General features: G+C 71.4%; 55 protein-coding genes and 1 pseudogene (1 of these 56 only partly in view). 38 read left to right on the plus strand and 18 right to left on the minus strand.

Annotated features, from left to right (window positions below; genetic code table 11):
• Positions 1–287 precede the first annotated feature (287 nt).
• The gene (locus CIB93_RS22695; RefSeq protein WP_096629365.1) at positions 288–1634 is read left to right on the plus strand and encodes a 6-phospho-beta-glucosidase; all 1347 of its coding nucleotides are present in this window, start codon (positions 288–290) and stop codon (positions 1632–1634) included.
• A gap of 16 nt (positions 1635–1650) precedes the next feature.
• On the opposite strand, the gene CIB93_RS22700 is transcribed toward CIB93_RS22695, so the two are convergent.
• Positions 1651–2091, minus strand: coding sequence for a hypothetical protein (locus tag CIB93_RS22700; RefSeq protein WP_096629366.1), 441 nt, complete (start codon positions 2089–2091; stop codon positions 1651–1653).
• Positions 2085–2561, minus strand: coding sequence for an ATP-binding protein (locus CIB93_RS22705; RefSeq protein WP_096629368.1), 477 nt, complete (start codon positions 2559–2561; stop codon positions 2085–2087). Before CIB93_RS22705 ends, CIB93_RS22700 begins: the two co-directional genes overlap by 7 nt.
• A gap of 206 nt (positions 2562–2767) precedes the next feature.
• Here CIB93_RS22705 and CIB93_RS22710 point away from each other — a divergent pair, with 206 nt between their 5' ends.
• The 4 genes from CIB93_RS22710 (at position 2768) to CIB93_RS22725 (ending at position 5331) form a co-directional block, all read left to right on the plus strand.
• Entirely contained in the window at positions 2768–3628 is an 861-nt protein-coding gene (locus CIB93_RS22710; RefSeq protein WP_096629370.1) for a helix-turn-helix transcriptional regulator, read from the plus strand.
• Positions 3628–3864, plus strand: coding sequence for a DUF397 domain-containing protein (locus tag CIB93_RS22715; protein WP_018955330.1), 237 nt, complete (start codon positions 3628–3630; stop codon positions 3862–3864). The genes CIB93_RS22710 and CIB93_RS22715 overlap by 1 nt, the downstream gene beginning before the upstream one ends.
• Before the next feature lie 149 nt (positions 3865–4013).
• Positions 4014–4823, plus strand: coding sequence for an SAM-dependent methyltransferase (locus tag CIB93_RS22720; protein WP_096629371.1), 810 nt, complete (start codon positions 4014–4016; stop codon positions 4821–4823).
• 76 nt (positions 4824–4899) lie between these two features.
• On the plus strand, positions 4900–5331 hold the full coding sequence (locus tag CIB93_RS22725) for a YchJ family protein (RefSeq protein WP_096629373.1): 432 nt from the start codon (positions 4900–4902) through the stop codon (positions 5329–5331).
• Positions 5332–5368: 37 nt separating this feature from the next.
• On the opposite strand, the gene CIB93_RS22730 is transcribed toward CIB93_RS22725, so the two are convergent.
• The 6 genes from CIB93_RS22730 to CIB93_RS22745 all read right to left on the minus strand — a co-directional run bounded on the left by CIB93_RS22730 (position 5369) and on the right by CIB93_RS22745 (position 10680).
• Positions 5369–7462: an MDR family MFS transporter gene (locus tag CIB93_RS22730; RefSeq protein ID WP_096629374.1), complete on the minus strand. Its 2094-nt coding sequence runs from the start codon at positions 7460–7462 to the stop codon at positions 5369–5371.
• Between the two features lie 57 nt (positions 7463–7519).
• A complete protein-coding gene (locus CIB93_RS22735; RefSeq protein ID WP_096629376.1) occupies positions 7520–8374 on the minus strand; it encodes a hypothetical protein in 855 nt (284 codons plus the stop codon).
• Positions 8375–8446: 72 nt separating this feature from the next.
• A complete protein-coding gene (locus CIB93_RS38050) occupies positions 8447–8614 on the minus strand; it encodes a hypothetical protein (RefSeq protein ID WP_179500208.1) in 168 nt (55 codons plus the stop codon).
• Positions 8615–8778: 164 nt separating this feature from the next.
• A complete protein-coding gene (locus CIB93_RS38055) occupies positions 8779–8931 on the minus strand; it encodes a hypothetical protein (RefSeq protein WP_179500209.1) in 153 nt (50 codons plus the stop codon).
• 69 nt (positions 8932–9000) lie between these two features.
• Positions 9001–9264 (minus strand): hypothetical protein, encoded by a 264-nt coding sequence (locus CIB93_RS22740; RefSeq protein WP_096629377.1) that lies wholly within the window; start codon positions 9262–9264, stop codon positions 9001–9003.
• Positions 9265–9465: 201 nt separating this feature from the next.
• Positions 9466–10680, minus strand: a complete 1215-nt coding sequence (locus CIB93_RS22745; protein WP_096629379.1) for a helix-turn-helix domain-containing protein — start codon at positions 10678–10680, stop codon at positions 9466–9468.
• Between the two features lie 603 nt (positions 10681–11283).
• Between CIB93_RS22745 and CIB93_RS22750 the strand changes: the two genes are divergently transcribed.
• From CIB93_RS22750 to CIB93_RS22830, 17 genes are all read left to right on the plus strand, one after another.
• Complete coding sequence (locus CIB93_RS22750) at positions 11284–12216, plus strand: hypothetical protein (protein WP_096629380.1); 933 nt, start codon at positions 11284–11286, stop codon at positions 12214–12216.
• Between the two features lie 171 nt (positions 12217–12387).
• A complete protein-coding gene (locus CIB93_RS22755) occupies positions 12388–13044 on the plus strand; it encodes a hypothetical protein (protein ID WP_096629382.1) in 657 nt (218 codons plus the stop codon).
• A gap of 324 nt (positions 13045–13368) precedes the next feature.
• Complete coding sequence (locus CIB93_RS22760) at positions 13369–14877, plus strand: DUF6801 domain-containing protein (protein ID WP_096629384.1); 1509 nt, start codon at positions 13369–13371, stop codon at positions 14875–14877.
• A gap of 328 nt (positions 14878–15205) precedes the next feature.
• Positions 15206–16192 carry an ABC transporter ATP-binding protein gene (locus CIB93_RS22765; protein ID WP_096629385.1) on the plus strand — a complete coding sequence of 329 codons (987 nt, stop codon included), beginning with the start codon at positions 15206–15208 and terminating at the stop codon, positions 16190–16192.
• On the plus strand, positions 16189–17046 hold the full coding sequence (locus tag CIB93_RS22770) for an ABC transporter permease (RefSeq protein ID WP_096629387.1): 858 nt from the start codon (positions 16189–16191) through the stop codon (positions 17044–17046). Before CIB93_RS22765 ends, CIB93_RS22770 begins: the two co-directional genes overlap by 4 nt.
• Positions 17047–17049: 3 nt before the next feature.
• Positions 17050–17853: an ABC transporter permease gene (locus CIB93_RS22775; RefSeq protein WP_096629389.1), complete on the plus strand. Its 804-nt coding sequence runs from the start codon at positions 17050–17052 to the stop codon at positions 17851–17853.
• A complete protein-coding gene (locus CIB93_RS22780; protein WP_096629390.1) occupies positions 17853–19157 on the plus strand; it encodes an MCE family protein in 1305 nt (434 codons plus the stop codon). Before CIB93_RS22775 ends, CIB93_RS22780 begins: the two co-directional genes overlap by 1 nt.
• Entirely contained in the window at positions 19154–20185 is a 1032-nt protein-coding gene (locus CIB93_RS22785) for an MCE family protein (RefSeq protein WP_096629392.1), read from the plus strand. Before CIB93_RS22780 ends, CIB93_RS22785 begins: the two co-directional genes overlap by 4 nt.
• A complete protein-coding gene (locus CIB93_RS22790; RefSeq protein ID WP_096629393.1) occupies positions 20182–21201 on the plus strand; it encodes an MCE family protein in 1020 nt (339 codons plus the stop codon). The genes CIB93_RS22785 and CIB93_RS22790 overlap by 4 nt, the downstream gene beginning before the upstream one ends.
• 1 nt (position 21202) lies before the next feature.
• A complete protein-coding gene (locus CIB93_RS22795; RefSeq protein ID WP_096629395.1) occupies positions 21203–22333 on the plus strand; it encodes an MCE family protein in 1131 nt (376 codons plus the stop codon).
• Positions 22330–23562, plus strand: coding sequence for an MCE family protein (locus CIB93_RS22800; RefSeq protein WP_096629396.1), 1233 nt, complete (start codon positions 22330–22332; stop codon positions 23560–23562). The genes CIB93_RS22795 and CIB93_RS22800 overlap by 4 nt, the downstream gene beginning before the upstream one ends.
• Complete coding sequence (locus tag CIB93_RS22805; RefSeq protein ID WP_096629398.1) at positions 23559–24791, plus strand: MCE family protein; 1233 nt, start codon at positions 23559–23561, stop codon at positions 24789–24791. The genes CIB93_RS22800 and CIB93_RS22805 overlap by 4 nt, the downstream gene beginning before the upstream one ends.
• The gene (locus CIB93_RS22810) at positions 24788–25309 is read left to right on the plus strand and encodes a hypothetical protein (RefSeq protein WP_096629399.1); all 522 of its coding nucleotides are present in this window, start codon (positions 24788–24790) and stop codon (positions 25307–25309) included. The genes CIB93_RS22805 and CIB93_RS22810 overlap by 4 nt, the downstream gene beginning before the upstream one ends.
• A gap of 23 nt (positions 25310–25332) precedes the next feature.
• Entirely contained in the window at positions 25333–25950 is a 618-nt protein-coding gene (locus tag CIB93_RS22815) for a hypothetical protein (protein WP_257002319.1), read from the plus strand.
• A gap of 59 nt (positions 25951–26009) precedes the next feature.
• Positions 26010–26567: a nuclear transport factor 2 family protein gene (locus CIB93_RS22820; RefSeq protein WP_096629402.1), complete on the plus strand. Its 558-nt coding sequence runs from the start codon at positions 26010–26012 to the stop codon at positions 26565–26567.
• A gap of 64 nt (positions 26568–26631) precedes the next feature.
• Positions 26632–27414, plus strand: a complete 783-nt coding sequence (locus tag CIB93_RS22825) for a hypothetical protein (RefSeq protein WP_096629404.1) — start codon at positions 26632–26634, stop codon at positions 27412–27414.
• 35 nt (positions 27415–27449) lie between these two features.
• Positions 27450–28796 (plus strand): lytic transglycosylase domain-containing protein, encoded by a 1347-nt coding sequence (locus tag CIB93_RS22830; protein ID WP_096629406.1) that lies wholly within the window; start codon positions 27450–27452, stop codon positions 28794–28796.
• On the opposite strand, the gene CIB93_RS22835 is transcribed toward CIB93_RS22830, so the two are convergent.
• Positions 28785–29846 carry an ATP-dependent DNA ligase gene (locus CIB93_RS22835; protein ID WP_096629407.1) on the minus strand — a complete coding sequence of 354 codons (1062 nt, stop codon included), beginning with the start codon at positions 29844–29846 and terminating at the stop codon, positions 28785–28787. The two genes, CIB93_RS22830 and CIB93_RS22835, sit on opposite strands and share 12 nt — an antisense overlap.
• A gap of 76 nt (positions 29847–29922) precedes the next feature.
• Here CIB93_RS22835 and ligD point away from each other — a divergent pair, with 76 nt between their 5' ends.
• Both ligD and CIB93_RS22845 read left to right on the plus strand, forming a co-directional pair.
• Positions 29923–30948, plus strand: a complete 1026-nt coding sequence (gene ligD, locus CIB93_RS22840; RefSeq protein WP_257002320.1) for a non-homologous end-joining DNA ligase — start codon at positions 29923–29925, stop codon at positions 30946–30948.
• A 41-nt stretch (positions 30949–30989) separates the two neighbouring features.
• Positions 30990–32069: an ABC transporter permease gene (locus CIB93_RS22845; protein WP_373558791.1), complete on the plus strand. Its 1080-nt coding sequence runs from the start codon at positions 30990–30992 to the stop codon at positions 32067–32069.
• Between the two features lie 16 nt (positions 32070–32085).
• Here CIB93_RS22845 and CIB93_RS22850 read toward each other — a convergent pair whose 3' ends face one another.
• Both CIB93_RS22850 and CIB93_RS22855 read right to left on the minus strand, forming a co-directional pair.
• Positions 32086–34311: an OmpL47-type beta-barrel domain-containing protein gene (locus CIB93_RS22850; protein ID WP_179500210.1), complete on the minus strand. Its 2226-nt coding sequence runs from the start codon at positions 34309–34311 to the stop codon at positions 32086–32088.
• An 8-nt stretch (positions 34312–34319) separates the two neighbouring features.
• Positions 34320–36824, minus strand: a complete 2505-nt coding sequence (locus CIB93_RS22855; protein ID WP_257002321.1) for a ThuA domain-containing protein — start codon at positions 36822–36824, stop codon at positions 34320–34322.
• A gap of 275 nt (positions 36825–37099) precedes the next feature.
• Between CIB93_RS22855 and CIB93_RS22860 the strand changes: the two genes are divergently transcribed.
• The 4 genes from CIB93_RS22860 to CIB93_RS22875 all read left to right on the plus strand — a co-directional run bounded on the left by CIB93_RS22860 (position 37100) and on the right by CIB93_RS22875 (position 43105).
• The gene (locus CIB93_RS22860) at positions 37100–38155 is read left to right on the plus strand and encodes a multicopper oxidase domain-containing protein (protein ID WP_096629410.1); all 1056 of its coding nucleotides are present in this window, start codon (positions 37100–37102) and stop codon (positions 38153–38155) included.
• Between the two features lie 259 nt (positions 38156–38414).
• Positions 38415–39209 (plus strand): VOC family protein, encoded by a 795-nt coding sequence (locus CIB93_RS22865; protein WP_096629412.1) that lies wholly within the window; start codon positions 38415–38417, stop codon positions 39207–39209.
• 83 nt (positions 39210–39292) lie between these two features.
• On the plus strand, positions 39293–39547 hold the full coding sequence (locus CIB93_RS22870; RefSeq protein WP_096629414.1) for a WhiB family transcriptional regulator: 255 nt from the start codon (positions 39293–39295) through the stop codon (positions 39545–39547).
• 108 nt (positions 39548–39655) lie between these two features.
• The gene (locus tag CIB93_RS22875) at positions 39656–43105 is read left to right on the plus strand and encodes a hypothetical protein (RefSeq protein WP_096629415.1); all 3450 of its coding nucleotides are present in this window, start codon (positions 39656–39658) and stop codon (positions 43103–43105) included.
• Between the two features lie 35 nt (positions 43106–43140).
• Here the strand turns inward: CIB93_RS22875 and CIB93_RS22880 are convergent, their stop codons facing one another.
• From CIB93_RS22880 to CIB93_RS22895, 4 genes and pseudogenes are all read right to left on the minus strand, one after another.
• Positions 43141–44115: an acyl-ACP desaturase gene (locus CIB93_RS22880; protein WP_096629417.1), complete on the minus strand. Its 975-nt coding sequence runs from the start codon at positions 44113–44115 to the stop codon at positions 43141–43143.
• A 178-nt stretch (positions 44116–44293) separates the two neighbouring features.
• Positions 44294–44689, minus strand: a pseudogene (locus tag CIB93_RS22885) (excinuclease ABC subunit UvrA); the annotation flags it as partial.
• Positions 44688–46319 (minus strand): ABC-F family ATP-binding cassette domain-containing protein, encoded by a 1632-nt coding sequence (locus CIB93_RS22890; protein ID WP_096629418.1) that lies wholly within the window; start codon positions 46317–46319, stop codon positions 44688–44690. The pseudogene CIB93_RS22885 and the gene CIB93_RS22890, both read right to left, overlap by 2 nt.
• A gap of 227 nt (positions 46320–46546) precedes the next feature.
• Complete coding sequence (locus CIB93_RS22895) at positions 46547–46963, minus strand: SsgA family sporulation/cell division regulator (protein ID WP_096629420.1); 417 nt, start codon at positions 46961–46963, stop codon at positions 46547–46549.
• A 227-nt stretch (positions 46964–47190) separates the two neighbouring features.
• Between CIB93_RS22895 and CIB93_RS22900 the strand changes: the two genes are divergently transcribed.
• The 4 genes from CIB93_RS22900 (at position 47191) to CIB93_RS22915 (ending at position 49660) form a co-directional block, all read left to right on the plus strand.
• Positions 47191–48306 (plus strand): oxidoreductase, encoded by a 1116-nt coding sequence (locus CIB93_RS22900; protein ID WP_096629421.1) that lies wholly within the window; start codon positions 47191–47193, stop codon positions 48304–48306.
• Positions 48307–48745: 439 nt separating this feature from the next.
• Positions 48746–48961 (plus strand): hypothetical protein, encoded by a 216-nt coding sequence (locus tag CIB93_RS22905; protein ID WP_096629424.1) that lies wholly within the window; start codon positions 48746–48748, stop codon positions 48959–48961.
• Positions 48961–49290 (plus strand): hypothetical protein, encoded by a 330-nt coding sequence (locus CIB93_RS22910; protein WP_096629425.1) that lies wholly within the window; start codon positions 48961–48963, stop codon positions 49288–49290. Before CIB93_RS22905 ends, CIB93_RS22910 begins: the two co-directional genes overlap by 1 nt.
• Positions 49291–49375: 85 nt before the next feature.
• A complete protein-coding gene (locus CIB93_RS22915; protein WP_096629427.1) occupies positions 49376–49660 on the plus strand; it encodes a response regulator transcription factor in 285 nt (94 codons plus the stop codon).
• 22 nt (positions 49661–49682) lie between these two features.
• Here the strand turns inward: CIB93_RS22915 and CIB93_RS22920 are convergent, their stop codons facing one another.
• On the minus strand, positions 49683–49970 hold the full coding sequence (locus CIB93_RS22920; protein WP_096629429.1) for a YciI family protein: 288 nt from the start codon (positions 49968–49970) through the stop codon (positions 49683–49685).
• Between the two features lie 93 nt (positions 49971–50063).
• Here CIB93_RS22920 and CIB93_RS22925 point away from each other — a divergent pair, with 93 nt between their 5' ends.
• Both CIB93_RS22925 and CIB93_RS22930 read left to right on the plus strand, forming a co-directional pair.
• Entirely contained in the window at positions 50064–50750 is a 687-nt protein-coding gene (locus CIB93_RS22925; RefSeq protein WP_096629431.1) for an endonuclease V, read from the plus strand.
• A gap of 29 nt (positions 50751–50779) precedes the next feature.
• The gene (locus CIB93_RS22930; protein WP_373558792.1) at positions 50780–51316 is read left to right on the plus strand and encodes an O-methyltransferase; all 537 of its coding nucleotides are present in this window, start codon (positions 50780–50782) and stop codon (positions 51314–51316) included.
• Between the two features lie 37 nt (positions 51317–51353).
• Here the strand turns inward: CIB93_RS22930 and CIB93_RS22935 are convergent, their stop codons facing one another.
• On the minus strand, positions 51354–52100 hold the full coding sequence (locus CIB93_RS22935; protein WP_096629458.1) for a dienelactone hydrolase family protein: 747 nt from the start codon (positions 52098–52100) through the stop codon (positions 51354–51356).
• Between the two features lie 109 nt (positions 52101–52209).
• Between CIB93_RS22935 and CIB93_RS22940 the strand changes: the two genes are divergently transcribed.
• On the plus strand, positions 52210–52692 hold the full coding sequence (locus tag CIB93_RS22940; RefSeq protein ID WP_096629433.1) for a MarR family winged helix-turn-helix transcriptional regulator: 483 nt from the start codon (positions 52210–52212) through the stop codon (positions 52690–52692).
• 76 nt (positions 52693–52768) lie between these two features.
• On the opposite strand, the gene CIB93_RS22945 is transcribed toward CIB93_RS22940, so the two are convergent.
• Entirely contained in the window at positions 52769–53959 is a 1191-nt protein-coding gene (locus CIB93_RS22945) for a trans-acting enoyl reductase family protein (protein ID WP_096629434.1), read from the minus strand.
• Between the two features lie 211 nt (positions 53960–54170).
• On the opposite strand from CIB93_RS22945, the gene CIB93_RS22950 reads away from it, so the two are divergent.
• The 3 genes from CIB93_RS22950 to CIB93_RS22960 all read left to right on the plus strand — a co-directional run.
• Positions 54171–55298 (plus strand): CaiB/BaiF CoA-transferase family protein, encoded by a 1128-nt coding sequence (locus CIB93_RS22950; protein ID WP_096629436.1) that lies wholly within the window; start codon positions 54171–54173, stop codon positions 55296–55298.
• Between the two features lie 26 nt (positions 55299–55324).
• Entirely contained in the window at positions 55325–56467 is a 1143-nt protein-coding gene (locus CIB93_RS22955; RefSeq protein WP_096629437.1) for an acyl-CoA dehydrogenase family protein, read from the plus strand.
• A 78-nt stretch (positions 56468–56545) separates the two neighbouring features.
• Positions 56546–56652, plus strand: partial view of an acetyl-CoA C-acetyltransferase gene (locus CIB93_RS22960; protein WP_096629438.1) — the 5' end (the start) only. 1108 nt of this gene lie beyond the right edge of the window; the window shows 107 of its 1215 coding nt (coding positions 1–107); it begins with the start codon at positions 56546–56548; its stop codon lies off the right edge, out of view.

Here is a 56652-nt window from a genome sequence, read left to right on the forward strand (position 1 = left end):
CCGGCCCCGGCCGCCGGCGCCCCCGCCCCCGTGGCGACCGTCCCGGGCCAGCGCCGCCCCGCCGCGCCCGCGCGGCTCTGGCAGGCGGTCTCCCGCTGGTGGAACGGCTACTGAACCGCCGTTGACCACATCTGACGGCATCTGACCGCACCTGACTGCGTGTGGCCGCTTCCGGCAGCGGCTGCCCCGGACCACACCACGCCCATGGTCCGGGGCAGCCGCTGTCCTGCGCCGAGGGCGGGCGTGGCGGTGCCGCAGCGCCGGGCCTCCCCGTACCATCGAGCAGCGTGAAGCTGACGATTCTTGGCGGTGGCGGATTCCGGGTGCCTCTCGTGTACGGGGCCCTCCTCGGCGATCACGCCGAGGGCCGTGTCTCCCGCGTGACGCTGTACGACACCGACGCCGACCGGCTCACCGCCGTCGCCCGCGTCCTGGAGGAACAGGCGCGCGGCATCGCGGACGCCCCTGCCGTCGTCGCCACCGCGGAGTTGGACGAAGCCCTGCGCGGCGCCGACTTCGTCTTCTCCGCGATCCGGGTCGGCGGCCTCGCCGGGCGCGCCGCTGACGAACGGGTGGCCCTGGAGGAGGGGGTGCTCGGCCAGGAGACCGTCGGCGCCGGAGGCATCGCGTACGGGCTGCGCACCGTTCCCGTCGCCCTTGACCTCGCCCGGCGCATCGCCCGCCTCGCCCCGCACGCCTGGGTCATCAACTTCACCAACCCGGCGGGCCTCGTCACCGAAGCCATGTCCCGGCATCTGGGCGACCGTGTCATCGGAATCTGCGACTCACCGGTCGGGCTCGGGCGGCGCATCGCCCGCACCCTGGGAGCCGACCCGGAGCGCGCCTGGATCGACTACGCGGGCCTCAACCACCTCGGCTGGGTGCAGGGCCTGTACGTGGATGGGCGGGACGAACTGCCCCGGCTGCTCACCGATCCCGCGCTGCTCGAATCCTTCGAGGAGGGGCGGCTCTTCGGCGCCGACCTGCTCCGGTCCCTGGGCGCGATCCCCAACGAATACCTGCACTACTACTACTTTAACCGCGAAGCCGTCCGCGCCTACCAGGAGGCCGAACAGACCCGGGGCGCGTTCCTCCGCGACCAGCAGGAGGGCTTCTACGCCCGGATGCGGGAGCCCGGCACCCCGGCCCTGGTCACGTGGGAGCGCACCCGTGCCGAACGCGAGGCCACCTACATGGCGGAGAACCGCGAGGTGGCCGGGGCGGGGGAGCGGGAGGAGAGCGACCTGGAGTCCGGCGGCTACGAACAGGTCGCGCTCGCCCTGATGCGGGCCGTCGCCCGCAACGAACGCACTTCGCTGATCCTCAACGTGCGCAACCGCACCACGCTCGCGGCGCTGGACGCCGAAGCGGTCGTCGAGGTGCCCTGCCTCGTCGACGCCAACGGGGCCCACCCGGTGGCCGTGACGCCGCTCCCGTACCACGCCGTCGGGCTCGTCACCGCGGTGAAGGCCGTGGAACGCGCGGTGTTGGAGGCGGCGGAGAGCGGCTCCCGCGCGGCGGCCGTACGGGCCTTCGCCCTGCATCCGCTCGTCGACTCCGTCGCGGCGGCCCGGCGGCTGGTCGAGCGGTACACCGAGGTCCATCCGGAGCTCGCCCGCTTCGACGGGATCTAGCCCGTGTCCGGGCTGCTCAGGGCGCGGAGACAGCCGTGGGCGCGGTGGCCGCGGTCCAGCTCGGAGCCACCCCGGTCACCTGGCAGACCATCAGGAAGAGCGGGATCGGCGGGGTGTACGGGGTGAGCGCGTCCGGCGAGTGGATCAGCCGGGGCCGCCCGGCGGGGACATCGGCGCCCCGCGCGTAGGTCACCTGCTCGGGCCAGTCCAGGTCCAGGTCCGAGCCCGCCGGGACGATCCACCACCAGCGGTCGGCGTCCGCGAAGACGCAGCCGGTGCGCGGCAGATGCGACATCAGGCGGAAGCCGTGCCGCGCGGGAACGCCCACCGCGTCGCAGCCCAGGCTGGCCGACATCGAGGCGGGCAGCGCCAGCCGTACATGCCCGGTGCGGGCCTCCTCGGGAGCCGCCCGGTCCCGGTGCGTACCGCGCAGCCGGGACAGCGCGTTCCTCAGCATGGCCGCTCCGTGCCGCACGGTCGCTTGGTGCTGTGCGGCAGTTCCGCCCACACGATGCGACCGGAGGAGTCCCCGGCGTCGTGCGACCCCCAGGAACTACTCATCGCGTCGACGAGGAGCAGACCGCGGCCGTGCTCGTCGTCGGAGGAGCGGCGCAGCCGGGGACCGTCGAGCCGGTGTCCCTGGTCCTGCACGGCTATCCGCAGCCGTCTGCCGAGGCAGCGCAGCTCGCACACCACCCGGGCGCTCGTCGTGTGGACGACCGCGTTGGTGACCAGCTCGGAGACGATGAGAACGGCCGCGTCGTAGGCGTCGCCGGTCAGCTTCCAGGCGTCCAGCCGGGCCCGTGCCAGCTGCCGGGCCCCGGCCACCGACCCGGGGTGCGCGGGCAGCGCGAAGCAGTAACGGAGCGCCTCCGTCCCGGGACTGAGGTCCATGAGCCGGGGGATGAGCGCACTGCCAGGTGCCACGACCGATTCCTCACAGTGGGGGCTGCGTCACGCTTCGTTCCCCCGGATGCGGGAGCGGGCATGACCGAGCGAACTGGTTCGGAAGTCAACTCTCCCCCCGACGCGGACACTTGGCAAGGGGCACTCTGAATTTTTCAGAGTGACTGTGTCGTTGGGGGCGCACGCGTGGCACACTGCTCGCAAAACAGCGCATGGGGAGGTCTGAAGTGAGCGAACCGCGGTCCGCCCCGACCGTGGGCCAGGTCGTTCTCGGCAAGCGCCTGCAAGATCTGCGCGAGCGCGTCGGCCTGACCCGTGATCAGGCGGCGAAGGTGCTGCGTGTCGCCCCCGCGACGATCCGCCGGATGGAGACGGCCGAGGTCGGGCTGAAGATCCCCTACGTCCAGCTGCTGCTGAAGGCGTACGGTGTCGCCGACCCCGAGGCCGAGGCCTTCGTCGAGCTGGCCGAGGAGGCGAACAAGCCCGGCTGGTGGCAACGCTTCCACGACGTCCTGCCCGACTGGTTCAGCATGTACGTCAGTCTGGAGGGCGCCGCGAGCCTGCTGCGCATGTACGAGCCGCACTTCGTCCCCGGACTGCTCCAGACCGAGGACTACGCGCGCTCCGTGATGCGCACCGGGGCGGTCGGCCAGACCAGACCCGAGGACATCGAGCGCCATGTGGCGCTGCGCATGGAACGGCAGTCCCTGCTGGTCAAGGACGAGGCGCCCAAGTTGTGGGTGATCATGGACGAGACCGTCCTGCGGCGTCCCGTCGGCAGCCCCGAGGCGATGCGCGGACAGGCCGACAAGCTGCTCGAAGCCACCGAGCTGCCCCATGTCACCTTGCAGATCGCGGAGTTCGCGACCGGCCATCACCCTGGGACGTACGGGCCGTTCGTCCTCTTCCGGTTCGCCGTGCCCGAACTCCCCGACATGGTCTACAGCGAGTACCTGACCGGGGCGGTCTACTTCGACGCCCGTCCCGAGGTGGCCTCCTACCTGGAGGTCATGGACCGCATGGCGGCGCAGGCCGCAACCGTACAACGCACGAAGGAAATCCTTTGGGACTTCCGCAAGGAGCTGTGATGAACCACATATACAACGGCATGCCGGCCGGTGATCTCGGCTCCGAAGGCTGGTACAAGCCGTGGAGCGGCGGCAACGGCGGTAACTGCGTCGAGGCCATGAAGCTGGCGGACGGCCGGGTCGCGGTGCGTCAGTCCGCCGACCCGGACGGTCCAGCCCTCATCTACTCCAACGGCGAGATCGCCGCGTTCATCCAGGGCGCCAAGGCGGGCCAGGCGGATTTCCTTCTCACCTGAGGCCCTCGCCGCATATCCTGTCCGGGCCCCGAAGGACCCGGCCTGACAGGGCACTTGGGCACGACCCAGCAGAGTTGTTCGTCAGCCCTCCCGATCCTTCTGATCTTCCTGATCGTCGACGTACGGACCCCCAACCCACGGAGCGAGCCATGGCCGGGCAAGAACCCCACTCCATCGAGATCGACACCAGCAAGCCGCATCCGGCCCGGATGTACGACTGGTTCCTCGGCGGCAAGGACAATTACCCGGTCGACGAGGACATGGCGCGCCAGCTCCTCAAGCTGGACGCGCGCGGCCGCGACATGGCGCGGGTGAACCGGGCGTTCATGCACCGGGCCACCCGCTGGCTCGCCGAGAACGGGGTGCGCCAGTTCCTGGACATCGGCACAGGCATTCCCACCGAGCCGAATCTCCACCAGATCGCCCAGCGGACCGCCCCCGACGCCCGCATCGTCTACTGCGACAACGACCCGATCGTCCTCGCCCACGCGGCGGCCCTGCTGCGCTCCACCCCCGAGGGCGCCACCGAGTACATACAGGCCGATGCCCGCAAGCCCGAGAGCATCCTGGCCGAGGCGGGCAGGATCCTGGACTTCGACCAGCCGATCGCCCTGTCCCTGCTGGCCCTGCTGCACTTCATTGACGACGAGGACGGCGCGGGCGACCTGGTCGACAAGCTCGTCGAGCAGCTTCCCTCCGGCAGCTATCTGGTGCTCTCGCACACCACCGGTGACTTCAACCCGGAGGGCGCGGCGCAGGCACGCGCCATGTACAAGGAGCGCGGGATGACCCTGCGCCCCCGTTCGCGCGCCGAGCTCACCGCGTTCTTCGACGGCCTCGAACTGGTCGAGCCCGGAGTCTCGCTCTCCGCCGACTGGCACCCCGAGCTGGGCGAGGTCATCGACGTCCTCGGCGACGACCCGATTCCGGGCTACGCGGGCGTAGCGCGCAAGGTCTGAGTGCTCCGCCCCGCCCCGCGCGACGTACGCGGGGCGGGGCGGAGCGTGTCACGGGCGCCCGCGTCACAATGGACCCATGTCACGACGCACCTCCCGGCCCCGGGTCGCCGCCCCGCGGATCACGCCCGCGGCCCCCTGCCCCTGCGGCCTGCCCACGACGTACGGGGACTGCTGCGGCCGCTTCCACTCCGGCACCGCCGCCGCTCCGACCTGCGAGGCCCTGATGCGCTCCCGGTACGCGGCCTTCGTCGTCCAGGACGCGGCGTACCTGCTGCGCACCTGGCACCCGGAGACCCGGCCGCCCGCCGTGGACTTCGACCCCGCGCTGCGCTGGACGGGGCTGGAGATCCTGGACACCACCGAGGGCAGCGCCTTCCACACCACCGGGACGGTCACCTTCCGCGCCCACTACACCGACGACGGTCGCCCCGACTCCCTCCACGAGAAGAGCCGCTTCACCCGCCACGAGGGCGCCTGGGTCTACGCGACGGCGGTCTTCGTCGACTGATTCGGCCCGCGCGGTCGGCCCTGTTCACCCGGCAGTCTCAGGCCGGGGCCCCCACCCGCGTCGAGCCGCCGGGGTTCGGCGCCGGGGACAGCTCCTGGGCCAGGTCCTCCGCCAGCAGGCGCTTGGCGATCATGTCCACCGTGGCCCGGAGCTGACGGTCGTCCGGGCGGGCACCGTCCTCCGCCAGGCGCTCGTTGAGCCAGCGGCCCCAGGCGTCGGAGATCACCGCCGCCTCGCGCCGGCCCGCCGCCGTGTGCGAGAAGAGCCGCCCGTCCCCCGTCAGATAGCCCTCCTCGATCATCCGGTCGAAGACGGGCACCAGGACCTCCGGCGGGATGCGGTGCCGGGCCGCGATCAGCCCGAGGCCCGCGTGGCCGACCATCCGGGTGAACAGGTCCACCTGCATCACCGCCCAGGCCCCCGCCATGTCGAGGCGGGTGTCGGATCCGGCGACGATCCGGCGCGCCGTCTCCGGAGCGGCGCCGTGCAGGATCTTGGCCACCGAGATCTCAAGAAGCATCTCCGAGTCGCCGCTGCCGGGCTGGGCGAAGCCCTCGCCCATGTCCGTCGAGGAGAGCCGCGCCGAGTCCCGCAGCTTCACCTCCTTGAGGAACAGCGCGACGACAAAGCCGATCAGCGCCACGGGGACCGTCCACAGGAACACCGTGTGCAGCGTCTGCGCGTACGCCTGCGCCAGCGGCTCCGCCTGGGCGGCGGGCAGCGCGTGCAGCGCCTGCGGGCTCTGCGAGGCGCCGATCAGCGCCGCCGGGTCGCCGCCCGCCGCGACCGCCTGCGCGACCCCGTCGGCGAGATTGGGCTTGAGCGCGTTGACGTAGATCGTGCCGAACACCGCCGTGCCGAAGGCGCTGCCGAGCGTACGGAAGAACGTCACGCCCGAGGTCGCCGTACCCAGGTCCGCGTAGTCGACGGTGTTCTGCACGGCGATCGTCAGCACCTGCATGGCCAGCCCGATGCCGAGTCCCAGGATCACCATGTACAGCGACTCCAGCCACACCCCGCTCTCCGGCCCCATCCGGGAGAGGAGGAACAGCCCGGCCGCCATGACCAGCGTGCCGACGATGGGGAAGAGGCGGTAGCGGCCGGTCTTGCTCACCACATTGCCACTGAAGATCGAGGCGACCAGCAGACCGACGACCAGCGGCAGGGTCCGCACGCCCGAGAGCGTCGCCGAGTCCCCGTCCACGTACTGGAGGTAGGTCGGCAGGAAGATCATCGAGCCGAGCATCGCGAAGCCCACGATGAAGCTGAGGATCGAGCAGACCGTGAACACCGGGTTCCGGAACAGCCGCATCGGCAGCATCGGTTCCTTGGCCCGCCGCTCCACCAGGCAGAAGAGGGTCAGGGCGATCAGCCCGCCGATGAAGAGGCCGATGATGACGGACGAGCCCCAGGCGTACTCGTTGCCGCCCCAGCTCGTCGCCAGGATCAGCGCGCTCGCCCCGACGGCGACCAGCGCGATACCGGCGTAGTCGATGACCGGCCGTCCCGCCGCCTTCAGCGACGGAATGTTCCGGGCGGCCGCGATCACCACCACGATGGCGATCGGTACGTTGACGTAGAACGCCCACCGCCAGGTCAGATGGTCGGTGAACAGCCCGCCGAGCAGCGGTCCGATCACCGTCGAGATGCCGAAGACCGCACCGATCGCACCCTGGTACTTGCCCCGTTCGCGCAGCGGGATCACATCCGCGATCAGCGCCATCGACGTGACCATGAGCCCGCCCGCGCCGACGCCCTGCATACCGCGCCAGATGATCAGCAGCAGCATGTCCGAGGCGAGACCGCACAGGAACGATCCGGTGATGAAGATGATCGCGGAGATCTGGAAGATCAGCTTCCGCCCGAACAGGTCGCCGAACTTGCCGACCAGCACGGTCGCCACCGTCTCCGCCAGCAGATACGCCGTGACCACCCACGACATGTGCTCGGCGCCGCCCAGCTCCGAGACGATCGTGGGAAGGGCCGTGCCGACGATCGTCTGGTCCAGGGCCGCCAGCAGCATGCCGAGCACGATCGTGGTGAAGATGATGTTCCGGCGCCGCCGGTCGAGGACGGGCGGCGGCGCGGCGGCACTCTGCGCGGCGGGGGCTTGCTCGCTGGCAGTGGTCACGTCTGCACCCTCACACCGGCCCCCGCCGCCCGCATGCGGGGACAGTCCGGACGGGGGTCAGCCGGTCAGCGAGAGGACCGACTCCGTCAGCCGCGCCATGAACGCCTCCCGGACGTCCTCGCCCACGCGGTCGAGCGACAGATACGGATTCAGGTCCTCCAGTTCCACGAGGAGCAGAGCACGCTCCGCCGTACGGCAGGCGTCGACCCGCTGGATGCCGTGCGTAAGGGTGTTCCAGTCGATGAAGCGCCGGGCGAACGCAAGATCCTCGGCGCTCGCCGCGTACGGCTCCAGCACCCATCGCCGATCCGGGTCCGGCGCGTACAGCGCGTACTGGAAGTCGTGGTCGACGAAGTAGAAGGACACCTCGTAGCGGAAGGCGATCCTCGGCTGGACGAGGAGGGAGCCCTCGGCCGCCTCCGCCAGCTCGGCGCGGACCGCGTCCCCCGGGACGAACCGCAGCCCGACCGAGTCCGCGCCCAGCTTCGGCTTGACCACGTACTCCGTGACCTCCGGCAGCGACGCCAGATCCGCCTCCCGGTCCACCGTGGGAATCACCGGGAACCCGGCCCGGCTCAGCTCCACCAGGTACTCCTTGCCCGCCATGTCGCCGCGACCGCCCAGCGGGTTGTAGACCGGCACGCGCAGCTCCAGGGCCCGCGCGCGGAACGCGTCGTACGCCTCCTGATAGTGCAGCACGGGCCCGCTGTTGCGTACGAGGGCGATGTCGAAACGTTCCAGCAGCGCGGCCGCGTCCCGGGGATGGCACAGGGCCACGTCGAACGCCCCGCGCAGCCGGGAGGCCAGGAAGATGTCCTCGTCGCAGTAGCGCCGCCCCCGTGCCTCGTACGCGAGATCGGTGACGAGGAGCAGAGAGGGGCGGCGGGAGCCTGCGGGGGAGGCGGCGGTCATGGGATCTCCCGGAAGTGGGGACGTGTACGTGCCGTCACTATCCCCGATGGCCCGGCCGGCCCGGCCGCAGGGTCAGCGGGCTCCGCCCCGGACCGCCGCCACCCACTCGACCAGCAGCCGCTCGTACTCCCGGCGGCCCTCCGGCGACACCATGGCGCCGTCCGCCACCAGGGCACGGATCTCCGCGTTCAGGACAACCATCGGACGGGCAGGGTCCAGCTCGGTCGAAGTGGAGGTCATGTGACGAGGCTAGCGCTACGACGGCGGGGCGACGTCCGCGTCATCGCGGGCGGCACACCCCGAACGCCCCGCCCGGCGAAGCCCGACGCCCCCGCCGGGCCGTGTCGTGAAGAGGCTTCACGCCGTCGTCACGCATCGGCCTGGCCCCGCCGGGCAGGCGGCCGTCACCGCACGTCGGGGGCCGGGGGAGCACGGAATCGCCGCGCCGGTACGTGCTGGTCGACCCGATCGGCGGCGCCCCCGGCCGGGCTGCCGGAAGCCGCCGCCCACTCCTTCGCCCCGGCCGGTCCGTACGCGTCCGGGGCGATGAGAATCACATGTGCGGACCGTCACGAACCGTGCGTGCGGCCGGTCCGAACGCCTCGTCACATGCGAGGGCGAGCCGGTCAGAAGGGGGAGCCCGGCAGCACCGCCAGCCGGGGGTGATGTGCGGCCAGCACCTTGTTGGCGCGGGCCAGGTCCGCCAGGGCCTGCTCGCGGTCGGCCTGGTCCTCGACGCCGAGCAGCGGACCTCGGAAGCGGCGGACCTCGCGGGCCGCGCGGTCCGCGTCGAACTCCGCCTGGAGGATGTGCGGCGGAATGCACGAACCGATCAGCGCGGCGACCCGGTCCGGGATCGGCACGGGGACGAGGAGGTGCGAGGCGGTCATGAAGCGTTCCCTCTCGGATGGTCGGCCAGGAGGCGGTGCACGGGACCCGCCGCCGGATGAGCGGCAGGCTCCTCCTTGTGTACGGGACGCGGTTCCGGGTTTCTCGTCGGATACGTCTCCGTGTCGCAACCGTTTGGGACTGACCGTCTATTTCCCCTTACGCGCGGGTAAGTTGACCCGCCGCGGCGGACGTGATCCGGATCAGGGGGATGTGCCGTCGGTGCGAGAGCGCAGCCGCAGCGCGCGCAGCACCGCCTCGGTGGCGAAGCGGCTCTCCGGATCGACTAGTTGGTCACCGAAGATGGACTCCAGATTGCGCATGCGGTAGCGCACCGTCTGCGGGTGGACATCGAGCAGCGCACCCATCTGCGCCGCCGTCCCCCGGGTGTCGAGCCAGATCCGCAGCGTCTCGACCAGCCGTTCGCGACGGCCCGCGCTGATCCCCGCAACGGCGGCCAGCTCCCGCTGGGCGAGCTGGTCGAGCAGGGCGGGATCGGAGAGCAGCCACAGGGTGATGAGGTGGTCCTCGCAGTGGATCAGCGGAGCGTCGTCGATCACCCCGGAGTCGACGAGCTCCAGCACCCTGCGGGCCCACCGGACCGACTCGCAGGCCAGCACGGTGGGAACGGTCAGTCCGACCGCCGCGCGGGACGCCGGAAGGGCCTGCTCCAGCATGGATCTTCGGGACTCGTCCAGCGCCCCCGGAATCAGTAAGTGCGGCTGCGGGGCGCTGAGATCGACGAGCACATCACGGTCCGCGCTCAGCCGGTCCAGCTCCGCCGGGGCGCGGACGGCGATCAGGGTGACCTCGTCGGGGAGCGTCCAGCCGGTCTGCTCGCACAGGTCGGCGATGGCGCTGCGGGGGGCCGGGCGCCCGGCGAGGATCAGGTGGAGGAGGCGGCGGCGCAGCGCCTCGCTGTGCTCGCCCGACTGGGACTGCACCTCCAGGAAGCCTTCCCGGGAAAGTGCCTCCAGTTCGTCGACGTAGGCGAAGAGCGCGTCGGCGAAGCTCAGCATCAGACTGGGCGACAGGTGGTAGCTCTGCCCGACCTTCTTGGCCCGCCGCAGCGCCACCCGCGCGCCCAGCCGGTACGCCCCCTGGAGGGTGTCCATGCTCCGGCCCTCGTACGCCTCGAACCGCCCGAAGCGGCGGCACATGTCGTCCCGGAGCGTGGTGGGGGAGGAGGGTTCGGCGACCAGGTCGACGAAGGAGGACAGGCTCTGCTCCACACCCACCCGGATGGCCTGGCCGTTCGGTCCGTCGAGCAGCCGGGCGTATTCCGGACAGGCCCGGGTCACCTCGACACCGATTTCCTTGATGAGGCTGGGCAGTTCGGGTCGCATGATCGCGGCGAATTCCTGCGGGAGTGGCCCCAGCGGGTCTCCGGTATCCAGTGGCTGGATGAGATGTGGCATGTCAAGTCCCCTTTCTCTCGGCGCCCGGTGGTGGGGTGAGACGGTGGGGGAAAGCGCTCCCACGAACCGACAGGTGCGTACCAAGTCCGCGACGAAGATAGACCAAGGAACTGGGGCTGCACACCACTTGGACAAGATCGAAGTGCAGGGGGCACACATCTCGGCCGCAGTGTGGGACTTCCGTGCAGGTCGGCCGTACCGCGTGCTATCGGGCGCCGGATTTCGGCCGCCTGGCTGATTCGCCCGCGCTCTGCCGGGGTTCGGCGCGACCGGCCTCCCGGGTGCCGACGTCCGGGGCCCGGCGTACGCGCGGTGTACGGGTCCCGCCGGCCGGAGCCGTATTTCCCCGCCCTGCGATGCGCATTCCTTGATAAGGGGATGAAGGTCTGTTACTCATTTCCGGATCAAAAATAGCGTCGTGCAAAAGATCTTAGTGAGACGGATTGTGTCGCCCTGTTTCCCGCGAGTAACATCACACCTCGGTCAATTCGGTCACGAAATCTGCCCGAAATTTGACGCCCCGTTCCTCCGCTGCCGGTTCGATCCGAGGCCGGTCAACTTCGTGTACGAGGCCGCACCACGGCGGCCGACAGAGGGGACCACATGAGATCCGTTTCCAGGCGAACCCGCACAGGAGCGCTCGCGGCATTCACGGCCTTGAGCGCTCTGCTCTCCACCGGCTCGGCCACCGCGGCCACGCAGCTCAACGGGGACTGGGCGCCCTTCGACCGCTGCCCGGTCGACGCGCCCGCCATGCTGGCCGCGGACGGCATCGACGCCATCGCCACCTGTATCGCCTCCGGTTCCGTCACGGGATCGATCACGCTGGGCAAGAGCCATGTGACCACCGGTACCACCGATCTGCAGCTCGGCGTCATCCAGCGCAGCGACGGCACCACCTCACTGGTGGCCCCGCCGGAAGGGGCGCTCACCGCCGATCCGGCCGAGATTCCGGGCGGACTGCTCGGGCTGATGTGCCCCAGCGGAATTCCCCTCGTCTCCGTGATCTGCCGTCAGCTCACGGACAACGATCTCAATCGCGTGACGGCCACCATCGAACCGGCCGGAGCGCCCCGCGACTTCAATATGAGCGCCGCGTTCTCCACCGGTGAGCCCATTCTCACCATCCCGGTCCGCATCCACCTCAAGAATCCGTTCCTGGGTGACAAGTGCTACATCGGGACCACTGCCGATCCGGTGCTTCTGAAGCCGCAGAACCTCAACGCCCCGAGCATCTCGCTCCAGCGATTCGCGGCGGACGGCACCCGGGACGACGCGGGCGAAATGGGGCGCTACACCTTCGCCGGTGCCGACCAGGGCGACGCCGACTTCGCCGTACCGGGGGCAAGCGGTTGCGGGGCGGGACTCCTGGACTGGGCGGTGAACCTCAAGACCGGTCTCCCGTCCGCCGCCGGGAAGAACAGCGTGACGCTCGACGACACCTCGACGTACTTCGGCAGCCCCTACGACCCCGCCGGCCTCGCGCCGAACGAGGGCCGAAAGCTGTCGGAATTCTGGCACTCCGCACGGCAGTAGGCCGCGCACCCCGATACGAGGAGGTGATCCGAGAACCCTCTCCCCAGAGCTGTCCCAGAGCCCCCAGAGCCCGACCCCAGAACCCCCCACGTGCGTGCAAGCCCTTCTCCGGTCACCACTCCAGTCATCCTCAGCCGCATCCCCAATGGGACGAGAAAAGGGAGTATCCCCATGTTCAAGCGAACCGGTGTCCTCACCGCGATCGGTGCCGCCGCGGCATCCGTCGTCCTGGCCGCCCCCTCGGCCGTCGCCGCGCCGACCAGCTGGACGATCACGCCGACCGGCGACTTCACCGGCAGCGCCGGTGTGACCGTCCTGACCGACAACAACGGCAACAAGATCCAGTGCGCCACCTCCGCAGCCTCGGGCTCGGCCCCGGCCTCCCCGGTCGCCGGAAGCCCGGCCCAGCTCGCGTCCATCTCGGCGATCTCGTTCAACTCGCCCTGCACCGGACCGTTCAGCTCGACGTGGACGGTGGCCACCACGCCCCCCTGGCAGATCTGGGGCCTGGACTACACGGCGGGTGCGGGCACCAACTCCACCGGCCAGACGACCGGTGAGATCAGAGCGATCAAGGCGAAGGTGACCGGAAGCAGCATCCTCGGCCCCTGCGCCTTCGACGTCACCGGCAAGGTCGCCGCCAAGTACAACAACCCGAGCGCCGGCGGCAGCAACGGCACACTGAACACGACGGGCGGCGGACTCACCCTGAGCATCACCAACAAGGTCGGCGGTGGCTGCGGAATCGTCGGCACCACCGCCAGCTTCGCGGGCCTGTACACCATCGTGAACACGGCCTCGGGTCAGTCCCCGGTCATCAGCGGCTGACCCGCCGCCGGTGACGATCCGCAGCTGAACGCGGTGCCCGGCCGGTCTGGCGACGGCCGGGCACCGTACGCGTCGACCGCGCCGAAGAAAGCTTTTCACGCACCTGCGGACAAGGCCGCGGCGGTGGATTGTCATCGGTTGCCAAAGTCCGCGGGCCGCAGATCCGTTCGCGAACGCGGCACTTCCCACGCGGCCGTCGGCTTGCGTACCGTACCGATCGGTTCGATGCCCGCCCCCAGCGCCGTTGCCGAGCGGCCGGGCAGGGGAACCGCTTTCCGCAGCCATCCCGTCCAGGGCACACGCGCGCCGGAAGGACACCTCCGTATGACCGTCGATGTACGCGCCGCGTCGAGACGACCGATCCACTGGGCCGTCGGCGGGACACTCCTCGTTGCCACCGCGCTCATTCCGGGGGCCGAATCGGCGGCGGCCGAACAGACGTCACAGGCCGCCCTCCGCTACGCCTGCGCCTTTCCCTCCGGGCCCGAGGAGGTGGCTGTCGTCGTCTCGGCGGTGCTTCCGACCTCGGTCCGCACCGGCGAGGAGATCCGGCCCGACGAGGTCTCCGTCGAAGTGGATCTGGAGCGGAGCGCGCTCGCCCGTTTCACCGGCCTGGAGGCGACCACCCTGTCGGCCGTCGCCCGCCTCACCGTCCGCAACACCGTCGGCGACCGGTCCGCCGACGCCTCCTGGCAGGATCTGACCGCGCCTCCGGTCGTCCTCCCCGACGAGGGCGGGGTGACCCTGACCGCGACCGGTGACGTCCCGACGGTCTCCTTCGGCACCGCCGGCCGCGCCACCCTGGCGCCCGCCACGCTCGCCCTGTCACTGTCCTCGTTCACGGACGGGGGGACGGACGGGGACGGGGCCGAGCCGACCACGCCCCCGGGGCTCGACGTCGTATGCGAACCCGCACCGGGCGAGGAGCCCGTTCTGGCCACGGTCACGGTCCGCGGGGACACCGACCCGACCGCCCCGGCACCGACCCCCGGCGAGAGCGACACCGACCCGCTTCCGGCACCCAGCCCCCCGGCCGGCGGACTGCCGCCCGACGCACGGGAGAAGATCGACGTCCTCACCGAGCAACGGCGCGAAGCCGTTGCCGACGAGGACCCCGGAAGCTGTCCGATCGAGATCCCGCCCGAGTGGGTGATGACCACCGCTGAGACGTACGCGGCCGGATACGCCAACGCCGCGAAGCTGGACGGGGCCGCTGCGCTGGGGCCCGCGTTCATGAAGGTGGTGCTGAACAAGCGCTACATCAACGACTCCTGCGCCTCCACCGTCGACGTCACGTCCGAGGTGGACTTCGACTACGAGGGACGACGCCAACTCCCGCCGACGAAGGCCACGTTCCTCAGCTTCGGATTCATGCCGACGACCGCGACCATGACGCTGGAACAGGTGGGCCCCCCGGCCGCGATCCACACCCACACGGTCACCAACACGCCGACCTATCCCGAGGAGACGACGGTCACCGCCCAGCTCTCCCTGCGGCTCTCCGACGTCGAGGTGAACGGGGTACCGCTGGACGTCGGGCCCGACTGCCGCACGGAACGGCCCTTCGAGCAGGTGCTGCGGGGGTACGGCCAGAGCTATCCGCGAGCGGGCTATCTGGTGGCGTACGGCGGAAGCCTGACCGGGTACGCGCACATTCCGCCGTTCAAGGGGTGCGGAGTCGGCGAGGACCTCGACCCGGTCTTCACGGCGGCCATCTCCAGCGTGGGCGGGAAGGCCGACAACTACACCAAGATGACGCAGGCACCCCTGTGCGTCGCGACGAACCCGGAGGGCCCGGACTGCCCGCCGAGGGTGCCGGAGCCCGAGCGGTAGACGGCACGGCGCACCCGCACTGCCCCGAACCCGAACAGGAAAAGGGCCCTTGCGCTCCCACGGGACCGGAAGGGCCATTTTCCTACTCCCGTGCACCCGTTGTCCGGCGCGGAAGTTCCTCACCAACCGACAGGTTTGATACGGCAATTACTCACTCGGTAACAAGTCGCAGCGTGCCGATAATTCTCGTCGAGGAAAATCCGTACCCAGTATTGCGCGGTCTGGTTACCGGACCGTAGCGTCCCTGGCGTGCCGGTACGAAGCGCTTTCCCGCCGTGCCGGAGCGTCGGCGGCGACCCCGTTCACCACCACTTTCGAGGGAGGCCCGATGGGAATCGAGGTAGTCGTCGAGGGCCTGACGAAGTCCTTCGGCAAGCAGAACATCTGGCAGGACGTCAGCCTCACCCTGCCCGCCGGTGAAGTGAGCGTCATGCTCGGTCCCTCCGGCACCGGAAAGACCGTCTTCCTGAAATCCGTCATCGGGCTGCTGAAGCCCGAACAGGGGCGCGTCCTCATCAATGGCGTTGACATGGTGAACAGCCCGGAACGCGACGTCATGGAGACGCGGAAACTCTTCGGCCTCATGTTCCAGGACGGTGCGCTCTTCGGTTCGATGTCGCTCTTCGACAACATCGCCTTCCCGCTGCGCGAGCACACCCGCAAGAAGGAATCCGAGATCCGCCGCATCGTCATGGAGCGCATCGACATCGTCGGGCTGCTCGGCGCCGAGGGAAAGCTGCCGGGCGAGATATCCGGCGGCATGCGCAAGCGCGCGGGACTCGCCCGCGCCCTGGTTCTGGACCCGCAGATCATCCTCTGCGACGAACCGGACTCCGGCCTCGACCCGGTCCGTACCGCCTACCTCTCGCAGCTCCTCATCGACCTCAACGCACAGATCGACGCCACGATGCTCATCGTCACCCACAACCTCGACATCGCGGCGACCGTCCCCGACAACATGGGCATGCTGTTCTGCCGCGACCTCGTCACCTTCGGGCCGCGCGAGGTGCTGCTCACCAGCGACACCCCGGTCGTCTCGCAGTTCCTCGCCGGACGCCGCGAAGGGCCCATCGGCATGTCCGAGGAGAAGGACGCCGCCACCCTCGCCGCCGAGCGACGGCACGACACCGTCGTCCTGCCCACCGGGCCCCGCACCGTCGTCCCGCAGCTGGAACCCTCGCCCGGGATGCCCGTACGCCAGGGGGCGCTGCGCCGCCGCGAGCGCGTCATGTCGATGATGGGCCAGCTGCCGGAGGCCGCCCGTACGGCGATCCTCAACAGCTACGCCCCGGCTGCGGGAGGTGCGCGCGCGTGACCGCCCCGATGCCGGTGCGGCCGCCCGAGCCGCCCGAGAGACCCCCGCCGTCCCCCTCCGGGAAGGCCCCCGAGCAGCGTCGCCCGTCCCGGCTGCTCGCCCCGCTACGGGAGACCGGCAAGCTGTTCGCGCTCGCCGTCGCGGTGGGCCGGGCCATCTTCCGCAGACCGTTCCAAGTGCGGGAGTTCATCGAGCAGTTCTGGTTCGTCGCCAGCGTCACGATCCTGCCGGCCGCCCTCGTCTCCATCCCGTTCGGCGCGGTCATCGCCCTCCAGGTCGGCTCGCTCACCCAGCAGCTCGGAGCCCAGTCCTTCACCGGCGGCGCCAGCGTCCTCGCCGTGATCCAGCAGGCCAGCCCGATCATCGTGGCACTGCTCATCTCCGGGGCCGCCGGGTCCGCGATCTGCGCCGACCTCGGCTCCCGCAAGATCCGCGAGGAGCTCGACGCGATGGAGGTCATGGGCGTCTCGCCCATCCAGCGCCTCGTCGTGCCCCGGGTGCTGGCCACCATGCTCGTCGCCGTCCTGCTCAACGGGCTGATCTCCGTCGTCGGCACGCTCGGCGGCTACTTCTTCAACGTGATCATGCAGAACGGCACCCCGGGCGCGTACCTCGCGAGCTTCTCCGCCCTGGCCCAGCTGCCCGACCTCTACATCAGCGAGTTCAAGGCCCTGATCTTCGGCTTCATCGCGGGCATCGTCGCGGCCCACCGCGGCCTCAACCCGCGCGGCGGCCCCAAGGGCGTCGGCGACGCGGTCAACCAGTCCGTAGTCATCACCTTCATGCTGCTGTTCTTCGTGAACATGGTCCTCACGGCGATCTACCTCCAGATCGTCCCCGCGAAGGGAAGCTGAGAGATGACGATGCTCAGCGGACTCGACCGGGCGGGCGACCAGCTCACCTTCTACATCAAGGCGCTGGTCTGGATTCCGCGCACCCTGCGCCGCTATCTCAAGGAAGTGCAGCGGCTGCTGGCCGAGGTCGCCTTCGGCAGCGGCGGGCTCGGCGTCATCGGCGGCACCATCGGAGTGATGGTCGCCATGACGCTGTTCACCGGCACGGTCGTCGGCCTCCAGGGGTACGCGGCCCTCAACCAGATCGGCACGTCGGCGTTCACCGGATTCATCTCCGCCTACTTCAACACCCGGGAGATCGCCCCCCTGGTGGCCGGACTCGCACTCTCCGCCACCGTCGGCGCGGGCTTCACCGCCCAGCTCGGTGCGATGCGGATCAACGAGGAGGTCGACGCCCTGGAAGCGATGGGCGTACGGTCCATGCCCTACCTCGTCACCACGCGCATCATCGCCGGGGTGGTCGCGATCATCCCGCTCTACGCGATCGGGCTGCTCTCCTCGTACCTCGCCTCCCGCTACATCACCATCCTGTTCAACGGGCAGTCGGCGGGCACCTACGACCACTACTTCAACCTGTTCCTCTCGCCGGAGGACGTGCTGCTGTCGGTGCTCAAGGTTCTGATCTTCAGCGTGCTGGTGATCCTCGCCCACTGCTACTACGGCTTCCACGCCACCGGCGGACCGGCCGGCGTGGGCGTGGCGGTCGGCCGGTCGGTGCGCAACGCGATCGTCCTCATCAGCGTCACCGACTTCTTCCTCTCGCTCGCCATCTGGGGAGCCACGACGACGGTGAAGGTGGCGGGCTGATGCGTACATCCAGCACACGTACGGTCCGACGGCGGCTCGCCGGAGTCGCCTTCCTGCTGATCCCCGCCGTCCTGGTGTGGGTGTCGGTCTCCGTGTACGAGAAGGACTTCACCGACGACGCGACCGTCACCGTCCGCACCGGTCCGGTCGGCAACGAGATGCACGACAACGCCGACGTGAAGCTGCGCGGTGTCGTCATCGGGCAGGTCCGCTCCATCGCCACCGACGGCGAGGGCGCCCGCCTCACCCTGGCCATCGACCGGGACCAGCTGGAGCGCGTCCCGGCCGACGTCACCGCCCAGATGCTGCCCACCACCCTCTTCGGCCAGCGGTTCGTCGCCCTCGTCCCGCCCCGCATCCCCTCCGGCGCCACACTGCCGGCCGGGGCCGTGATCCCGCAGGACCGCTCCAGCAACGCCATCGAGCTGGAACAGGTCCTCGACAACGTCCTGCCGATGCTGACCGCCGTGAAGCCCGAGAAGCTGTCCGCCACCCTGAACGCCGTCTCCCAGGCGCTGGAGGGCCGTGGTGAACGCCTGGGCGAGACGCTCACCACGCTGGACGGCCACCTGAAGGAGTTCAACCCCCAACTGCCCACGCTCAACGCGGACATCAAGGAACTCGTCAAGGTCAGCACGCTGTACGCGGATGCCGCCCCGGACGTCCTCGACGCGCTGACCGACGCGACCACCACCAGCTCCACCCTCGCCGACCAGGAGGCCCGGCTCGCCGGACTGTACGGCGAGACCACCACCACCGCGCGGGACGTCACCGCCTTCCTGCGTGAGAACAAGGACAACCTGATCCGACTGACCGCCTCCGGCCGGCCGACCCTCGAACTCCTCGCGCGGTACGCCGATTCGTTCCCCTGCACCCTGCGCACCATGGCCGGATTCGTGCCCGCCATGGACAAGGCCCTGGGCAAGGGGACGGACCGGCCGGGGCTGCACGTGAGCGTCAAGTCCGTCCCGTCCAAGGGGAAATACGTCCCCGGCCGGGACACCCCGGTCTACAACGCCACCGGCGGGCCGCGCTGTTACTCCGTCCCGTACGTCGGCAAGGGCGCCCCGACCGCCGACGTCCGCAGCCGGGCGGCCGACGTCACCGCACCGCCCGCGGGCCCCGACCAGGACACAGGCACGGACACGGACACCACGCTCGGCCTGCCCAACTCGCCCGAGGAGTCCCGGCTCGTCAACGAGCTGGTCGCCCCCTCGCTGAAAGTGAAGCCACAGACCCTGCCCGACTGGAGCAGCGTGCTCATCGGTCCGGCCTTCCGCGGTGCGGAGGTGAAGCTCAAGTGAAACGCCGCTCGCTCGCGGGACCGATCACCAAGTCCCTCGTCTTCATCGTGGTCACCGTGCTGGCCACCACCGTCCTCGGGCTCTCCATCGCCAACACCGGCGTCGGGGACACCACCACGTACAAGGCGCGGTTCACCGACGCCACCGGGCTCATTCCCGGCGACAGCGTCCGGATCGCCGGGGTGAAGGTCGGCCAGGTCGAGTCCGTGCGCGTCGCCGACCGGCGGCTGGCCGAGGTCGCCTTCGCCGTACGCAAAGGGCGCGAGCTCCCCGCCTCGGTGACGGCGTCCATCAAGTACCTCAACATGGTCGGACAGCGGTACGTCGACCTCGACCGGGGCGCCGGACCCGTGGGCCGGACCTTCGCGCCCGGCGACACCATCCCGCTCTCCCGCACCACCCCGGCGCTCGACCTCACCCAGCTCTTCAACGGCTTCCAGCCTCTGTTCGAAGGGCTGTCCCCACCCGACGTCAACCAGCTCGCCGGGTCCATCGTCCAGGTCCTCCAGGGCGAGGGGGGCACCGTCGACAGCATCCTGCGGCACGTCGGCTCGCTCACCACCACCGTCGCCGCGAAGGACAAGGTGATCGGTGAGGTGATCAAGAACCTCAACACGGTCCTCAAGACGGTCAACGACCGGGAGGCCGGGTTCGACGACCTCGTCGTCACCCTCCAGAAGCTCGTCTCCGGATTCTCCGGCGACCGCAAACCGCTCGGCGAGGCCGTCACGGCCATGGGCGCGCTCACCACGGTCACCGCCGACCTCTTCCAGGACGGCAGGAAGCCGCTCAAGGACTCGGTCCGGCAACTGGGCCGGCTCAGCGGCCAGTTGGAGAAGGGAACTGGACAGATCGAGAACTTCCTCCAGAAGACCCCGGACAAGATGGCCGCCATCAGCCGGCTGACCTCCTACGGATCGTGGCTCAACCTCTACCTCTGCGAGGCGAAGGTCAGCGGGGTCGCCCACGACGACGGCAGCCCGCCGCCCACCGGCATCGTGATCACCCAACCGAGGTGCCTGGCATGAGAATCACTCCCGTCCGGGAACGCAACCCGGTCGCCGTCGGCATCGTCGGACTCCTCGTCCTGACCCTCCTCGGCCTCGCCGCCTGGCGCGCCGACTCGCTGCCCTTCGTCGGCAACGGCACCGGCTACAGCGCCGACTTCACCGAATCCGCCGGGCTCACCGAAGGCGACGAGGTGCGGATCGCCGGAGTGAAGGTCGGTGAGGTCACCGGAGTCTTTCTCGACGGCGCGAAGGTACGGGTCGACTTCCGGGTGAAGGACGCCTGGATCGGTGACTCCTCCACCGTCGGCATCGCCGTCAAGACCCTGCTCGGCGAGAAGTACCTCGCCGTCGACCCGCTGGGCGACGCCCCGCAGGACCCGGGCGCCCGTATCGCCGCGAGCCGCACCACCTCCCCGTACGACGTCACCCAGGCGTTCAACGGCCTCGGGGAGACCATCGGGGAGATCGACACCGGACAGCTCGCCGAGAGCTTCGAGGCGATCTCCGCCACCTTCAAGGACTCCCCGCCCCATGTCCGCAGCGCCGCCGACGGGCTCTCCGCCCTCTCCCGTACGGTCTCCGAACGCGACGCCCAGCTCGCCACCCTGCTCCGCAACAGCAAACAGCTCACCAAGACCCTCGCAGGGAAGAAGAGCAGCTTCGAAACGCTCCTGGAGGACGGCAACCTGCTGCTCGGCGAGATCCAGGCCCGCCGTGACTCCATCCACCTGCTGCTCACCGGCACCCGCAACCTCGGCACCCAGCTCACCGGGCTCGTCAAGGACAACGAGAAGCAGCTCGGACCGACCCTGGCCTCGCTCAGCCGGGTCACCGCCGTCCTGGTCAAGAACCGCAAGAGCCTGGACGAGGTCCTCGCCATGACCGGCTCCTACAGCCGCCTCGTCGGCAACACCCTCGGCAGCGGGCGCTGGTTCGACAACTACGTCTGCGGAGTCGTGCCCAAGAACTACCTCCCCGCCGGCACACCCCCGGCGACCGGATGCCTGCCGCCGCGGCAGCAAGGGGGCCGCTGACATGAGACGCACCCGCATCATCGGCATCGCCACCGGAATGGGCCTCCTCGCCGTCGCGGCCGCCACCGGCGTGAGCGCCCTGGAGGAGGACGGGAAGACCACCGTCATCGCCTACTTCGACCGGACCACCGGCGTCTACGCCGGATCCGACCTGCGCATTCTCGGGGTCCGGGCCGGAACCGTCGAATCCGTCGAACCCAGGGGCGAGGAGGTCAAGGTCGTCCTCCGCCTCGACCAGGGCATCAAGGTCCCCAAGGACGCCCACGCGGTCGTCGTCGCCCCCAGCCTCGTCGCCGACCGCTACATCCAGCTTGCTCCGGCCTACGACGGCGGGCCGAGCCTCGCCGACGACGCGGTCCTGCCCGCCGCCCGCAACGCCACCCCCATCGAGGTCGACGAGCTGTATGCCTCCATCACCGAACTCTCCACCGCACTAGGCCCGAACGGGGCCAACGCCGACGGGGCGCTCGCCCGGCTCCTGGACACCGGGGCGAAGAACCTCGACGGCAACGGCAAGGCCATCGGGGACTCCATCGAACAGTTCGGCAAGGCCACCAAGACGCTCGACAAGAGCAGCGGCGACCTCTTCGACACCCTGACCTACCTCCAGTCCTTCACCACCATGCTCAAGGACAACGACAGCAACGTCCGCACCGCCGAGCAGCAACTCGACTCGGTCACCTCCTTCCTCGCCGACGACAAGAAGAACCTCAGCGCCGCCCTCAAGGAACTGGGCACCGCACTCGGCCAGGTCAAGACCTTCATCGCCAAGAACCGCGGGGCGCTCAAGAAGAACGTCGACGCCCTCGTCCCCGTCACCCAGGCCCTGGCCGACCAGCGCGCCTCGCTCGCCGAGGCGATGGACACCCTGCCGCTCGCGGCGGGGAACGTCCTCAACGCCTACGACCCGGCCAACCGGACCCTCAACGGGCGGACCAACCTCAACGAACTGTCCATGGGCGGACCGCTCGTCGATCCCGGGGCCGCCTCCGCCGCCGGGCGGCTCAGCGGCCTCGCCCCCGTCGACGCGGCCCGCCGCAAGGCGCTGCCCGTCCTGCCGCTGCCCGAGGTCGGCACGGTCTTCGGCACCCCCGAGAAGCAGCCCGGCAAGAAGAAGGGGGCGCGACGATGACCGACGACACCCGGCGCGGACCGGCCGCACGGGCGGCCGTCGCGACCGTCGCCCTGCTCGCCACCGGCGCCCTCATCGCCCTGGCCGTGGTCCGCACCGACGGACCGGCCTTCACAGGCATCGAACAGATCCCGCTGCCCGGCGGCGCCGACCTCGGCGACCGGCCGTACGAGATCACCGCCGAGTTCGGTGACGTCCTCAGCCTCGCCCCGCAGTCCTCGGTCAAGGTCAACGACGTGTCCGTCGGGCGCGTCACCGACATCGCCCTCGCCCCGGACGGCTGGCGCGCCCGGGTCACCATGCGGGTCAACGGGAAGATCCAGCTCCCCGCCAACGCCTACGCCCGCCTCGAACAGTCCAGCCTGCTCGGTGAGAAGTTCATCCAGCTCACCCCGCCCCCCAAGGGCACCGCACGCGGCTCGCTCGCCGACACCGGGCGCATCCCGCTCACCCGCACCAACCGGAATCCGGAGGTCGAGGAGGTCTTGGGAGCCCTGTCCCTGCTCCTGAACGGCGGTGGCGTCAACCAGCTCAGGACCATCACCACCGAACTCAACAAGGCGCTCGCGGGGCAGGAACCACAGATCCGCTCCGTGCTCCGCCGGGTCGACACCCTCGTGACCAACCTCGACGCCAACAAGGGCGACATCACCAAGGCCCTCGACGGCGTCAACCGGCTCGGCGCCACCCTCGCCACCCGCAAGCAGGACGTCGGAACCGTCCTCACCGGGCTCAGCCCCGGACTCAAGGTCCTGGAGAAGCAGCGCGGCTCCCTCCTGACCATGCTGCGCTCCCTCGACACCCTCTCCACCGTCGCCGTCGACACGGTCAACCGCACCAAGGCCGACATGATCGCCGACCTCAAGGCCCTCGCGCCCACCCTCAAGGCGCTCGCCGACTCCGGCCAGGACCTGCCCGACTCCCTTCAGGTGCTGCTCACCTATCCCTTCACGGACGAGGTGCTGCGCGGCGTGAAGGGCGACTACCTCAACGTCTACCTGGACGTGACCGCCCTGCCCGGTACGCGGATCATCCCGGCGCTCACTCCGGGCGATCCCGGCATCCCGCCGCCCCCGGCCGAGGGCGAGGGAGCGGCGGCCCGCAGCAGCCTCCCGCTACCTCTGCCCGCAGTGTCCGGTACCGGTGAGACGCCCGCAGTGTCCGGTGCGGGCGAGACGCCCGCAGGGTCCGGCAGCCCGAAGAACGGAAAGGGGGCGGCGACGCCGTGATCACCCCCGCCATCCGGCTGAAGAACCTCGCCTTCCTCGTCATCGCCGTCCTGGTCCTCGGCTATCTGGGCGTGCGCTACGCCGATCTCGGCCAGTACGTAGGACTGCGCAGCTACTACACCGTCACGGTCCAACTCCCGCAGACCGGAGGCCTGTACACCCACTCCAACGTCACCTACCGGGGTGTCTCCGTCGGCCGTGTCGGCCCCATCGAGCTGACCGACGACGGCGTCGAGGCCGAACTGCGCATCGAGAAGGACGCCCCGCCGATCCCGGACAGCCTCACCGCCGTCGTCGCGAACCTCTCGGCGGTCGGCGAGCAGTACGTCGACCTGCGCCCCACACGTAAGGACGGCCCCTTCCTCGGTGACGGCTCGGTCATCGACGCCGCCGACACCACCATCCCCGCACCCCCCACGGACGTCCTCATGAGCGTCAACGACCTCGCAAGCTCTGTGGACCCGGAGAGCCTGCGGACCGTCGTGGAGGAGTTCGGGGCCGCCTTCGAAGGCCGCGGCGACGACCTCCAGGTCCTGCTGGACACCGGCGGCGACTTCATCGAGGCCGCCGACAGGGCCCTGCCGGTCACCACCAAGCTGATGGCCGACGGTGAAAGGGTCCTGCGCACCCAGGCCGAACAGGGGCAGGCGCTGAAGGGCTTCGCCTCGGGCGCCAAGGAGCTGGCCGCGGAACTCAAGGGCTCCGACACCGATCTGCGCCGCCTCATCGCCGCCACCCCGGACGCGGCCGTCCAGATCAGCGGGCTGCTGCGCGACCTCGACCCGGCCTTCGGCGTCGTCGTCGCCAACCTCCTCACCACATCCGAGGTCGCCGTCACCCGCCAACGAGGCCTGGAGGAGCTACTGGTGAAGCTGCCCGCCGTCGCGGCCGCCGGGGCAAGCGCGGTCGACGACGACGGCGCCCGGTTCGGTATGTCCGTCACCTTCTTCGAACCGCTGCCCTGCACGGCCGGATACGGCGGAACGGTCTACCGCAACGGCCTGGACATCTCGTCCGGCCCCGCCGTGAACACCGCCGCCCGCTGTACGTCCGACCCGGGGACCGGCATCAACGTCCGCGGCAGCGCCAACGCGCCCAAGGGCGGCCCGGTGCCGGAACCCGCCGTACCGGGCAAGATGCGGCTCCCCGGGGCCCTGGGCAGCACCCCTGGCACCGCGCCTCCCGCGGACGGCATCGCCGGGCTGCTGGGCCTGGGAGGCGGATCGTGACCCTCCGTACCCGGCGGACGGCCGGCTGGGCCGCGCTGCTCGTCGCCGCCCTGCTCTGCGGGCTGGGCGCCTGGTCGTACGGCCAGGCGCGCGACGACCGCTCCCTCGCCCACGCGAAGGCCCGCGACACGGCCCTCGCCCAGGGGAAACGGCACCTCGCGACGCTGAACAGCCTGGACGGCACGGACGCCGGACGGGTGGACGCCGGGCTCCGCGCCTGGCTCGACTCCTCCACCGGACCACTGCACGACCAGCTGAAGCGGACCGCCAAGGCCGACGCGAAGACGCTGACGACGGCGGGCGACACCGCCCGGGGCAAGGTCACCGCGGCGGCGCTCACCGCACTGGACGAGCGCACCGGTACAGCGGAGCTCATCGCCACCGTGGACGTCGAGGTCACCCCCCGCACCGGCGCCGCGGGCACCCAGCGCAAACGGTTCGGGGCGACCCTCGCCCGCACGGCGGACGGCTGGAAGGTCAAGGCCCTCACGGCGATCGGGACGGGCGGCGGCCGATGAGACAGCGGGGAGGGACGGCAACGATGAACGGCGCGACGACGGATGCGGAAGAGTCCGCTGATGCGACGACGACGGATGCGGAAGAGTCCGCTGATGCGGCGAGTGCCGGGCCCGAGGAGGGGCACACGGGGGTCACGCCCGGCCGTCGTCGGCCGCGCGCCCTCGGCGTACTCCTGGCCCTCGCCCTGCTCGCCACGGGCGGCGCCCTGTACGCGGAGGGCCGACAGCTCCGCGACACCCCGGCCACGGCGAACCTCGCGCTCACCGACGCCGAGGCGACCGCGCGCGTCACGGGCGACATCAGCGACGCGCTCGGGAAGATCTTCTCGTACGCTCCCGGCTCCACGGCCGTCACCAAGGCGGCGGCGCAGGAGGTCCTGGCGGGCAAGGCCCTCCAGCAGTACGCGGCACTGTTCGGCCAGGTCGAGCGGCAGTCCGCCGACCAGAAGCTGACGCTCACCACCCAGGTCGTCCGGGCCGGAGTGATCCGGCTGACCGGCAGCAGCGCCCACCTCCTGGTCTTCCTCGACCAGGTCTACGAGCGCCGGGGACGCACCGCCACGACCGCGTCCGCCCAGCTCGCCGTCACCGCCGAACTACGGGGCGAGCACTGGCGGATCGTCGAGATCGGCTCCACATGACGGGGGCCCGGCAGCGAAAGCGCACCGGTCCGGTTCGGCAGGCAGGGGAGAGACAGCACATGGCACGGGAGCGCACGGAACCCACCCGCACGGCGCGCGCACGGGCACGGAATCCGGTGGTGATCGCCGCGATGGCGCTGGCCGTCTGCGCGGCCGGAGCCGCGGGCTGGGGCGGCTGGCAGCGCTACGACGCCGCACACGACGACGCGGCCTCCTTCGCACAGGCACGGGACGACGCGCTGGCTGCGGGGGAGCAGGCGGTGCAGAACATGAACACCCTGGACCACCGCACCCTGGAAAAGGGGCTCGACAGCTGGGAGGAGTCCACGACCGGCGACCTCCACCGCCAACTCGTCGACGGGCGCGACGCGTTCGCGAAGCAGATCGCGGAGGCCAGGACGGTCAGCACCGCGAAGGTCCTCTCCGGTGCGGTGACCGAGCTGGACCAACGGGCGGGCCGGGCCGGGGTGATGGTGGCACTGAGAGTCACGGTGACCGCGCCGAAGGGCGAACCAGCGGTGAAGGAAAGCCGGTTGCTCGGCAGCCTCACCCGGACCGCCGAGGGGTGGAAGCTCAGCGCGCTCGGCCAGGCGCCCGTCGGCAGCACGGCCGGCTGACCCCCGGCACCGCATCGCACCGCACCACCCGCACCGCCCCGCTCGCCCCGGAGAGGACCCCGCCTTGTCGACGACCCGCCACCTCGTCAACCGCCGCCGCCGGCTCGCCACCGCACCACCCCGTACGACGGTGACCGAGGCGGAACCGGCTCAGGAGCCGCCCCCCGCCCCGGCGACCGATGCCGCCCCGGCGACCGATGCCGCCCCGGAAGCCGATGGCGACCCGGCTACCGGCGCCGGTCAGGGGACTGGCGCCGCCCCGGAAGCCGATGCCGCACCGGTCACCGACCCGCAGCCGGACGGCCCGCGGCGCAGCGGGCCGCGCCTCCGCCGCCTCCGTGTCTCGCTGCCCGCTGTGCTGTGTGCCCTCACCGTCCTCCTCGGGGCCTTTGCCGCCTGGGCGTTCGCCTCGGCCGGGGAGCTCCGTGACGAACCGGCCCGGCAGAACACCGCGCTCACCGACATCGGCAGCACCAGTGAGGTGAAGGGCCGGATCAGCGAGGCGGTCGGTGCGGTGTTCTCGTACGACTACGCCTCGCCCGCCCGGTCCGACCGCGCGGCGAGCACTTACCTCACCGGCCGGGCCGTGCGGCAGCACAAGGACATGCTCGCCGAGGTACGGGAGCAGGCCCCGCAGCAGAAGCTCGTCCTCACCACAACGGTCACCGAGAGCGGGGTGCAGTTCCTCGACGGCGACCGGGCTCGGCTGCTGATCTTCGCCGACCAGAGCAACACCCGTACCGGCAAGGACGAGGAGACCACCTACGCGGCGGCCATGTTCGCCGTGGACGCAGTGCGCCGGGGGGACACCTGGCTGATCGCCGCCATCGACACGTTCACCCGGTGAGTCCGGGCCCCGGACGATGGGGGAGAGGAGCCCAGATGAGCGCCAACCGCACCGCGCGCCGCCGCCTCACCACCACGGCCGCCGCGGTCGCCGCGATGGCCGCGCTCACCGCGTCCCAGGCGCCGGGGTTCGCGCTGCCCGAGCCCCGCCAGGAGAAGGCCGCGGGCGCCTCCGACGACGTGGTGTGGACCGAGGTGCCGGGCGACGACATCTACCACACCGAGTTGCCGCCGCTGCGGAGCCCGAAGCCGCCCGCACCCCCGAAGCCGGGCGCGAAACCCGATCCGGTGGTGGTCCGCGCCTGGCCCGAGGCGGGCATTCCGGCCACCGTCCTCGCCGCCTACCGCCGGGCCGAGAGCGCGGTGCGCCGCGGCGACCCCGGCTGCGGGCTCCCGTGGCAGCTGCTCGCGGCGATCGGCAAGGTCGAGTCCGGCCAGGCGTCCGGCGGCCGGGTCGACGCGCGCGGGACGACCCTCACCCCGATCCTCGGGCCCGCGCTCGACGGAAACGGCTTCGCCCTGATCCGGGACACCGACGGTGGAGCGTACGACGGCGACCGCACCTACGACCGGGCTGTCGGGCCGATGCAGTTCATCCCCTCCACCTGGGCGGCCTGGGGCAGGGACGGCAACGGTGACGGGCGCAAGGACCCGAACAACATCTACGACGCGGCGCTCGCCGCCGGTCACTACCTCTGCGCCGGGCCCCGCGATCTGACGCGCCGCGCCGACCTGGACCGGGCGATCCTCAGCTACAACCGCTCCGAGACCTATCTGCGGACCGTGCTGTCGTGGCTGGAGTTCTACCGCAAGGGCACCCACCCGGTCGCCGACGGCAAGGGCGTCGTGCCGGTCAGCCCGGGCCCCGGCGGGAAGACCCCGCCCAAGGCCCCGGTCGGCGGCCCCGGCACACAGGGCCGCCCGGGCAAAGGCAACGCCGATGACGACGGCGGCATCGTCATCGGCCCCCAGCCCACCCGCCCACCGGCCCCGACGCCCTCACCCGGTCCGACAGACCCCGGTCCGACTGACCCTGGTCCGACTGACCCGGGCCCCACGGACCCGGGCCCCACGGACCCGGGCCCCACGGACCCGAGCCCCGATCCGACGGACTCCGGCCCCACCGACCCGACCGACCCGGGGCCGGACCCCACCGACCCGGGGCCGGACCCCACCGACCCGAGCCCCACCCCGACCGGACCCCCCACATCGCCGGACCCCGACCCCGATCCCGCCCCGGACCCCGGTGAGACCGGGCCCGCCTGCCCCGGCGACACCCCGGCCCCCTCCCCGTCCGGCGACGCGGGGCCGGCGGGCCCGGTCTCGCCGGACGAGCCCTGCGCCATGCCGACCGGCGAACCGGAGTCCGGGTCAGCCGCCTGACAGCACCTCGGCCAGGTCGTAGGAGACGACCTCCTCCAACTGCGCGTACGTACAGTCGGCGGGGGACCGGTCCGGGCGCCACCGCCGGAACTGCGTGGTGTGCCGGAACCGGTCGCCCTCCATGTGGTCGTACGCCACCTCGCAGACCCGCTCGGGGCGCAACGGCACCCAGGACTGGTCCTTCTTGCCCGACCAGCGGTTCTGCGTCCCCGGCAGCCGGGACCGCTCGTGCGCCGCCGCGTCCGCCCAGGCGCCCCACGGATGGTCGGCGAACTCGGTGCGCAGCGGGGCGAGTTCCTCGGCGAGTTCGGCGCGCCGCTTCATCGGGAAGGCCGCGCAGACCCCGACGTGCTGGAGCACGCCCCCGGTGTCGTACAGCCCGAGCAGCAGCGAGCCGACGACCGGGCCGCTCTTGTGCTCGCGGTAGCCCGCCACCACGACGTCCGCCGAACGCTCGTGCTTGATCTTGTACATCACGCGGGTGTCGGGCCGGTAGGGCAGGTCGACCGGCTTGGCGACGACGCCGTCGAGCCCCGCGCCCTCGTACCGGTCGAACCACTGCCGGGCGACCTCGATGTCCGTGGTGGAAGGGGCGAGGAGGACCGGCGGGGACGCGCCGGCGAGCGCCGCCTCCAGTACCGCCCGCCGGTCCGCCTGCCGGGTGGAGAGAAGAGAGGTGTCGTCGACCGCGAGGACGTCGAAGGCGATGAAACTCGCCGGGGTCTGCTCGGCCAGCATCCGCACCCGGGAGTCCGCCGGGTGGATGCGCTCGCTGAGCCGGTCGAAGTCGAGCCGTCCCTCGTGGGCGATGACGATCTCCCCGTCGATCACGCAACGCGGCGGGAGGTTCTCCCGCACGGCGTCGACCAGGTCGGGGAAGTAGCGGGTGAGGGGCTTTCCGGTGCGGCTGCCGATCTCGACCTCGTCGCCGTCCCGGAAGACGATCGCGCGGAAGCCGTCCCACTTCGCCTCGTAACTCATGCCCGGCGGAATCGCGGACACCGACTTGGCGAGCATCGGCTTCACGGGCGGCATCACCGGCAGGTCCATGGCCCGATTCTGTCGCCCTTCCCTGCCCATGTCTCCCGATATGCGGCATATGTGCGATCGGCCTACGGTGGCCGTCATGGGAGCAGCGGTGGAGCTGGACGCGGGCGGACGGGCCGTGAGGCTGTCCAACCCGGACAAGGTGTACTTCCCGGAGAAGGGCTACACCAAGAGGGACGTGGCCGAGTACTTCCTCGCCGTCGGGGCGGGCATCACCCGTGCCCTCAACCACCGGCCGACCACCCTCCAGCGCTTCGTGGACGGGGTCGAGGGCGACTTCTTCTACCAGAAGAGGGCCCCGAAGAACCTCCCCGAGTGGATTCCCACCGCCCGCATCGCCTTCCCCAGCGGCCGCCCCGCCGACGAGATCTGCCCCACCGAGCTCGCCGCCGTGATCTGGGCCGCCAACCTCGGCACACTCACCTTCCACCCGTGGCCGGTCCGGGCCGGGGACACCGACCACCCCGACGAGCTGCGCATCGACCTCGACCCGCAGCCCGGCACCGACTACGCCGACGCGGTCACCGCCGCCCACGAGCTGCGGTCCGTCCTGGAGGACCATGGCGTACGCGGCTGGCCCAAGACCTCCGGGGGCCGCGGGATGCATGTCTTCATCCCCATCGAGCCCGCCTGGACCTTCACCCAGGTGCGGCGTGCCGCCATCGCCGCCGGGCGCGAGCTGGAGCGGCGGATGCCCGACCGGGTGACCACGGCCTGGTGGAAGGAGGAGCGCGGCGAGCGGATCTTCGTCGACTTCAACCAGACCGCCCGCGACCGCACGATCGCCTCCGCCTACTCCGTACGCCCCTTCCCGCACGCCCCGGTCTCCGCCCCACTGCGCTGGGAGGAGATCGACGACGCCGAACCGCGCGACTTCGACATCCGCACACTGCCGGTGCGGTACGCCGAACTCGGCGATGTCCACGCCGACATGGACCAGGAGGCGTTCCGGCTCGACGGGCTGCTGGAGCTGGCGGACCGGGACGAGAAGGAGCGGGGGATGGGGGACATGCCGTATCCGCCGGAGTACCCGAAGATGCCCGGCGAACCCAAGCGCGTCCAGCCCAGCCGCGCCCGGCACGACGACGACGGCGAGATGGCGTGAGCGAACACAGTGAGAGAGCCGACAGCAGCGAGAAGGGCGGCATCAGTGGCAACAGAGGCGGCAGCAGTGAGAAACACGGTGCCCACGGCCGCCCGCTGACCCTCCGCGACCGCTGGGAGGCGTACAAGAACAGCCCGTTCCTCCCCGCGACGGTCCTCGTCCTCATCGTCGCCGCCGCGGCCGGTCTCTTCGCCGGTTCCTACACCTACGCGATGGCCAACCCCACCCCGCACCGGATTCCCGCCGCCCTGGTCACCCAGCCGGAGGCGGAGCGCGGCGAGGCGTTCGTCGCCGCGATGGAGAAGGCCCTCGACACCTCGCTCGAACTGCGCGAGTACCCGGACCCGGCAGACGCCCGCCGCGCCCTGAACGAACAGAAGGTCTTCGCCATCGTCCGTGCCTCCGGCCGCGGGGTGGCGCTGGACGTGGCCGGGGCTTCCGGGGCCTCCGTGGCCGAGCTGCTCGGCAAGGCGGGGGTGGAGGCCGGTGACGCCGCCGGAGTGCCGGTGACGGTCAGGGACGTCAAGCCGCTCCAGCGGGGCGACCCGCGCGGGCTCGCCCTGTTCTACATCTCACTGGCCGCCGTGATCATGGGCTTCCTCGGCGCGATCCAGCTGAGCATCCACGCCCACGGCCTCGACCCGGCGGAGCGCATCGCGTTCACCGCCGCGTACGCCCTGCTCGGCGGCCTCGCCATCGCGGCGGCCGTGGACTGGTGGCTCGGGGCGGTCGACCTTCCGTTCGTGCAGTCCTGGCTGATCCTGGCGTTCACGATGTTCACCTCCGGCATGGTCTTCACGATGTTCAACACCCTGATGGGCCGGTGGGCGATGATCCCCACCTGGGGCGTCATGGTGCTGCTCGGCAACTCCTCGTCCGGCGGAGCGGTGTCCTGGCCGCTGCTTCCCTCCGCCCTCGGGCACATCGGCCGCTGGCTCCCGCCGGGCGCGTCCGTCAACGCCCAGCACACCGCCGTCTACTACCAGGGCCATCAGTTCGTCTTCCCGTACCTGGTGCTTGCCGCCTGGGCGCTGGTCTCCTGCACGGTGTTCTGGGTGTGGCGCCACCGACACCCAGGAGGCCGCGCCCGCACACCTGAGCATGCGGCCACGGCCTCCTGAGAACTCCTCCGCCGGCCTACAGCTCCTTGATCCGGATGTCGCGGTAGGAGATGACGTCCGTGACCCCGTGCACCTGGAGCCCGATGTGACCGGAGGCGAACCGCCGGCCGTCGGTGCCCGGGTCGTCACCGCGCGGCGGCTCGAAGAGCTGACCGCGGGTGTTGTCGAACTCGTTGATCAGGACGCCGTTGCGGTAGATCTCGTAGTGCTGGTCGACCACCTTGATCTCGTAGTCGTTCCAGGTGCCCTTGGGCGTGACCCCGGCGCCGCCGAGACCCACCCGGTCGAAGCCGTACACCGAACCGGTCTTGTACATGTCGCCGTCCGGCCGGTCGTTGACCTGGATCTCGTGCCCGTACTTGATGGCGACCCACTCCGGACGTGACTCCTCCGGGTGGTCGTGGACCTTCGGGAAGCGGACGAAGACCCCGCCGTTGGCGTTGCCCGAGCCCGGGGCGTCGTCCCGCCACTGGAGTTTCAGCGAGAAGTCGTCGTACGCCCGGGCCGGGAACCACAGCATGCCCATACCGCCCACGGTCGTGGAGCTGGTGATGGAGGCCTCCTCCTCGTTCAGCCCGAACGCGCCGCCGCCCACGTGCTGCCATCTGGCGAGCGAGGCCGCCGTGCCGTCGAAGAGCTTGGTGTACCCCTCGACCTGGCCGGGCTTCCCGATGCCCGACTGCTCGGCGGCCCGGTTGATCGCCCTGCGCTCGCGCTGGTCGATGACGCCGTCGGTCTTCAGCCTGTCGAGCACCGACTTCACGTGCTTGAGGAACAGCGCGTGGGAGGACCAGTCCTTCTCGTCCTCGATCAGTTCGTTGACCGTGCAGCGATTGCGGGTGATCCGGTTCGGGACGCCCGTGTCGACCGTGCCGACGAAGACCGTGTGCCGCTCGTCGAACTCCGCGCAGTTCGGCGCCGGGACCCCGCCGCCCCGGGCGACGGTGAACGACACCTTCTTCGCCTCGGAGGTGTTGCCCGCCCTGTCCGTCGCCCGGTGGGAGATGGAGTGGTGGCCCACCCGGTCGACGATCACGGGGGCGGTGTACGCGAGGTAGGGACCGCCGTCCAGCGAGTACTCCACCTTCTCCACGCCCGAGTCGTCGTCGGTCGCGGTGACGGTGGCCCTGGCGCTGGTGATGAACGCCCCGTCGGAGTTCTTGTCGCCCTCGACCTTCACCGAGGTCTCCGGAGCCGTCCCGTCCTGCGACGGCGGTTCCACGACGGTGAACCCGACGGTCCTCTCGTCCGCCACGTTCCCCGACCGGTCGGTGGCCCGGTAGCGGACGGTGTGCTCACCCGGCTCGTGGATCATCACCGGTGCGGTGTACGGCTGCCACGCGCCGTCGGCGCCGATCGCGTACTCGATGGTGTTGACGCCGGACCCGGTGTCGGACGCGGTCACGGTGACCGTGGCCATCCCCAGGTAGGCGCCCGCCGCGTCCTTCTCACCCGTGACGGTCGCCGAGGTCTCCGGCGGTGTCTCGTCGTCCGTCGGCGGCGCGGCGACCGCGAAGTCCACGGATTTCTCCGCCGCCGTGTTGCCCGCCCCATCGGTGGCCCGGTAGCGGACGGTGTGCTCGCCGACCTCGTTCACCACGACGGGCGCGGTGTACGGCTGCCACTCGCCCTCCGCGCCGAGGGCGTACTCGACGGTGTCGACGCCGGAGCCCTCGTCGGTGGCCTCGACGGTGACCGTGGCCTGGCCGATGTACGCGCCGTCACCGTTCCGGTCGCCGTCGACCTTCGCCGAGGTCTCGGGGGTCTCGGTGTCCTCGCCGCTGCCCTCGGTGACGGTCAGGATGCCCTGCATCCGGCCGTGGCCGGGGATCGTGCAGTGGTAGAAGTACCGGCCGGGCGACAGCGTGACCTCCACACTGTGCCTGCCGCCCTCGGCGTCACCCGGGTTGGCCAGGATGTTCAGCTGGACGTCGTCGTTGAACTCGGGGTCCGACACGCTGAACGTCAGTGTGTGCGGCATGCTCGTCGTGTTGCCGGTCGCCGTGCTGTTCTCGAAGACGATGGTCGCCCTGCCCGCCACCGCCGTCCTGGGTGCGGTCAGATAGCGGTCGATCGGATCGCCGGCCGTCCACGTCAGGACCTGGTCGGCGGCCGCGGCCGAGGGGCGGTCGTCCTCCCGGCCGTACGCGGCCGTCGAGGTCAGCCCGAGGACCATCAGGAGAGAGGCCAGCAGGGCCACCCAGAAACCGGTCGGCCGACATCGCCGCCGTGCGGGGAGCATGGAATGTCTCACTGCGCTGCCGCCTTCCCGACGAGGTCCTCGGCGGCCGGAGTCGCGCCGCCGCCCTTGTACGCCACGCGCCACAGCGCGGACTTGGAGTCGGAGGTGAAGAAGCCGCGCCCGTAGTCCAGGACGTACAGCGAACCGTCCGGTGCGAACTTCCAGTCCATCAGATTGCGGATGCCGTCCGCCCCGACCGGGATGATCCTCTTCAACGACTCGGCGTGCACGGGCAGTCCGCCCCTGCCGACGGTCCTCGGGTCGGTGATGACCGCGTGCCGGGGCTGGGTGCCGTCGTAGAAGTCACCGACGAACCACTTGCCGTCCCAGTACGCGGGCCACTTGGCGGTGGACTCGCTCCGCGCGTCGAAGCGGTAGACCGGGCCGTTCATCGTGGCCTGCCCGCCGCCCTTCAGCCAGGGCAGCAACTCCTCGCCCTCCTCCGTCTTGTAGCTCGGGACGCCGTTCTCGTCGCGCGGGTAGTCCACCCCGCCGCCCTGCGGCGAGTACCAGATGGTGTTCGGGGTGACCGGCGGCAGCTTGACCAGCCCGTCGTTGTGCGGCGACTCGTTCCTGGGCGCGTCGCAGTCGTACCAGCCCAGCGGTCGGCTCGGGTCGGGCAGATTCCGGTCCCGGTAGGGCTGGTTGTTGCCCATGCAGTACGGCCAGCCGTGGTTGCCCGCCTCGGTGATCGCGGCGAACGTGTCGTACTTCGCCGGACCCCAGGTGGTGCTCGGCGCACCCGCGTCGGGGCCGACCCAGCCCGCGTACAGCGTGTCCGTCGCGGGGTCGACCGAGATCCGGGCCGGGTTGCGCACGCCCATCACGTAGATCTCGCCCCGGGTCTTCCCGCCGCCCTCGTCCGGCTCCTGCCCGGTGAAGAGGTTGCCCTCGGGCAGGGTGTACGTCCCGTCGTCCTCCGGGTGGATGCGCAGGATCTTGCCGTTGAGGTTGTTGGTGTTGCCCGAGGTCCGCCGCGCGTCGGCGAAGGCGATGCCGTTGTAGTTCGGCTCCGGGTTGTTTCCGGAGTAACCACCGCTGAAACCTGATGAGTTGTTGTCACCGGTCGCGATGTACAGGTTGTCCTTCGAGTCCCACGCCATGCCGCCGCCCGCGTGGCAGCAGCTGTGGATCTGCACCGGCCAGCCGAGCAGCACCTTCTCGGAGGCCAGGTCCAGCCTCCCGGACGCCGAGTCGTAGGTGAAGCGGGATACCTGACGGGCCGCCAACCGCCTGTCGCGGTCGATCTTCGCGTGCGGGGTGTAGTGCAGGTACACCCATCCGTTGGACGCGAAGTCCGGGTCGAGCTCGATCCCGAGCAATCCCTCCTCGACCTTGACCAGTTCGTCGCCGCCGCCCTTGTTGCCGAAGACGTCCAGCGCACCCGCCAGGGTGACCTTCCCGGTCTTCGGGTCGTAGACGTGGATCTCGCCCTTGCCCTTGCCGATGTCCGGGTCGTTCCAGTCGATGACGACCGGGCTGGAGCTGTCGGCGCCGCCGCGCCCGATGTAGAAGACCTTCCCGTCCGGCGCGGTCACCAGACCGTGCGGCTCGCCGATCTGGTCGTTCCGGCCCGGCTGGTTGGGCTGGGTGAGCCGTTCGGCGGTGTAGTTGGACGTGATGGTCGCCTTGCAGTCGGCCTGCGAGGTCCGGTTCGTCCAGGCGAGCGCTCCGCGCAGATGGTCGCGGAAGTCGGTCTCCGCGAAGCTGTCCGCCGTACCGCCCATCGCCGTGTAGAAGGACCGGCCGCCGTCGTAGTCCCGGCACCAGGAGACCGGGTGGTCCCAGCCGTTGGCGCTCGTGCCCGGCCGGTACGTCAACTCCCGCACCCGCGCCACGGTGTGGACGTCACCTGACGGATTCTTCGTCCAGTTCAGCCACTTGTCGGGGCGCTTCCACTCCAGCGGCAGGTTCTTGGTGGCCGGGTGGACCCGGTCGCCGATCTCAACGGTCGCCCGCTGCACCGCCGTCGGGCTGCCGCCCGCCGGACGGGCACCCACCAGGCCGGTGAACCAGTCCGAGTACGGCTCGGTGCGCGCCGCGTCATGGATGCCGAGAAAGCCGCCGCCCGCCTCCATGTACGCCTCCAGGCCCGCCTCCTGCTCCGGGTCGAGGACGTCGCCGCCACCGGTGAGGAAGACGACGGCGTGGAACGAGCCGAGCCGCTTGCCGTTGGTGAAGACCTTGGGGTCGGCGGTGGCCGCGATGGTGAACCGCCCGGCCTCCGGGCCGGTCTGCCCGATCTTCTCGATCGCCGCTATCCCCGCGTCCGTGTACGGGGCCTCGTCGCCCGCCGAGGCGTGGAAGACCAGCACTTTGACCTGGTTCGTCGCCCCCGGCGGGGACGGCAGAGACAACGTTGTCGCCATTCTCTCGACCAGGTCCCGGTCGGGCGATGTGCCCGCGTTGGCCGGGCCCCCGCCGCTCAGCAGGGACACGGTCAGTGCGCCGGCCGCCAGGGCCGCCGCGAGGCCGCGTCGTGATCCGGACCGGTGATGCGGCGCGCGCTGCATGTGGTCACCCACCCCTCTGTGGTCACTGCACCTCTCGGTGACTGTGGGTCGCTCGCTCTTCGTCACTGCCTCTTGTGTTCACTGCGACAGCGCACGAAGCTAGACCCCTTTTCGCGGTCCGCCAATAGCTATGGCAGCAATGGCACGAACTTTGTCCTGGGTGTGGATAAACGGGATGGTCCCGGCTACGGTGTGGTCCGATCCGGGGATCCCCGGAGACCCCCCTGACGTCTCCGCGGTGACGTCAGTTTCCTTATCGCAATGGGGAGTTCGACATGAACCGACGGACCTTCGGCCGACGGATGCTGGTCGGTGGCGCGGCCGCTGCGGCGACAGGGGTGACATCGTTGTCGCTCGGTGCGGTGAATGCAAGCTCCGCCGAGAACCCGCCGCGCACCGCCCCGGCCGGAGGTGTGGTGCGCCGACTGAGGATGTACGCCGAGAAGTTGGCGGACGGTCAGCTCGGTTACGGCTTCGAGAAGGGCAAGGCCTCGGTGCCCGGCCCCCTCATCGAGCTGAACGAGGGCGACACCATGCACATCGAGTTCGAGAACCTCACTGACGTCGACGCCAGCCTCCACGTCCACGGCGTCGACTACGACATCGCCAACGACGGCACCCGGATGAACAGGAGCCACGTCGAACCCGGCGGCACCCGTACGTACACCTGGCGCACGCACGCCCCGGGCCGCCGTAAGGACGGCACCTACGAGCCGGGCAGCGCGGGCTACTGGCACTACCACGACCACGTCGTCGGCACGGACCACGGCACCGGCGGCATTCGCAGGGGGCTCTACGGGCCGGTCGTCGTGCGCCGCAAGGGCGACATCCTGCCCGACAAGACGTTCACGATCGTCTTCAACGACATGACGATCAACAACAAGACGGCCCACAACAGCGTCAACTTCGAGGCCACGGTGGGTGACCGGCTCGAGTTCGTGATGATCACGCACGGCGAGTACTACCACACCTTCCACATCCACGGTCACCGCTGGGCGGACAACCGGACCGGCATCCTCACCGGCCCCGACGACCCCAGCCGGGTCATCGACAACAAGATCTGCGGCCCCGCCGACTCCTTCGGCCTCCAGATCATCGCGGGCGAACGCGTGGGCGCGGGCGCCTGGATGTACCACTGCCATGTGCAGAGTCACTCCGACATGGGGATGGCGGGGCTGCTGCTGATCAAGAAGCCGGACGGCACGATCCCGGGCTACGAACCGCACCATGCGGCGGCCGGCACGGAGAAGAGAGGCAGCACGGAGGAGAGGAGCAGCACGGAGGAGAAGAGCCGTACGGCGGAGGCAGGCGCGGCCGAGCACCAGCACTGACGGGCCGCGGGGCCGGGCCGGGCCGTGGCGGCGGGGTCGCGACGCACCGGCGCAACCCTTCGCACCGGGAAACCCTCCATCCCTACGCTGTGCCACACCGTGTACGCGGGGAGGGGTGTGGACCCGCAGCCCGGTCGGCCCTGTGCGGACTGCGGTTGTCAGTGCCCGGTGCCAGACTCGACGGGAGAGGAAGCACCCAGGAGCCACAGCACGACGAGCGGGACCGTCCGGATCGACCGGATCGACGGAGGAACATGCCATGACCAGCCCGACCTTCCACGACGGAGCACCCAACTGGGTCGATCTCGGCACTCCCGACCTCGACGGGGCCGCCGCCTTCTACCGGGACCTTTTCGGGTGGGGCCTGATCCCCGGCGGCCCCGAGGTCGGGGGCTACGGCATGTTCACCCTGGACGACCGGTACGTCGGCGGGGTGATGGCGGTCTCCGAGGACGAGGCGCCCAGCGCCTGGTCGGTCTCGTTCCAGTCGCCCGACGTCGACGCCACCGCCGCGGCGATCACGAAGGCGGGCGGGAGTGCCGCGTTCGAGGTGATGGACGTCCTCGACTACGGCCGCATGGGCGGCTTCACCGACCCGGCCGGAGCGTATTTCGGGGTGTGGCAGCCGAAGGAGCACCGTGGTTTCGGCGTCGTCCAGGAGCCCGGCTCGTTCCTCTGGGCCGAGCTCTACACCCCGGACGTCCCGGCGGCGGCCACCTTCTTCAACCGTGTCCTCGGCTGGCGGACCGACGAGATGAAGGTGGAGGGCACCGACTACACCTACACCACCGTCCATCCGGCGAGCGCCGGCCCGGAGGCGTCGTTCGGCGGTCTCGTCCGGATGGGGGACGTCCCCTCCGAGGCGGCGCGCGGCTCCCACTGGCTGCCGTACTTCGACGTGGCCGACGTCGACGCCGTCGTGGCCGAGGCGAAGCGGCTCGGCGGCACGGAGACACTGGCGGCGATGGAGGTCCCCGGCGTCGGCAAGCTGGCCAACGTCGCCGACCCGTACGGAGCGGTCTTCGCCGTGATGAAGCCCGAACCGAGGCAGTAGCCGCAGCTCCGGCCCCCGGCCGTGGGTGTGTGGATTGATGAATCGTTGATCAGTCGTTTATCGACGCGGGACACCGTGGGCACATGCTGATCAACACCGTGACCGACGACGCGCTCGCCTGGCAGGAGACCGCGTTGTGCGCGCAGGCCGGGCCCGAGTTCTTCTTCCCGGCCCCGGGCAGCTCGACGCGCGAGGCCAAGCAACTGTGCAACGCCTGCGAAGGACGTCTGGCGTGCCTGGACTACGCATTGGCCAACGACGAACGGTTCGGTGTCTGGGGCGGACTCTCCGAGAAGGAGCGCGAGCGGCTCCGCAGAGAAGGACGCGACCAGGACTGAACGGCTCCCGCACCCCGCGTCCCAGAACCCCGGCACCTCCTCGCACCACCGCCCTCACTCACCGTAAATCCCTGGGGTGTTCGAGGGGCGGCGCGGCACAATCTGCGGATGACCCACGCACAGCCGCTCGCCCTCGCCGCCGCCCTCCTCGACGCTCTGGACCCGCTGCCCCACCCGCAGCGCATGCGTGAACTCGCGGTGCGGGCCCGGCGGCTGGCCGACGAGGGACGGCTGCGCGGGGTCCTGGCGGAGCTGGAGGACGGTGACCCCTACGAGCGCCGGATCGCATCGGTAGCCGCCGCCGTCGGCCAGGACGCCGAGTGGTGCGGAGCGCACCTCGCCGACGAGGACGCCGTGGTCCGTGGCCACGCCTTCCGTGAGGCACGGCACCTCGGGGTACCGGACGCGGCGTACGAGACCGCCTTCGCCGACGCCCCCGCCGTCGTACGCCGTCGGCTGATGGAGGCGATCGTGGCCGACGGGCGTACGGCGCTCGCCGACCGGTTGATCCGGACCGTGCGCGAGACCTGGGGCGACATCGAGGCGGCCCGTCTGCTGCCCGGCTGCCCGGCCGGGACCGTGGTGGAGCTGCTGCCCGACCTGTGGCGCTCGGTGACGTGCTGGACCTCGCTCGGCCGCCGCCACCCCGGAGCGCTTCTGGACGCCGCCGAACGCGAGCTGACCGGCCTGCTCCCGGCCGGGCGCGACGCCTGGTGGCAGCGGTACGCATACGACCGGGGCATCGCCGCGGCGACACCCGCCCTCCCGCACCGGGTGCTCGACCTCCTCGAACGGCACGGGCCCACCCGGCTTCCCGTGTCGCTGCACAGCCGCCTCGGACACCTCGTCGCCGCCGACCCGGCCCGCTTCGCCCGCCTCCTCCTGCGGCCCGACAGCTGCGCGCTGCCGCCCCGGGTGCTCAGCGGGACCCTGCTGCGCCGGCTGGTCCGCACCCTGCCCGACGCCCTCCTCGTCGAACTGGGCCGCAGCGCGACGGCCCCGGCCGGCCGGCTGGCCCGGCTGCTGCTCGCCCTGCCGCCCGGCCGCCGCGCCGCCCTCCACGAGGCAGTCACCGAAGGCCGGGGCGAGGGAACGCCGGTGGCCGTCGTCGACACCGAGCTTCTCGACGCCCTGCCCCGTACCCGGGTCACCGAAGTGGCCCGGCGACTGGCCGACCGGGCCCGGACCCGGGGCGCGAACGACCTCGCCGTCCTCACCGCCGAGTCCTATCTGCCCTTCGCCGAGACGCGGGAACGTCTTCTCGCCGCCACCCGCCGTCCCGCCGCCGACGACCGCGGCGAGGCCTGGTCGCTGCTCGTCCGCAACGCGGGCCGCACCGGCGATCCGTCCCCCGTCGCCACCGTTCTGGAGGACCTGCTGCGGCTGCGCAACGAACAGGACCTCGTCCGCCAGTACGCCATGAAGGCTCTGCTCTGCGTGAAGCCCGCGCTCTTCACCGACGCCGTGGAACCGCTGCTCGACCGCATCGCCGCCGACGCCGTCGAGGCGCGCGACTCGTCCACCTGGACCCGCTCCGCGCTCAGCTCCCTGGCCCTCGCCGTGCTGCGCGAGCACGCGGTCACCGGACAGCGCGCCCTGGTCAACTGGGCGCTGCGCACCCTGGTCCGGATCACCGGCAACAGCGGCAGCGCCGACCTCGGCCGCCTGGACCGGGCCCTGCGCCGGGGTCAGGAGCACACGGTGTTCGACGCGTTGCGGCCCTGGCTGGAAGCGGGCGCCGAACGCTCCGACTACGGCCTCGTGCTCGCCCTCGCCCGGGCCGTCGGCCGCCGTGCCGAGGGCATGCCCGGCCTTCAGGAGCTGCTGTGGCAGGCCGTGAACCACGGCGGTGAACCGACGGCCCGGAGCGCGGCCGCCCTCTGGCTCCGGGCACCGGCCGACCGGGACGCCAGGGTCGGACGGCTGCTGGCCAGGGACCCGTCGGCCGCCGCACTCCCCGACGTGCAGCGTGTCCTGACCCACCGTCGGACCGATCTGCTCGACGGGTACCTCGACGGGGCACCGCCCGTCGGGCGGTTCCTGCGCCCCGGCACACCCTGGACCGTCGGCATCGCCGGGGCGGAGCGCTGGACGCCCTGTCAGCAGCGGGCGGCGCAGCGCGCGCTGGAGCGTACGGCGTCGGACGAGAAGCTGCCGCTGTACGCACGGGCCACCGCCCTGTGGGAGCTCGCCCGGGTCCCCGGGCGGGGCGCCGACGCCGTACGGGCCTGGACGAACGCCCCGGACGTGGTGCTCGCGGAAGCCGCGCTGGCCGCTCTCGCGTACACCGACCGGCCCGCCGACACGCTGCCCGACCTGCTCGCCCACACCGGCGACGACCGGGCGCGGGTCGCGGTGTACGCGGCGAGCCGGGCCGCCACGTTCGCCCGGCCCTCCCGGCTGGCCGGGCTGCTCGCCGCCCGTACGGCCCCCGGCACCGGCAAGGTCACCGGCCGCAAGGAGATGGTCCGCCTCGCCGCGGCTCTGCTGCCCCGCGCAGGGGCGGCCGCGCTGCTCGCCGATGCGTACGGGCAGCCGGACCAGCACCCGGACGTGCGGGCCGCCTGTGTGGCCTCCGGTACGCCGCTGCTCGGCGAGGCGCGGATGTGGGAGGTGATGGAGAGCGCCGCCGGGGAGGTGCGCGCCCTGCGTGTCGCGGTGCTGCGGGCGCACCCCCTGGAGCTGGACCCGGCCCACCGGCCGCGTTACGCCCGGCTGGTCCAGCAGGTGTGCGACGCGGAGGACGACGCCCTGGCCGCCCTGGCCCACGGGGCGCTGGTGCCCTGGCTGCCCTGGGCCCCGCACGCCGCGGCGGTGCTGATGGACGCGGTCACCGAGCTGGACCGGCGCGGCCGGTGGCGCTCGGCCGCCGACGCCCTCGTGGAGGCCGCCCTTACCACCCCGGAGGCGGCCGTGGCCCTGAACCGCGCGCTGGGGCGGCTGGCCACCGGGGAGACGGCGGACGACGCGGGAGCGGAGCGCGACCGGCCCGCCCGGCAGCGGCTCGGGCATCTGACCGGGGCGCTGGCGCGGCGGACGGGCACGCACGACCGGCAGGGTGCGGCGGTGCTCGGTGAGGCGGGCCGGACCCTGGCCGCCCACCGCGACCTGGTGCCGGACGCCGTGTCGCTGCTCGCGCGCTCACTGGACCTGGAGGCGGACCCGGACACGCTGCACACCGACCTGGTCCGGCTGGCCGCCCTGCACACCGGCCGCCCGGCGCTCGCCGCCAGGACCGCGCTCACCGTCGGCCGCCGGGTCGCGGGCCCGGGGGGTGTCCTGCCGATCATGCCGGGCCCGCCGACAGGACACCCCCTCGGGATCGCCGGTCGCCCGGGGACGGAGACCGGCGACCCGGACACGCTGCTGGTCGTCGTCGCACGGCTGGCGGGGACGGGGGACCCGGCCGAGGGCCTGTTCGCCGCCGAGCTGACCGTGGCGGGCGGCCGGCGAACCGAGTGGACCGGCCCCTGGCGCACCCAGCTGCGGATGCTCCGCCAGCACCCCTCGGGCGATGTGCGCGATGTGGCGTACGCGGAGGTCACCGCCCAGGAGTAGCGAGGGCCGGACCGGCCGCCGGACCAGGGCCCGGATCAGGCGCGGCCGCGCGCCGCCATCCGGGCCTTGCGGGTGGCGAGCCTCTCGTCGAACTTCGCGGCCTCGCTGTCGAGACCGCCCATGTACAGGCCGAGCTCCTCCTGCGCCTGCATGCCCTCCGGGCCGAGCCCGTCGATCTCCATGACCTTCAGGTAGCGCAGCACCGGCTGGATCACGTCGTCGTGGTGGATGCGCATGTTGTAGATCTCGCCGATCGCCATCTGCGCGGCGGCCCGCTCGAATCCGGGCATGCCGTGGCCGGGCATCCGGAAGTTGACGACGACGTCGCGCACGGCCTGCATGGTGAGGTCCGGGGCCAGTTCGAAGGCGGAGCGCAGGAGGTTGCGGTAGAAGACCATGTGGAGGTTCTCGTCGGTCGCGATCCGGGCCAGCATCCGGTCGCACACCGGGTCGCCGGACTGGTGGCCGGTGTTGCGGTGCGAGACGCGGGTGGCCAGCTCCTGGAAGGCAACGTACGCGACGGAGTGCAGCATCGAGTGCCGGTTGTCCGACTCGAAGCCCTCCGCCATGTGCGCCATGCGGAACTGCTCCAGCTTGTCCGGGTCCACGGCGCGTGAGGTGAGCAGGTAGTCGCGCATCACGATGCCGTGGCGCCCCTCCTCGGCGGTCCAGCGGTGCACCCAGGTGCCCCAGGCGCCGTCGCGGCCGAAGAGCGAGGCGATCTCGTGGTGGTAGCTGGGGAGGTTGTCCTCGGTGAGGAGGTTCACCACGAGGGCGATCTTGCCGATGTCCGTGACCTTGGACTGGTCCGGCGCCCAGGCCTCGCCGTCCTCGAAGACGCCGGGGAAGTTGCGTCCGTCGGAGAACGGGACGTACTCGTGCGGCATCCAGTCCTTGGCGACCTTGAGATGGCGGTTCAGTTCCTGCTCCACCACCTCTTCCAGCGCGTACAGCAGCTGGGCGTCGGTCCACGCCTTCGAACTGCCGAGGTGGGGAGAGGTGATCGTCACGGGGAGCTCCTGGGGACGGGAGAATTACCTACGGCTTCGTAGGTTACGAGACCGTAGGTTAAGGCGACCGTAAGGGCAAAGCCAAGCCCGTCCCCGCTGGCGGCCGACTACGTACCGTCATGTGCCCAGCTCGTGGTGGTGGTGTGGTGGCCCTCGCAGGTCAGTGGGGCTTTGCGGACAGCCCCCGGTCCTCCTCACCGAACTCCCGCAGCGGCAGGTCGTTGTCGAACCGCCCGGACCCGCCGTACAGGTTCCACTCCCAGCTGCCGACCCCGAGTCCGGGCAGCAGTGCCCCTTCGTTCAGCGACTTCGACCAGTCCACCGCCCGGTCCAGATCGAGCCGGACCACATGCCCCACCCCGTCGCACTCCGGGCACATCCCCGCCGGGTCGTTGAAGGAGTGCGCGCTCGCCCCGCCCGCGCTCGGGGTGCCGTACCGGGAGAACAGCACCCGGAGCACCGACCGGACGTCCATCGCCGTGCCCACGGTCGAGCGGACGTTGCCGCCCAACGGCTTCTGGTCGATGACGACGGCCGCGGACAGGCTCTCCCCGGACTCCGCCCGTGGCCGCTCACCGGCCCGCCCGTACCTCCTGCGGCGTGGTGTCCCGCAGCTCGCCGTCCAGCCGCAGCCAGCGGGTGATTCCGATCGACTCCAGGAACGGCACATCGTGGCTCGCCACGAACAGCGCCCCCTCGTACGCCCCCAGCGCCTCGGTCAGCCGCCGTACGCTCGCCAGGTCCAGGCTGTTCGTCGGCTCGTCGAGCAGCAGCAGCCGGGGCGCCGGATCAGCCAGCAGCAGCGTCGCCAGCGTCGCCCGGAAGCGCTCCCCGCCCGACAGCGTCCCCGCCGGGCGGTCCGCCGCCGCCCCCTTGAACAGGAACCGCGCCAGCCGCGCCCGGACCGCGTTCTCGGTGCTGCCCGGGGCCGCCCGCGCCACGTTGCGCGCCACCGACACCGCGTCATCCAGGACATCCAGCCGCTGCGGGAGGAACCCCGTCTCGACGAGTGCGCTCGCCTCGCCGGACAGCGGCGCCAGCTCACCCGCGATCGTCCGGAGCAGCGCCGTCTTGCCCGCGCCGTTGCGCCCGGTCAGCGCGATCCGCTCGGGTCCCCGCACCGTCAACTCGCCCCGCAGTGGCGGACCGTAGGGCGGCGCCGGCTCCCGCAGCAGCAGCACCTCGCTGCCCGGGTGCACCCGGGTCTGCGGCAGCTCGACCCGGATCTCCTCGTCCTCCCGTACCGCGAGCTCCGCCTCGTCGAGCCGCTCCCGGGCCGCCGCGAGGCGTTCGGTGTGCAGGATGCGGTGCTTGCCCGCCGACTCCTGGGCGGACCGCTTGCGCTGCCCCATCACCACCTTGGGCTCCCGCTTGGTGTCCCACATCTTCTGGCCGTAACGTCTGCGGCGGGCCAACTTCATGTGGGCGTCGGCCAGTTCACGCTTCTGGCGCTGGACGTCCGACTCGGCGGCCCGCACTGTGCGCTGCGCGGCCTCCTGCTCGACGGCGAGCGCCGCCTGGTACGCCGAGAGGTTCCCGCCGTACCAGGTCACCGCCCCCTCGCGCAGGTCGGCGATCCGGTCGACCCGCTCCAGCAGTTCCCGGTCGTGGCTGACCACGAGCAGCGCACCGGTCCAGGCGTCGACCGCGTCGTACAGCCGCCGCCGGGCGTACACGTCCAGGTTGTTCGTCGGCTCGTCGAGCAGCAGCACCCCGGGGCGGGCCAGCAGCAGCGCGGCCAGCCGCAGCAGGACGCACTCGCCGCCGGACAGCTCGCCGACCGTGCGGTCCAGCCCGACGGACCCCAGGCCGAGCCCGTCCAGCGTTGCCCGGGTCCGCTCCTCCACGTCCCAGTCGTCACCGATCACCGCGAAGTGCTCCTCGCGGGCATCGCCCGACTCCACGGCGTCCAGTGCCGCCCGCCGCTGCGCGATGCCGAGCGCCTGATCGACCCGCAGGGCGGTGCCCGACGTCACCGACTGCGGCAGATGGCCGAGCCCGCCCCGGGTGGTGATCCGGCCGTCGAGCGGGGCGAGTTCACCCGCGATGAGCCGCAACAGGGTGGACTTGCCGCAGCCGTTGAGCCCGATCAGCCCCGTGCGGCCGGGACCGACGGCCAGGTCGAAGTCCCGGAAGACCTCGGTGCCGTCCGGCCAGGAGAAGGAGAGGGAGGTACAGCTGATGTGGGTATCGGTCGCAGGCATGCGGAGCTCCCGGGTACGTCGAGGAAGGGGTGAAGGAAGGTTGGAGAAGCTGAGATCGCACACGGGCGCTCCGGGCCGCGGCGAGGCGCGGCGGGCGCTGCACGGTGTGCACAGGACCTCAGATCAGCAACGTCCTACTCCGATCGACGACACCAGGGACATCTCGAAGGTAGGGCCGGGGCGCGGGCCCGGCAACCGGATTTACGGCCGGTCCGGCACGGAGGGCGTCAGCAGGAGCCGCCCAGCAGGTCGGCCAGACCCCGGTCCAGCTCCAGGTAGCGGTGTTCCTCGCCCACCGGCACCAGCTCCTCGGCCCGCAGCAGGAAGCGCCGCAGTTCGTCGGTGCGCACATGCACCATCGCGATGCCCTCAGGGGCGTGGAACTCCAGCACCGTCCGCTCGTAGCCGAACGGCCGCACCCGTACATCACCCTCACCGGCGGGGGAGTCGACCCCGGTGGTCAGCAGCTCGCGGGAGAACTCCCAGGACACCTCGGTGCCCTCCAGGGTCGCCGGGGCCGGGAACGCCATGCGTACGGCGAAGGGGTACTGGCGGTCGTACTGCAGAGTGGCGGGCAGGGTCTCCATCCGCGGCGCGGACGCGACCATGCGGGCCTGCACGGACTGCTCGATAACGCTGGACAAGACCTGCTCCCTCTTGCTGCTGGGTGAACGCTTCCCGGCACTGGAGTAGACGACGGAACTCCACGATCCGTGCACCGGCGTGCGGCGTGACCTGCGTCACCGGCCACCGCCGCGCCCACCGGCCCGCCCGGCCCCAGCGCGTCGGCCCCCCGCACCCCCGCACTCCTGCCCGCTTCACGGCGACGCACCCTGGACGGGCCCGGGCCCGTGGGCTAGCTTCCAGCGCCATGAAGGCCATGGGGAACACGAGACGGCTGATGGCACTGGTGACCGGCGGCGTCGCACTGGCCGCCGCGCTGGTCGCACCGGGCGCACACGCGGCACCGGCCGGGGCAACCGTACGGGGGGAGGCGGCCGCGACCACCGGATCACTGCCCGGCTGGAAGCTCACCGCCACCGGCACCGAGGCCCGTTTCCGCGGGCTCGCCGCGGTCAGCCGCTCCACCGCCTGGGTCGCCGGATCACAGGGCACGATCCTGCGCACCGGCGACGGCGGACGGCACTGGCGCGACGTATCGCCGCCGGGGGCGGGGGAGTTGGAGTTCCGGGACATCGAGGCGTTCGACGCCCGCCGGGCCGTCGCCCTGGCCATCGGCGAGGGCGAGGCCTCCAGGGTCCTGCGCACCGACGACGGGGGCGCCACCTGGACGGAGTCCTTCCGCAACTCCGATCCCCGCGCCTTCTACAACTGCCTGACCTTCTTCGACAGCCGCCACGGCCTCGCCGCGGGCGACCCGGTGGACGGGAAGTTCCGGGTCCTGTCCACGGCGGACGGCGGCCGCTCCTGGCGGGTCCTGCCCGATGCGGGGATGCCCGACGCCCTGCCGGGCGAAGCCGGTTTCGCCGCGAGCGGCCAGTGCCTGGCCAGCTCCGGCGCCAAGGACGTCTGGCTGACCACCGGGGGAGCGGCGACCGCGCGGGTCCTGCACTCCCGCGACCGGGGCCGGACCTGGACGGCGAGCGCGTCGACCCTCCCGGCGGGCGACCCGGCCCGCGGCGTCTTCGCCGTCGCCTTCCGCGACCGGGCGCACGGCATCGCGGTGGGCGGGGACTACCGCCCCGACCAGGCGTCCCCGCGGGCCGCGGCCGTCACCGGCGACGGCGGCCGCACCTGGCGGCAGTCCGCCGCCCCGCCGCCCGCCTACCGCTCCGGCGTCACCTGGCTGCCGTACACCCGCTCCGCCGCCCTCGCCGTCGGCCCGACCGGTACCGACCTCACGCTGGACGCGGGGCGCACCTGGCGCACCGTCGACACCGGTTCGTACGACACGGTCGACTGCACGCCCGACCTGGGCTGCTGGGCGTCGGGCGAGAAGGGGCGGGTGGCCCGGCTGGGCTTCTAGGACATCGCGGAGGCCCGCAGGGCGGGAGTCCACCGCCTGCGGGCGCCCCCCTACGTACCGACCGGCTTCCGCTCCTGTTGCCCTTGACCGCCCCGCGCTCCATCCGGTCCAGCCACCCGTTGCCCGCGGGCTGCTGCTGGGCGGCGATGGACCTGCCGTACCGGAGCCGCACGAACGTCTCCGGCAGCCGCATGCCCCCAGCCTGACCGTCCGCCCCAGCCCCGGCCACATATCGCCCCGCCCAGGGGGGGGCGACAGGCGGCGCCCTTAAGGCTCGGAGGGAGAACGAGCCCACCACCCGGCCCCCCGTGATCCGGTCGCTGCTGCCCGGTGAACTGGCGGCGGCGGGCCGGGTGCCCCCGCCGGGGACCGGCCCGGCACTCCGCGCGACTGGGCGGTCGACTGCCTGGCCTTCGGCTGGGCGGTCCTGTGCGGGCTCGTGATCCTCCGTGGCATCGCCCACTACGAGCACTTGCCGACCTGGCTCCGGGCGCTGGCCGCCCCGCTCGGCGCTCTAGTCTGCCTCGCCCTCTGGTGGCGGCGGCGTTACCCGGTGGCCGTCGCCCTGGTGGGGGTCCCCGCCCTCGCGCTCGCCAACACCTCCGTGGGCGCGGGCATGGTGATCCTGCTCAATCCTGGCCTGCGTGTGCCCTGATGGCCGAGACCGCGCAGGTCATCCGGGACAACGCGTACCAGGCGCTGGAGGAGCTGCGCGACGTGCTGTACGTGCTCCGCTCCGACTCCGAGGAGGGGGCCGACGAACGGGGCGAGCACGGCTCCCGGGGGAGCGGTAGGGGAACCGGCGGCGCGGCGGCCCCGCAGCCGAGGATGGGCGACATCGCGCGGCTGCTCGACGAGGCGCGGGCGGGCCAGCAGGTCGACATGCGCACTGAGGGCGACGCGACGGAGGCGGTACGGCAGAGGGCGCCCTTCCCCCGGCCCCAGGTCCAGCGCACCGCGTACCGCGTACCGCCTGATCCATGAGGGCCTGACCAACGCTCGCAAGCATGTCCCGGGCGCCCGGGCGCCCGGGTGACGGTACGGGTCGCCGGAGCCCCGGGCTCCGCGGGTGGAGCTGGACGGCGGGACCCTCGAACACGGCAGCCGGGACAGTGTGTTCACGCTGCTGGCCCCGCGCGAACGTGAGACCGCGGACGCCGTGGCCCAGGGCCTCTCGAACGCGGAGATCGCCGAGCGGCTGTTCCTCTCCGTCGGCACCGTCAAGGCCACGGTGTCCAGCGCCCTGGCCAGGCTGGAGCCCGACAACCGCATCCAGCTGGCGCTGCTGGCCCACGACGCGAGGCGGGCCGGGGACGGAGCCGGACTCGAACCGGCACCCTCCGACAGGCCCTGAGCGGGTCGGCGCCCCTGTCGGCCTACTGCCGGTAAGGAGCCAGCTCGGGAGCCGTCTTCGTCGCGATGAACTCGGTGATCCGGTACGCGCACACGCCGTGCGCGGTGAAGGGGTCGGCCGACGCGATCCTCTCGATCGCCGCCCGGTCGTCGCCCACGGCCAGGATCACCCCGCCGTCCCGGGGGTTCTTGCGGCCCGAGGCGATGAAGACGCCCGCCGCGTACTGCTCGTCGAGCCAGGCGATGTGCTCCTCCATCAGCACGTCGGCGCGCTCGATCGGAGCCGTGTAGGTCAATTCGAGTACGAACATGATCGTCAGGCTACGGGATGGCCGAGGGACGGTTCCCGGCCCGCCGGGAGCCGCGTATCGGACGCCCGCCCGCCACCGCATAAGCTGCCGCATATGACGACCTCCCCCACCCCCGCCCATGAGACCCCCGCCGACGAAGCCGAGGGCCGGGCGATCCAGGACCGGCTGCGCGACAGGGTGATCCTGGACGAGCCGGGTCCGGAGCCCGGAACGGGGCTGGTCACCGGCGTGGACGTGGCCTACGACGACGAGAAGGACGTCGTCGTCGCGGCGGCCGTCGTGCTGGACGCCGCGACGCTGGAGACGGTCGACGAGGCCACCGCGGTCGGCCGGGTCACCTTCCCGTACGTCCCCGGGCTGCTGGCCTTCCGGGAGATCCCCACGGTGCTGGAGGCACTGGACGGGCTGAGCGAGGGCCCCGGCCTCGTCGTCTGCGACGGTTACGGACTGGCCCACCCCCGCCGCTTCGGGCTCGCCAGCCACCTGGGCGTGCTCACCGGACTGCCGGTGATCGGCGTCGGCAAGAACCCGTTCACCTTCACCTACGAGGCCCCGGGCCCCCGGCGCGGCGATTCCTCCCCGCTGGTGGACGGCGAGGAGGTGGTGGGCCGGGCCCTGCGCACCCAGGAGAACACCAACCCCGTCTTCGTCTCCGTCGGCCACCGCGTCAGCCTCGACAACGCCTGCGCCCACATCCTGCGCCTCTCCGGCCGCTACCGTCAGCCGGAGACCACCCGCCGGGCGGACGCCCTGTGCCGCCGGACCCTCAAGGAGATCTGACCGTGGCCGGACGTGGGGTTCCCCCCAGGGTGGCCGCCGCCGAACGCATCGCAACCGAGGCCGGGTTCACGAAGAGCTGCATCCCCGAAGTGGGCAGGCTCCTCAGGCTCACCGCCGCCGCCAAACCCCGCGGAGTGATCGCCGAGAGCGGCACCGGCTCCGGAGTGGGCACCGCCTGGCTGCACAGTGGTCTCGCCACCGGTGCGCGCCTGGTCACCGTGGAGCGCGACGAGGAACTGGCCCGCCGGGCGGCCGGTGTCTTCGCGGACGACGAACGCGTCAGGGTGCTCACCGGGGACTGGCGGCTGCTCGAACAGCACGCCCCGTTCGACGTCTTCTTCTGCGACGGCGGCGGCAAGCGCGACGACTCCCAGAAGGTGATCGACCTGCTCGCCCCCGGCGGCCTGCTCCTCCTGGACGACTTCACCCCGTCCCCCGACTGGCCGCCCCGCTTCCTCGGCGAGGTGGACGAACTCCGCCTCTTCTACCTCACCCACCCGGACCTGGATGCCACGGAAGTGCTGACCACTCCCACGAGCTCGGTGATCGTCGCGGCGCGCCGGTAGAGGGAACGCCGTCCCCGCGCGGGGCCTTCGCCGCCGGTCAGGGCGTGTTCAGGGTGCGGTCGAGCAGAGGAAGCAGACGCTCCCAGTGGCGCAGCAGCCCGGCGGGGCTGAAGGCGTCGGTGTCGGACATGGTGAAACCGTGGACGGTGCCGGGGTAGACCTCGTAGGCGTGGCCGAGGCCCGCGGCCTCCAGGGTCCGGTCGAATGTGCGGAGGGCCTCGGGCGGCAGGTCGTCGGCGAGGCCGAGATGGACCTCGGCGGTGAGTTCGGGGACGAGGTGATGCGGGCTGTCGGGTCCGTCGGTCACCACGAATCCGGGGTGGAATCCGGCGACGGCAGCCACCGGGCCGGGGTGGGCCGCGGCGGTGCGCAGCGCCAGGGCCGCCCCCATGCAGTAGCCGATCACGGCCACCCGATCGAGGCCGACCCCGGGCCGGGCGGTGAGGAAGCTGAGAAAGGCGTCGGCGTCACGCAGAACGCGTTCGGGAGTGTGCGCCTTCAGCAGGGGCATCAGCCGGTCGAGGACCACGGGCCGCGCCTCTTCCCCGATGTGGTCGGGAAGCTCGATCACCGGTGCCTGACCGTGCCGGTAGTAGAGGTTGGGGACGAGCACGTAGTACCCGTGCCCGGCCAGCTCGCGGGCCAGCTCTTCCAGTACGGGCCGCAGGCCGAAGGCGTCCGGATACAGCAGCACCCCCGGGTGCCGCTCGCCGTCGTCGGGGAAGGCGACGAAGGCGTCGGCCACGCCGTCCGCGGTGGGAATCCGGGGCGTCTCGATGGGAATGGCGTTCTTCCTTCCGTGGAAACGGTCAACTTGCGTTAGTGACACTAACGATCATGTGGTGGTGAAGGTATACCATTAGTTGGGCTAACGCAATGGCTAGGATGGAGCCATGACTGGAACCGAAGGCGTGGACATTCCCTGCGACGATGCGCCCGGGGTGTCCGACCGGCTGAGCCGACGGGCGAGCAGGCTGCTGTCCCAGCTGACCGTGCGGTCGGACCGGCTGATCAGCGAAGGCCTGGCCCGGTCCGACGCCCGCAAGTGGCACTACGCCGTGCTCGCCTCACTCCAGGACCACGGGCCGGCCAGCCAGGCGGCGCTGAGCGGGCGCACCGGCATCTACCGCAGCGACATGGTCGCCGTACTCAACGAACTGGCCGAGCGTCACCTGGTCGAGCGGGCACCGGACCCCGACGACCGGCGCCGCAACGTCATCACGATCTCCACCCGGGGCCGCCGCCACCTGTGCCGTCTCGACGAGGTCCTGGACGACCTCCACGACGAACTGCTCGCGCCGCTGGGTCCAGCGGAACGCGACCAATTCGTACGGTTGCTCACCCGCCTGCTGGACCACCACACCCGGTCCTCCTGACCGGGGGCGGCGCAGATTCGGCGGATGGCCCTGGGTGTATTGATCACGAGCGTCGTCAACACCGGCCGGGCAGTGCCTACCGCACCGCCGCCACCCGGAACCGCAACCCCGCCGCCGTCAGTCGCTCCAGCAGCGCGTCGCCCATCGCCACGGCCGGGGTGACCTGCCCCGAGGTCTCTGGCAGGTCGTCCAGGGCCAGGCACACCGCCGACTCGGCAAGGATCTTCGCCGTCTCGCCGTAGCCCGGGTCGCCGCCGGAGACCTCCGTGAAGACCCGTCGCCCGCCGCCCTCGCCGACGAAGCGGATCGTGAACCAGCTCCGCTCGCGGCGCTCCTCGTCCGGTCCCCGGCCCGGCTCGTAACGGCCCATCAGCCACTCCCGTACGCCCTCGACCTGCGCGGCCGCGACCAGGCCGCCGATGGCCACCGGAGCGCCGAGGGCCATCGGCAGGGTCTTGACCGAGGCGAAGTGGCGGTAGCGGAAGTCGGGGCCGTACCGCTCCAGGGCGCGTGCGGAGCGGCCCACGATCGTCGGGTCCACCGTCGGCAGCGGCAGCGCCCAGGCGCCGGTGGCGGCACTGAAGTGCGGGGTGCCCAGCGGGGTGCGGACGCGGCGGCCCACCACGCGCGGCTCGTGCAGACGGCGTTCCCGGGCCGCGGCCGCCATCTGCGTGCCCCGGCCCATCGCGGTCAGCGCCGAGGCGAACGTGCCGCCGGAGAACACCGCGTTGGTGCGGACGAAGCCGTCGACGGCCAGGGGGACGTCCTCGGGCAGCTGCCGGACGGTGAAGTACGCCCCCAGGTCGTGCGGGACGGAGTCGAAGCCGCAGGCGTGCACGATACGCGCCCCGGTCTCCCGGGCCCGCGCGTCCTGGTCGAGGTAGGTGCGGTCGATGAACTCCGCCTCTCCGGTGAGGTCCACGTAGTCCGTCCCGGCCTGGGCACAGGCGGCCACGAGCTTCTCGCCATAGCGGATGTACGGGCCCACCGTCGTGGCCACCACCCGTGTGGAGGCGGCCAGTTCGGCCAGCGCCTTCTCGTCGTCCGCGTCGGTCTCCAGCAGCGGCAGCCCGGCGCAGTCCGGATCGATCGCGGTGAGCCGTTCCCGCAGCCGCTCCAGCTTGGCCGGGCTGCGGCCCGCCAGTGCCCAGCGGAGGCCGGAGGGGGCATGGCCCGCCAGATACTCGGCCGTGAGCGTCCCCACGAAGCCGGTGGCACCGAAAAGGACGACGTCCAAGGGGCGTGTCGCGTCGTTCTGCCTGTTCACAAGTACCTCCGCGGGGGGACGGGTGCCGATGTGGCAGGCAGAGGGTAGCGGACGGTGCCGTGGTGGCGTGTGCCCGGGAGGCGCGGATGCGAGAGGATCGCGAAGGAGAAGAACTAAGCGCTTGCTCGGGCCAAGGGGTTGTGCGGAGCCGGGCGCATTCTTAGCATCGCAGGTGTTACATCAGTTGTGTCACACCACTGGGGGCTCACGGATGGCAAGCATCGAGCACGGCCCGCTGACCGGTGTCCGTGTCGTCGAGCTGGCGGGCATCGGCCCCGGGCCGTTCGCGGCGATGCTGCTCGCGGACCTCGGGGCCGACGTCGTACGCGTCGACCGGCCCGGTGGCGCGGGGCTCGGCATCGACCCCGCCTACGACCTCACCAACCGCAACAAACGCTCCGTCCTCGTCGACCTCAAGAATGACGGCGGAGCGGCCCGCGTCCTCGACCTCGTCGAGCGCGCCGACATCCTCGTCGAGGGCTACCGCCCGGGCGTCGCCGAACGCCTCGGCGTCGGGCCGGAGGTCTGTCTCGCCCGCAACCCGCGCCTGGTCTACGGTCGGATGACCGGCTGGGGGCAGGACGGGCCGCTCGCCGAGCGCGCCGGGCACGACATCTCCTACATCGCGCTCACCGGAACCCTCTCCATGATCGGCAAGCCGGACGAGCCGCCCACCGTCCCCGCCAACCTGGTCGGCGACTACGCGGGCGGCTCCCTCTACCTCGTCGTCGGCGTCCTCGCCGCCCTCCAGCACGCCCGCGCCCACGGCGAGGGCCAGGTCGTCGACGCCGCCATCGTCGACGGTGCCGCCCACCTCGCCACGATGATCCACGGCATGCTGGCCGCCGGCGGCTGGCAGGACCGGCGCGGCACGAACCTGCTGGACGGCGGCTGCCCGTTCTACGGCTCCTACGAGACCTCCGACGGGCAGTACATGGCCGTCGGCCCCCTGGAACAGCGCTTCTACGCAGAGTTCACCGAAATCCTCGGCCTCGCGGACACCGCCCCCGACCGGGGCGACCTCACCCGCTGGGACGAACTGCGCACCGCCGTCGCCGACCGCTTCCGCACCCGTACGCGGGCCGAGTGGACCGAGGCGTTCGACGGGAGCGACGCCTGTGTGGCCCCCGTGCTCTCGCTCCGTGAGGCCCCGCACCACCCGCACCTCGCCGCCCGCGCGACCTTCGTCGAGCACGGCGGCCTCACCCAGCCCGCCCCCGCCCCGCGCTTCTCGGCCACCCCCGTCTCCGTACGCAGCGGGCCCGCGCAACCCGGCGCCGACACGGCCGCCGTCGCCGCCGACTGGGACGTACCCGGGCTCCGGCCCGACCCGTCCTGACCGACAAGACACCCCTAGGAGACCCCGTGCAACGGCAGATCTTCACCGAGGAGCACGACGCGTTCCGCGAGACCGTCCGGGCCTTCCTGGCCAAGGAGGTCCTCCCGCACTACGAGCAGTGGGAGCGGGACGGCATCGTCTCCCGTGACGCCTGGCTCGCGGCCGGACGCGCCGGGCTCCTCGGCCTCGCCGTCCCCGAGGAGTACGGGGGCGGCGGTTCCACCGACTTCCGCTACAGCGCCGTCCTCGCCGAGGAGTTCACCCGCGCCGGGGCCGCAGGTCTCGCGATCGGCCTGCACAACGACATCATCGGCCCCTACCTCACCGGCCTCGCCACCGACGAGCAGAAGCGCCGCTGGCTCCCCGGCTTCTGCAGCGGCGAGACCATCACCGCCATCGCCATGACCGAGCCGGGCGCGGGCTCCGACCTCCAGGGCATCCGCACCACCGCCGAGGACAGGGGCGACCACTGGCTGCTCAACGGCTCCAAGACCTTCATCTCCAACGGCATCCTCGCCGACCTGGTGATCGTCGTCGCGAAGACCACCCCCGAGGGCGGTGCCAAGGGCCTCTCCCTGATCGTCGTCGAGCGCGGCGCGGAGGGCTTCGAGCGGGGCCGCAACCTCGACAAGATCGGCCAGAAGTCCCAGGACACGGCCGAGTTGTTCTTCAACGACGTCCGCGTTCCGAAGGAGAACCTCCTCGGTGAGCGCGACGGCGCGTTCATCCATCTGATGACCAACCTGGCCCAGGAACGCATGGGCATAGCGGTCGCCGGGATCGCCGCGGCCGAACACCTGCTGGAGATCACCACCCAGTACGTCAAGGAGCGCGAGGCCTTCGGGCGCCCGCTCTCCAAGCTCCAGCACATCCGCTTCGAGATCGCGGAGATGGCGACCGAGTGCGCCGTCACCCGGACCTTTCTCGACCGTTGCATCGTCGACCACTCCGACGGCGCCCTCGACGCCGTCCACGCCTCCATGGCCAAGTGGTGGGCCACCGAACTCCAGAAGCGCGTCGCCGACCGCTGCCTCCAACTCCACGGCGGCTACGGATACATGAGCGAGTACAGGGTCGCCAAGGCGTTCACCGACGGCCGTATCCAGACCATCTACGGCGGAACGACCGAGATCATGAAGGAGATCATCGGCCGTTCGCTGCTCGCCTGACACCCGGACCCTCGTGCGCGCGCCCGAGCCCTCCTGGCTCCCCCCGTTCTTCACCACCACCTTCGAAAGGCAGCTGTCTTGAGTACCGAAGCATTCGTCTACGACGCGATCCGCACCCCGCGCGGCCGGGGCAAGGCCAACGGCGCCCTCCACGGCACCAAGCCGATCGACCTGGTCGTCGGCCT

The organism is Streptomyces sp. WZ.A104, from assembly GCF_002382885.1.
Classification (GTDB): domain Bacteria; phylum Actinomycetota; class Actinomycetes; order Streptomycetales; family Streptomycetaceae; genus Streptomyces.

What these genes read in the sequence shown, in the direction of transcription:
- CIB93_RS22700 (WP_096629366.1), bottom strand. Translation starts at nt 2,091, where the DNA reads ATGCTGAGGAACGCGCTGTCCCGGCTGCGCGGTACGCACCGGGACCGG.
- CIB93_RS22745 (WP_096629379.1), bottom strand. Translation starts at nt 10,680, where the DNA reads ATGCCACATCTCATCCAGCCACTGGATACCGGAGACCCGCTGGGGCCA.
- CIB93_RS22820 (WP_096629402.1), top strand. Translation starts at nt 26,010, where the DNA reads ATGGCACGGGAGCGCACGGAACCCACCCGCACGGCGCGCGCACGGGCA.
- CIB93_RS22875 (WP_096629415.1), top strand. Translation starts at nt 39,656, where the DNA reads ATGACCCACGCACAGCCGCTCGCCCTCGCCGCCGCCCTCCTCGACGCT.
- ligD (WP_257002320.1), top strand. Translation starts at nt 29,923, where the DNA reads ATGGGAGCAGCGGTGGAGCTGGACGCGGGCGGACGGGCCGTGAGGCTG.
- CIB93_RS22900 (WP_096629421.1), top strand. Translation starts at nt 47,191, where the DNA reads ATGAAGGCCATGGGGAACACGAGACGGCTGATGGCACTGGTGACCGGC.
- CIB93_RS22950 (WP_096629436.1), top strand. Translation starts at nt 54,171, where the DNA reads ATGGCAAGCATCGAGCACGGCCCGCTGACCGGTGTCCGTGTCGTCGAG.
- CIB93_RS22750 (WP_096629380.1), top strand. Translation starts at nt 11,284, where the DNA reads ATGAGATCCGTTTCCAGGCGAACCCGCACAGGAGCGCTCGCGGCATTC.
- CIB93_RS22755 (WP_096629382.1), top strand. Translation starts at nt 12,388, where the DNA reads ATGTTCAAGCGAACCGGTGTCCTCACCGCGATCGGTGCCGCCGCGGCA.
- CIB93_RS22720 (WP_096629371.1), top strand. Translation starts at nt 4,014, where the DNA reads ATGGCCGGGCAAGAACCCCACTCCATCGAGATCGACACCAGCAAGCCG.
- CIB93_RS22735 (WP_096629376.1), bottom strand. Translation starts at nt 8,374, where the DNA reads ATGACCGCCGCCTCCCCCGCAGGCTCCCGCCGCCCCTCTCTGCTCCTC.
- CIB93_RS22860 (WP_096629410.1), top strand. Translation starts at nt 37,100, where the DNA reads ATGAACCGACGGACCTTCGGCCGACGGATGCTGGTCGGTGGCGCGGCC.
- CIB93_RS22795 (WP_096629395.1), top strand. Translation starts at nt 21,203, where the DNA reads ATGAGACGCACCCGCATCATCGGCATCGCCACCGGAATGGGCCTCCTC.
- CIB93_RS22925 (WP_096629431.1), top strand. Translation starts at nt 50,064, where the DNA reads ATGACGACCTCCCCCACCCCCGCCCATGAGACCCCCGCCGACGAAGCC.
- CIB93_RS22870 (WP_096629414.1), top strand. Translation starts at nt 39,293, where the DNA reads ATGCTGATCAACACCGTGACCGACGACGCGCTCGCCTGGCAGGAGACC.
- CIB93_RS22855 (WP_257002321.1), bottom strand. Translation starts at nt 36,824, where the DNA reads ATGCAGCGCGCGCCGCATCACCGGTCCGGATCACGACGCGGCCTCGCG.
- CIB93_RS22910 (WP_096629425.1), top strand. Translation starts at nt 48,961, where the DNA reads ATGGCCGAGACCGCGCAGGTCATCCGGGACAACGCGTACCAGGCGCTG.
- CIB93_RS22865 (WP_096629412.1), top strand. Translation starts at nt 38,415, where the DNA reads ATGACCAGCCCGACCTTCCACGACGGAGCACCCAACTGGGTCGATCTC.
- CIB93_RS22715 (WP_018955330.1), top strand. Translation starts at nt 3,628, where the DNA reads ATGAACCACATATACAACGGCATGCCGGCCGGTGATCTCGGCTCCGAA.
- CIB93_RS22800 (WP_096629396.1), top strand. Translation starts at nt 22,330, where the DNA reads ATGACCGACGACACCCGGCGCGGACCGGCCGCACGGGCGGCCGTCGCG.
- CIB93_RS22790 (WP_096629393.1), top strand. Translation starts at nt 20,182, where the DNA reads ATGAGAATCACTCCCGTCCGGGAACGCAACCCGGTCGCCGTCGGCATC.
- CIB93_RS22815 (WP_257002319.1), top strand. Translation starts at nt 25,333, where the DNA reads ATGAACGGCGCGACGACGGATGCGGAAGAGTCCGCTGATGCGACGACG.
- CIB93_RS22890 (WP_096629418.1), bottom strand. Translation starts at nt 46,319, where the DNA reads ATGCCTGCGACCGATACCCACATCAGCTGTACCTCCCTCTCCTTCTCC.
- CIB93_RS22725 (WP_096629373.1), top strand. Translation starts at nt 4,900, where the DNA reads ATGTCACGACGCACCTCCCGGCCCCGGGTCGCCGCCCCGCGGATCACG.
- CIB93_RS22920 (WP_096629429.1), bottom strand. Translation starts at nt 49,970, where the DNA reads ATGTTCGTACTCGAATTGACCTACACGGCTCCGATCGAGCGCGCCGAC.
- CIB93_RS38050 (WP_179500208.1), bottom strand. Translation starts at nt 8,614, where the DNA reads ATGACCTCCACTTCGACCGAGCTGGACCCTGCCCGTCCGATGGTTGTC.
- CIB93_RS22940 (WP_096629433.1), top strand. Translation starts at nt 52,210, where the DNA reads ATGACTGGAACCGAAGGCGTGGACATTCCCTGCGACGATGCGCCCGGG.
- CIB93_RS22760 (WP_096629384.1), top strand. Translation starts at nt 13,369, where the DNA reads ATGACCGTCGATGTACGCGCCGCGTCGAGACGACCGATCCACTGGGCC.
- CIB93_RS22775 (WP_096629389.1), top strand. Translation starts at nt 17,050, where the DNA reads ATGACGATGCTCAGCGGACTCGACCGGGCGGGCGACCAGCTCACCTTC.
- CIB93_RS22765 (WP_096629385.1), top strand. Translation starts at nt 15,206, where the DNA reads ATGGGAATCGAGGTAGTCGTCGAGGGCCTGACGAAGTCCTTCGGCAAG.
- CIB93_RS22780 (WP_096629390.1), top strand. Translation starts at nt 17,853, where the DNA reads ATGCGTACATCCAGCACACGTACGGTCCGACGGCGGCTCGCCGGAGTC.
- CIB93_RS22850 (WP_179500210.1), bottom strand. Translation starts at nt 34,311, where the DNA reads ATGCTCCCCGCACGGCGGCGATGTCGGCCGACCGGTTTCTGGGTGGCC.
- CIB93_RS22830 (WP_096629406.1), top strand. Translation starts at nt 27,450, where the DNA reads ATGAGCGCCAACCGCACCGCGCGCCGCCGCCTCACCACCACGGCCGCC.
- CIB93_RS22835 (WP_096629407.1), bottom strand. Translation starts at nt 29,846, where the DNA reads ATGGACCTGCCGGTGATGCCGCCCGTGAAGCCGATGCTCGCCAAGTCG.
- CIB93_RS22740 (WP_096629377.1), bottom strand. Translation starts at nt 9,264, where the DNA reads ATGACCGCCTCGCACCTCCTCGTCCCCGTGCCGATCCCGGACCGGGTC.